A 57,671-nucleotide genomic window follows, 5' to 3' on the forward strand; every position below is an offset into this window, starting at 1 on the left:
AATGTAGTTTTCAAACCGGGAACAAACGAAGTTGATTATGATGATGTTTCAATCACGCAAAATACTCGTGTAAGTTACCCAATAACACATATTGATAATATTCAGCCGGGATCTATTGGACATAATCCTAAAAATATATTTTTCTTAACGGCAGATTCTTTCGGAATTTTGCCTCCAATCTCAAAATTAACTCCTGGACAAGCAGCTTATTATTTTATCTCTGGATATACAGCAAAAGTTGCAGGAACAGAAGCTGGAGTAACAGAACCACAACCTAACTTTTCGGCTTGTTTTGGAGCGCCATTTATGCCGTTGCATCCAACTCGTTACGCAGAAATGCTGACTAAGAAAATGGAAGATGCTGGTGTAAAAGTTTGGTTGATCAACACAGGTTGGACAGGCGGACCTTATGGAACAGGAAGTCGTATGAAGTTGAAATATACTCGTGCAATGATTACTGCAGCATTAAAAGGAGAATTGGATACGGTATCATTTAAAAATCATAAAGTATTTGGAATTGCACAACCAGAAAGTTGTCCAAACGTTCCAAATGAAATTCTAGATCCAAGAAATACTTGGGCAGATCCAGAATTGTACGATAAAAAAGCAATAGAATTGGCTCAAAAATTCAAAGCTAATTTTGCCAAATTTGAAGAATTTGCAAATGCCGAAATCTTGGCAGGCGCACCGATTACAGAATAAGGAAAGTTACTAATTCAAATTAAAAAAAGCTGTTCAGTGATGAACAGCTTTTTTGTTTTTTTTGTTGTCACACTGAGCGAAGTCGAAGTGCTTTTCTTTGCGGGACTTCGACTTCGCTCAGCCTGACAATATTGTGAGGATCAATTTCAGAATTCAAACTTGAAACTTGAAACAACTATTTTTTAGCGTCGATACGAGCTTGAATCAAATCCCAAGCATAATAATGAAAAGTCATTCCGTTGCTCATGGCTACAAGAAGACCATTTTTAAAATTTCCACCTAAGTTTATGCTGGTTGCATCAGCACCGTCACATTCAATAGTCGATGTTGGAATTTCTGCCAATAAAGGATAATTGTTTGGATTGCCTTTTGAACCTTCTCTTGGATAAACCATAAAAGTATTGGCTTGTTGATTTGAAACTAAAATATATCCGGTAGAATCTGTTTTTTTGTAAATCGCGATTCCTTCATTATCAGCTTTGAAACCTGTTTTTCCAAAAAGAGCGATTTCTTTATTATCATTTAAAGCAGGATCAGCTTTATATTTTCTAATCCCGAATTGTTCGTCGCAATATAAAACAGTTCCTAATTCATTATCAACTGCAATGGCTTCGATTTCTTTTTTTCCGCTATAAGCGCCAAATTTACGAACCACTTTTGCAGCAGCAAATTTACCATTTCCAGAAAGTTCATATTGCCATAAATAACTTCCAGATGGTCCGGATTTTCTGCCTACAATTGCAAATATTTTATTATCGCTTTTTCTGGTATACAAAGCAATTCCCATTGGGTCGCGTAATTCTTCGCCTTCAAAAACAGGAATCCCGCCATTATCAATTGCTTTTAAATCAGGTAAACTAAAGATTCTTATTTTATTCGATTCACGTTCTGTAGTTACGGCAATGTCAATTTTTTTTCCGTCGATTACTAAACCATAAGCGATATCGACATTGTTTGGGCGTTTTAAAACTTCTGATTTTGCAACGATTTTTCCCTTTAAATCAAAAGCATACAAACCACCATCTGTATCTTTATCGGTTCCCACAATAATACTTTTTGACGCATCTGTTGGGTGAATCCAAATCGAAGGATCGTCTGTATCGTGAGGTAAAGCTTCGGTTACAACGGTTGGTTTTACAGCATTTGCAACAATTGGTGCTAATTTATCATCTTTACAAGCGATGAATAAAACGCTCGAAAGTAAAAAAGTAAGTATAAATTTATTTTTCATTATGATTTCATTTGAATAAAATTAGACAGAACCGCAAAGTCCTGTCTAATGTAAGAATTTTATAAATTGGTTATTACAAGTCAAGTTTCAAACCAAAATTATATCTGGCTTGGTAGTATTCTGCTTGTTTGGTATGCGCCTCAACTCCTTGATAGTAACGTAAAGGCTGGTTTGTTAAGTTGTTAGCTTCGGCAAAAAGACGAAGTTTTGGAGTAATTTTGAAAGAAGCATTTGCATCTAAGAAAAACTGCTTGTCATAATAACTGTCTTTGTAAGATTCAGAACCCAATTCATCTAAATAATCTGAAGTGAAGTTTGTCGAAACTCTCGCCGAAAAACGTTTGTTTTCCCAAGACAATGAACCATTAAACATATGCGGCGTTGTTCCCGGAAGACTGATGTTATTTCTTTCGTTTCCGTCTTCGTCAGCAATTCCTTTTGCTTTAGATTTAGTGTAGGTGTAGTTCAAATAGATACCAAATCCTTTTAGGAATTTCCCAGGAAGGAAATCTAACTGACGTTGAAATGCAACTTCAAATCCGTAAACATCAACTTTATCTCCATTTCTTGATTGTAAAAATGACCATTTTTCGCCAACCGGAATTGGGTTAGTTTGGTTAGGGAAATCAGCAGCAAATTTTACTGAATCATATTGATTATCACTATAATTGTAAATGAAATCATTTAATCTTTTGTAGAAAACACCTCCTGAAATTAAACCGACAGATTTGAAATAATTCTCGGCCATGAAATCATAGTTGTAAGAGTAAGTTGCATCAAGGTCCGGATTTCCGGCGCTGATTTCTTTGTCAGCAGCAATATTATTTACGTAAGGAGCCAATGCATAATAGTTTGGTCTTGCCAATGCAGTTGTTGCTGCAGCTCTTAAAACTAAATCTTTTGTAGCATTATATTGAAACGAAATACTTGGCAATACATTCGTGTATGCATTTGTAGTATTGATTTTGCTTTCTAATTCTTCTTCATCCAAAACTCTGTTTCCGGTATAATCTATGTGAGTATTCTCTACACGAAAACCTAAAACCATAGATAGTTTGTCGTTAAAATCCTGATCCCATCTTACATAAGCAGCATAAATGCTTTCTTTGGCATTATAATTTACTGCTAAAAATTCTGCAGGATCTGCTGTTTTATCAAATAATGCAGCATTATTCAAATCTAAACTTCCTAAGAAATTTGCAGAAGCAAAAGTTCCCGGAACATATTTACTTCCCGGATTAAAGTTTTTTCCATCATAATAACTTGTCGGAACTCCGGATAACAAAGCGATATCGTCATTGATTGGTTCGTAAGAATAGAAACTGTTATTTCTTTCTTTTTCTTTCAAACGAAGTCTAAGACCTGTTCTTAATCTTCCTTTTTCAGAAGGAATGATTGTAAAAGGAAAACGGATATTAACTTTTGCTCCAAATTCACTTTCGCTTGTTTCATCTGTGTTTTCTGTAACCGAATCAAATTTGAATTTATCTACAGATTCTCCGGTTGTTGTAATCAAAGGAAATCTAAGATCAGACAAATCTTCGGTCATTTCAAGCCCTTTTTGACGGTATTCGATATAACGTTCTTCAGGACGATATTCTCTTGCTTTGGCATAATTTGCAGACCAGTCTAAATCTAATTTAGAGTTGATTAAATGCTCTCCACGAATCGAATAATTCTGAACACGCTGATCTTCTAATCTTCTGTTTTTATTACGATTATTGTCAACTCCACCTTTTGTCTGACGTTTTACACGACCTTCAAAACCAGTGATTTCTTCACCATTATAAATAGGTTCAATATCATCATAAGTTGTTCTGAAACGGTTTTCACGATCATCTCTCCAGTTGTAAATTGCGTTGGCAAAAATGGTATTGTTTTCGTCAAATTTATAATCTAAAGCTACAGATCCGCTACGACGAATACGCTGTACATCGTATTTTCTAATTTCTGAAGCTTGCAGATATTCGTTCCCGAATTCATCTTTTACCCATTCGTTTTCGATGTTATCAGATCCGTAATCTACATTATTATAAGATCCGCTGAAAACCGCACCAAGCTTATTGTCAAGAAAGCGATTTCCGTAAACTAAACCAGCTGTGTAAGTTGCGTGCTCACGAATTGGCATATAACCTCCGGCAAGAGTTGCAGAGATTCTTTCACCATTTGGAGTCGCTCTGGTAACTAAATTTACAGAACCTCCAATCGCATCAGCATCCATATCAGGAGTTAAAGTTTTGTTGACTTCGATTGTAGAAATCATATCAGACGGAATCAAATCCATTTGTACGTTTCTATTATCTCCTTCAGCAGATGGAATTCGGTCGCCATTTAAAGTTACCGAGTTCAATGACGGAGCAAGACCTCTAATAATAATATTACGAGCTTCACCCTGATCGTTTTGCATCGTGATCCCCGGAACACGTTTTAGAGCGTCTCCAACATTAGCATCCGGAAAACGTCCCATTTGATCAGATGAGATTACGTTTCCAATATTTTTACTGTTTTTTTGTTGATTCAACGCTTTTGCCTGACCTTTTAATATGTCTCCAACAACAACCTCATTCAACTCTGTTCCTGAAGTTTTAAGAGCAAAATCAATTACGTTATTTTTTCCTTGTTCTACAGTGATTTCTTGAGTTACTGCAGTATATCCTATATATTTTACTTGTACTTGATAAGTTCCGGCATTGATGTTAAGTAACTCAAAACGACCATTATAATCTGAGATTGTGTATTTGTTCTCACCTACAATTTGAATCATCGCTCCCGGTAAAGGAAGTTTGTCATCAATGTCTAATACTTTTCCTGAGATTATCGCTTTTTGAGCATAACCTGAAAAGGCCAAAAGCATGAATGTTACTACTAAATAAATTTTTTTCATTGTGTTTTAGTTTGATTTCTTGCGAAACTAGAACCTTAATGTTATTAAAGACGTTAAAAAAAATTAACATAGTGTTATGATTCCCTCTCAACATTAGAGATAGATTAATGTTAAAATAACATTTATTAAAACTTAAATTTTATAGGCACAACTAAAAACAAATCAACTATTTACCTCAGAATTAAATTTTTGGCGCTAAATTTGCCGTATCAATCACAATCAAAAATCATCAATCATGTTAAAACAATTTTTTATCCTATGTTCCGGGGCAGATCGAGACTTACTCGAAGGTTGCTCAGAAGGCGAACAAACCAAATATGTTGGTATTGGCGCCACCGTTTTCTTTACCGCAGTTATGGCTTTCCTTGCCAGTGCTTATGCGCTTTTTACTGTTTTTGATTCGATTTATCCAGCTTTAATTTTTGGATTTGTGTGGAGTTTACTTATTTTTAATCTGGATCGATTTATCGTTTCTACGATTAAAAAAAGAGATCGTTTTATGGATGAATTTCTACAAGCGACACCTCGAATTATGTTGGCGATTATTATTGCAATCGTAATTTCGAAGCCATTAGAAATTAAAATTTTCGAAAAAGAAATTAATACCGTTTTGTTGAAAGAGAAAAACGAAATGGAACTGGCAAACAAGAAACAAGTTGGTAATTATTTCAAATCAGATTTAGATAAAAACAAAGCCGAAATTGCAGGTTTAAAAGCTGATATTCTGAAAAAAGAAAAAGAAGTAAACGCACTTTATTCTACTTATATTACAGAAGCCGAAGGAACGACAGGAACTAAAAAACTAGGAAAAGGCCCAGTTTATAAAGAGAAACGCGAAAAGCACGATGCAACTTTAAAAGAATTTGAAACTTTAAAAGCGACCAACGAAGCTAAAATTGCTGAGAAAGAAAAAATCGGAAAACAATTGCAAGCCGATTTAGACAAAAAAGTAACGCAAACGCAACCAATTATAGAAGGTTTTGACGGATTAATGGCGCGTATAAATGCATTGGATAAATTGCCGTGGTTACCTTCGTTTTTTATAATGTTATTGTTTCTTGCGATTGAAACTTCTCCAATTATAGCAAAATTATTATCGCCAAAAGGAGAATTCGATTTTAAACAAGAAGAAGCCGAAACAGCGATGAAAGCTACTTTGGCACAAAATAAATACCAACGTGATTTGTTAATCAAAACCAGTGCTGAAATGCATGATAAAGTTTATGCAGATATTGCCGAAGATAAAAGTCTATACGATCTGCAACGTAAAAATGCAAAAGAGTTATTGGAATTACAATCCAATAGTTTTGTAGAAAAGCAAAAAGCGACTCTTTAAGTCTAAAGTCTTAAAGTCATTTACTTTATATAAAAAGAAAGCCAGAAATAGAAAATTCTATTCTGGCTTTTTTATTTTATTTCAACGTAAACTTTAAGACTTTAGACTTTCAGACTAAATTACATGTAGCTTAATATTTCTTTTTTGAAAACATCATATTCACCTTGCATGATTAATCCGTTGTCCAGTAATTTTTTGTAATTCTGTAACTTATCAAAAAGTTCTTCTTTAGATAATTCACTCAATTTACGATCTCCTGTTGGAGCCGCCGGAGCTGCTTGTGGTTGAATTGGTTCGTAAGTTTCGTAAGGAGTTGTAGCAGGTAAAATTTCTGCGTAATTCGTTACTTCTTCAGTTTCAACTTCTTCGATTTCATCTTCAATCTCAGCTATCTCGTCAATTGGTTGAGCAGCCTCAATAGTTGGAGCTGATATTGTAACTGGATTTTTAAGTAAATCTAATTGCTCTTTAGCGTAAGTATAAATTTTTCTGGCTTGAATTTTCGGAATATAATCAATCGAAATTGATAAATCAGTATTGGTATTAAATGAGAATTCAGAACCCAGAATATTTTCTTTTACAAATGCACCTGCAATATCATCCCATGTGTAATCTGTAAAATTCATTGATAATCCTAAGTTTTTAGGAACGCAAATAATGATTCTTTTATTGGTCAATACAATGCTATCCGGAAAAACAGTAATTGCAGGTTTTTTTTGCACTGCTATATATCCAACTTCTTCACCTTTCATTAATAAATCGTTGAGTTTCGAAGTGATTTTTTCAATCGCTTTTGGATCTTGTTCTTCGTTCAGAAATTTTTTAAATTGTTCTTTCATGTTCTATAAGTTGCTAAGTTGCAAATTAATTGAGTGGTTAAGTTTATATCTTACGCTACAAATGTAATGCCTAATTTTCTAATTCGATAATTTCATTCTGAATTTTCTTTGTCAAACTTTTGAAAACCAATTCATACGAGTGATCAATCAATTCTTTGATAAAAGCAGTCGGTAAATTTCCGTTCAAAGCAATCGTATTCCAATGTACTTTGCTCATATGGAATCCTGGTTTTATTTCATCATATTCTGCCCTTAGTTCCTGAGCGCGTTCCGGATCACATTTTAAATTCACCGAAGGTTCATTTTTTTCCCACTGCGCTAAAGAAGATAAAGCAAACATTTTTCCACCAACTTTAAAAACTAAAGTATCTTCATCAAAAGGGAAATGCTCGCTAACGCCTTTTTTCGAAAGACAATATTCATAATACGTTTCTAGATTCATATCAATTTTTATTTACCAATTTCACCTAAATGTGTGTATTTAAAACCCTTTTCATATTTCAGACCATAACCAAAAATGCGATCCATTGCCGAATGCGAAAATAATATAATACCAATAAGTTGAACCATTTCAAGTTTTAAGAAACAACCAATTATATATAAAGAAACTGCAATTCCTTTATGATGAAATAAGTTGTACAAAATGGCGCCAGTTTTATTGCCAAAAACAAAACCAATCATGGAAAAATCCGGTGCTAAAATCAAAACCAAAAAACACCACCATTGATAATTCAAAAGGCTAAATAGATAAATCCCGAGTATAAATAACCCTAATTCTTCAAGTTTAACGATTGTTTTCATAACTTCTTTTCCATCATTTTCTCCGGATGTTCCAAAGGTTTAAAACCAAATTTCTCATATAAAAAATGCGCATCAGTTGTTGCTAATCGCCAAATTTTAATGTCTTTAAGAATTGGTTCATTCATCATCGTTTCAATTAAAATAGAGGAATAACCTTTTCCGCGATGTTCTTCAGTAATAAAAACATCCATTACATATCCAAAAACCACATAATCTGTAATTACGCGCGCAAAACCAATTTGTTTGTCATTCAAGTAAATTCCAAAACAAACAGAAGCATCAATTGTAGTCTGTACTTCATCAATAGTTCTTCCCGCAGCCCAATAAATGTCTTTTAGGAAATTTTGAATAAAAGGAACATCAAGTTTAGTTTTATCAGTCGAAACATTAATCATAGTATTCAGTCTCAGTTTTAAGTATTCAGTAAATCTACAATCTAAAATCTGCAATTTTATATAAAATGGGTTTGCTCGGACTTGCGTCATTTTCAAACGAAGCGATTTGTAAATTTAGTATATAATCGCCATCTTGAATTTCCTCAGAAACAAAAATCATTTCGGTAATTGTAGCATTCAATCTTGCATCAGAGTTTAGATTAATCGTGTCTTTTACATTCCAAAATGCTTTATGAGCCAATAATTTTCCTTCGTCGTGTTCTTTGTCAACACTTGGTAAATCGATTAATAAATGCTGAATTTCGCTTTCGCGGATGAAAATCGCAGCTTCTTCAGATAAATATGGCGGATTTGTATTCGAATATTTTCTTGACTTTTTATCTTTTTGATTCGGAAGTGTTCGAATGATAATTGCTTCAGGTTTTGTACCATTAAGCGATCCCGAAGCATTTGTCATATTGAGCGAAGTCGAAATATGTTCTTTCGTAATCACTAAATCATCACCAATCTTTTCAGGTTCAACCGTAATTAGTTTTGCAAAAAAGAAAAACTGCTTCAACGTTTGATTAATACTATAAAAATCATTGGTAATATGCCCTAAACATTCTGTATGCGTTCCGTGTCCATGCGGATTAAAGAAGATATTATTGAAATTAGTCGAAGATTTTCCTTCAGAAACTTTCCCAATCCAATCTCCAAAAACAACAGGTTCAATAACTGGTTTTTCAATATACCAAGCAATCGGATTTTCGTCTGTATTCGTTAATGGAATTGAGATATCAATGGGTTTTGATAAGTCTATTTGATATTTTTCGTTAATAAGTGCTAGCATAATATTTAACCGCAAGGTTCGCTAAGGTTTACGCAAAGTGCGCTATTTTTTTCTGTATTATAGATTATTTACAATTCTTCTAATACCGTTTTTTATTAAAACGACATTAAAGTTTATTAATAAACCTAATTTGCAATTTGTTAATTTTAAGTAAGTCAATAGTTGAGCAAAATGAACCTCATTTAAAGTATCAACAGATTTTATTTCCAAAATTAATTTATTTTCAATGATTATATCCAGTCGATAACCAATATCTAGTTTTACTGTTTCGTAAATTAAAGGTAAAGATTTTTGTTTTTCAATTTCTAAACCAGCATTTTTTAATTCATAAAATAGACACTCTTCATAAGCACTTTCCAAAAGTCCAGGACCTAAAGTTTGATGAACTTTTAAAGCACAATTAAATACAATTCTTGATAATTCATTTTCTGACATGAGTTTTAATTATAAATATTAAAACTCAAATGTAATATTTAAAAACACATAAAGTAATTTTATTCTTACATAAAAATAGAGTTGCGACCTTTGCGTAAACCGTAGCGAACATTGCGGTTAAACTTTTTACTCCACATTTAAGTAAAAGAGATCACTTGCAATTCCATCCGTTAGAAATTTTCCTTTTGCGGTTGGTTTTAGAATGTTATTTTCAATTGAAAGTAAATCATCATTCAAGAATTTCTGACTTTGTTTTTTGAGATAAGTCAGATATTCCAAACCAAATTCAGTTTCAATTCGTTCTAATGAAACGCCCCAAATTGTTCTTAATCCTGTCATAATATATTCGTTATAACGATCAGAAATTGTTAGGATTTCAGTTTCAATTGGAAGTTCATCATTTTGAAGTGATTTTATATAAAGTGAATTATTCGCCACATTCCAGCCTCTTTTTTCGCCATCATAACTATGTGCCGAAGGACCAATTCCGATATATTTTTTACCCAACCAATACGCCGAATTATTTTTAGAGAAATAACCTTCTTTCCCGAAATTGGATAATTCGTAATGAATAAAACCATTTTTCTGAAGTGTTTCTACTAAAATCATAAAATGATTTGAAGCTACTTCGTCTTGTGGCTCGGCAATTTTTCCGGTATCAATTAGTTTTCTTAAAGCCGTTTTTGGTTCAACTGTCAAAGCATAGCTAGAAATATGCGGAATCCCAAATGACAACGCCGTTTCAATATTTTGTTTCCACATTTCGTCAGTCAATCCTGGAATTCCGTAAATTAAATCAAGCGAAATATTATCAAAGTATTTAGTCGCTTCTTGTAAACATTTTATGGCTTCCGCCGAATTATGAGCACGATTCATCATCTTCAAATCTTCTTCATAAAAAGACTGAATCCCGATACTTAAACGGTTTATTGGACTTTTTGATAATTTTAAAATTCGTTCTGGCGATAAATCATCCGGATTTGCTTCGAGCGTTATTTCCGGATTTTCAACAACGTTATAGTTGCTGTAAACGGTATCAATTAAAAAGTTTATTTCGTTAATCGTCAAAACTGAAGGTGTTCCTCCTCCAAAATATATAGTCTCAATTTGATTGTCACTTTGAGCGGAGTCGAAAAGCTTAAACTCATTTTTACGCATGACAATTTCTTTGGCTAAAGCCAAAACCATATCATCTTTCTTTTTCATCGAAGTCGAAAAATGAAAGTCACAATAGTTGCAAGCTTGTTTGCAAAAAGGAATATGAATGTAGATACCTGACATTTTTAATTAGATAATTAGTCAATTTGATAATGAGAAAATGCAATATTGGAATGTTGAAAATTATATAATTAGTTATTCTCGATTCAAGAATTATCTAATTTTCTAATTGACACATTTTCTCATTTACGGATTTTGTCTTCATTTTGTTTTACAAAAGCATCCCAACCGGTATAACTTTTTCCGGCAACGATTTTTCCAGAGTTAAAGAAATGGCAAACTGCGGCTGCTAAACCATCAGTTGAATCGAGGTTTTTAGGTAATTCTTTTAAGCCTAAAAGTTGTTGAAGCATTTTGGCAACTTGTTCTTTACTGGCGTTTCCGTTTCCGGTAATTGCCATTTTTATCTTTTTAGGTTCGTATTCTGTAATCGGAATATCTCTCGAAAGTCCCGCCGCCATTGCAACGCCTTGTGCGCGTCCCAATTTTAGCATTGACTGAACGTTTTTGCCAAAGAAAGGAGCTTCAATCGCGATTTCGTCAGGATTGTGTGTTTCGATTAATTCGATGGTACGTTCAAAAATGATTTTTAGTTTTTGGTAATGATTGTCATACTTGGAAAGTTGCAATTCGTTAAGCTGCAAAAACTCCATTTTTTTATTGATGACTTTAATCAATCCAAAACCCATAATTGTCGTTCCGGGGTCGATACCTAATATGATGCGTTCTTTTGTCAAGGGTTTTTTGTTTCAAGTTTAAGGTTTAGAAAATTGAATTATTTTCTAATTTTCAAATTGGCACATTTTCATTGCCACACTTTCAAATTGATTACTTTTGCGGCATGATTTCAATTCCTCACAAAGCTAAACAATTCCTAGTTCTTCTGATCAAACTTTTGATTGTAGGTGGCGCATTTTATTTTATTTATGATCAATTGGCGCACAATGATAAACTTGATTGGCAAAAGTTTATTACGCTTTTCAAAAAAAATCAATCCGTTTTGGGAATTGGGTTTATATTGCTTTTGAGTGTTTTAAATCGCTATTTCGAGATTTTAAAATGGCAGAATTTGGCGAAAGTAATTCATGAAATTTCATTAGGCGAAGCAACAAAACAAGTTCTGGCAGCGCTTACAGCTGGAATCTTCACGCCAAATGGAGTAGGAGAATACGCTGGAAAAGCATTGTATTATGCAAAATCAGAAGCTAAAAAAGTTGTTTTCCTGAACCTGATTTGCAATGGAATCCAGATGATTTTAACGGTTATTTTTGGAATTTTTGGTTTGTTGTATTTCAATGCCAAATATGAAGTTATCACAACTCAAACGGTTGCTATTCTATTTGGAATTTTTGTTTTATTATTTGTTGTTTTGTTTTCGTTGAAGAAAATAAAAATCAAAGGATATTCGATTGAAAAATTGGTACATAAAATCAATGAAATTCCAAAACCAATTCATCGTAAAAATATACTTTTAGGAACTTTACGTTACTTGGTTTTCTCGCATCAATATTACTTTTTATTTCTGGCTTTTGATGTTGATTTGCCTTATTTTACTTTGATTGCAACAATTGCTGTAGTTTACTTTTTGGCGTCATCATTGCCAACTTTTCAGTTTTTAGATTTTGCGGTAAAAGGAAGTGTTGCCATTTATTTCTTCGGAATTTTGGGGGTAAACGAATGGATTGTAGTTTTTATAAGTACTTTGATGTGGTTTCTAAATGTAGTTTTACCCGTGATTATTGGAGCTTATTATGTGCTTAATTTTAAAACGAAAACGGTAAAATGATTTTGGTTCTGTTTCTCATATTGACAATTTATACAATTAGTATTGGATTGCTTATTTATGGCTTTACCAAAGTAAAAAGATATCAGAAAACAGATTTAAAACCTCAAACAAGTTTCACCATTATAGTTCCGTTTAGGAATGAAGCCGAGAATTTACCGAACCTTTTACAGCGTTTTTCAAAACTCAATTATCCAAATGATCTATTCGAAGTAATTTTGGTTGATGACAGTTCTAAAGAGAAATTTCAAGTTTCAAGTTTCAGGTTTCAGGTTTCAATAATAGACAATATTCGTATTTCGAATTCTCCTAAAAAAGATGCTATTTCAACAGCAATGCAACATGTAAATACTAATTGGGTAATTACAACCGATGCTGATTGTTTGGTGCCTGAAAATTGGCTTTTAGCATTTGATAATTATATTCAGAAAAATGATGTTTCAATGCTTGCGGGAGCGGTTTCTTATGAATGTCAGAATTCTTTTTTAGATCATTTTCAGCAATTAGATTTAACGAGTTTGCAGGGAGCAACAATCGGAAGTTTTGGACTTGGGAAAGCTTTTATGTGCAACGGAGCGAATTTTGCCTACACGAAATCTTTATTCGAAAAACTTAACGGATTTGATGGAAACAATAAAATTGCCAGTGGCGATGATGTTTTTCTTTTGCAAAAGGCAGCGAATTTATTCCCTGATAAAGTTCATTATTTAAAAGCAGAAGAAGCTATTATTATCACAAAACCAACTGAAAACTGGAAAGCTTTATTTTATCAAAGAGTGCGTTGGGCTTCAAAAACATCTTCGTATCAGAGTAATTTCGGGAAGATTTTGGGACTGATTGTTTTCTTTGGAAATCTTAGTTTCGTGATTGCGTTTTTCTTTTCTGTTTTGGGTATTTTGCCTTATCCGTTTTTTGTTTTGTTTGCTTTTTCGAAATTCATAATTGACTTTGTATTGCTTTATATAACAAATCAATTTTTGACGAAAACCAGAATAAAAAGTTTGCTTTTAAGTAGTTTGCTTTATCCCTTTTTTAGTTCGGCTGTAGCTTTGTACAGTTTGTTTGGTTCTTATGAATGGAAGGGAAGAAAGTTTAAAAGCTAAATTTCAATAATCATTTGATTTTAGGAACGGTAAAATGGCACGCGGATGACGCAGATTCGCTTTGCGAAAACACGGATTTATGCGGATTTTTTATTCTTAAGTATGACATAAAATGAGAAAAGGAAATCTGTGCAAATCTGTTTAAATCCGTAAAATCTGTGTGCTATAATTTTTTTCTTCTAATGAAACCTAAAGCCCTAGCCCTGATGGGAGGGAAAATCCTTTTGTGCCGGTCCCGAGGCTTCGGGAGGCAAAAAAGATTGGAAGGAACAGAAGGAAATAGCTCCAGATTCTTCGACTTCGCTCAGAATGACAATAATAGAGATAAATAAACGGTTTAAATTAAATGAACTTACATCACTTATATGGTGAAGAAAAAACTATTCTTTGCCTTTTGCTTTAAGAATAACAGGTAAAATAAATTGAGTTTTCACCGGAAGTCCACGTTTTAGAGCTGGATTTATTTTTGGAAAATCGATTAAACGGGCACGTAAAACACTGTCGATTTTTATGGTATCATAAGCGACAGAATCTTTACGAAATTGCGGTTCGAATTTCATTGTTGCATTAGGAAAAACAGTCACTTTTACCTCGATTGTATCAAGTTCAGGATACATTATTGAGAGTGTATCTATGTCTAATTTCTCTTGAATAAGCTGTGCCATAAACTGAAAAAAACATTGCTGACGTTCTTTTTTATCAGCTATTTTTTCGCAATTGGCTACAGATGGAAATTCATCAACTTCTTTCCAGTTGATTGTTTTTAATTCTTTTTGAAGTAAATCTTTTTCAGACGGAACCTGCTTATCAATATATTGACAAGAATGGAGGGCTAAAAAAACTAAAAAAAGGAAAAACTGCTTCAAGATTATGAATTTGATTTGGATAAAATAATTACTGGTATAAAAATACGATTATTTTTTTTGAGAAGCTTTGAATTGTAAATAATCTTCATAGCTTTCTGAGAGCCATTGTTCTTTGTTTTTTGCTGCAACTTCCTTTTGTTCAGGATATAATTTTGCAAGTCTGTCAGAAAAAGTGGCTATTTGAACAGTGTATTTATAAAACTCAGTCTTTGTTAAAACAATATTTGCATCATTTTTGGTAGTAAAATATTCAAAGAAAAGAGCATCAAATTCTTTCATCGAAAAGTTTAGTACTTTTTTCTTATTACTTTTATAAATACTGTCTTGCAATAGTTGATCGTCAATCGAGAGTTTTTTAGATTGTGCGTACATTGCATTACTGATTGGAAATATCAGGAATAAAAACAATACAAGTTTTAAAAAACGACGCATTTACTAGTTTTACTTAATGATTTGTAAGTGCAAAATTACAAAATAAATATGGATTCACTCTTGCTCTTGCTCGGTTTTATATGTATGATTGTGGGGATTTTTGGTAGTTTTCTTCCGGTTTTACCTGGTTTATCCAGTTGTTGGGTAGGTTTGTTATTGTTGTATTTAACAAAAGCGGTAGAGAATAATTATTGGATTCTGGGGATCACACTTTTGATCACCATAATAATAACCATTCTCGATTATGTAATTCCGGCGAAAGGAACCAAAAAGTTTGGCGGAAGTTCTTACGGAATTTGGGGAACTAATATTGGCTTAATAGTTGGTATTCTGGCTCCTATACCTTTTGGAGTTATTATTGGTCCTTTTGTTGGAGCATTTGTAGGAGAGTTAATTTACGATTCAAAAAATCATCGTCGCGCATTAAAAGCTGCAACGGGATCATTGCTTGGTTTTTTGGCTTCGAGTTTTATTAATTTTCTTTTCTGCATCATTTTTCTGGGTATTTTTCTGAGTATAACATGGAAATATCGAACATTATTATTTTAATTGTGTAACATACATTTAAGCTTTTTCTTATCTTTTTTAATTTTTATTAAAACAATTAAAAATTTCGAAAAAAACTTTTTTGTTTGTTTTGATAACTAAGGGGTTATGTTTACTGGCGATTCAGGATTTTCACGTTTAACAATTGTTAAAATCGCATTTATTATTTTAACTTCTTTTTTGGAAATGTTAAAATATTTTATATTTTTATCCTGATAAACGATAAAAAGCCTCACTTTATCGATTATTTTGAACTAATTTAAATAGTAAAATTTATGACTCCAAACCTACAAATTGAACTTAGACGTTTTATTTCTTCTAATGTTGTCTCAAAATTGAACAAATTTTATTTTGAAAACGATGCACTTTTAATCAAGGGAATTGATGTTTCAATAGGAACAATTTTAATGGGTTTGTATAATAGGGCGGAGGAGTCGGGCTTTTACAAAGAAATTATCTCACTAATAAAAGACGATTCCACATTTTATCAGGAAGTCGATTTTACCTCCGGAAGAATTTTATCAGTCGACGACTGTTACAGATTAGAAGGAAATGCAATACTAAAAGAAATCTTCACCAATAAAAAAGGCAGAATTTCTGAAATGATTTCTAACGAAGTCGGAATCAAAAGCGAAACGGCAAGAGAAATCCTTAACTTCTCAGCATTATTAGTCGTTTCTTACTTAAAGAACAATATCCAATTACTAGACAGTTTAAAATTATTGCTTGAAGAGCAAAAAAGAGACATTTTAAACAGCATCCACCCCGGAATCAAAATTATCTTAGGTTTCTCTTGTTTTGAAACAGTCGAAGATAAAAACCAATCAATCGGAAGATCAATCTTTACTTTATTCGGACATAACTTTTTCAGTTTCTAAATAAAAAAATCCCATCTTACAAAAGTAAAACAGGATTTATATTTAAGTCTAATTTGAAGCGTTTATTAAACGTTTTTCAAATTGATAATTTCTTGGTCGGTCAAAAAGCGCCAGTTACCTCTAGGTAAATTCTTTTTGGTTAAACCAGCAAATGATACACGGTCAATACGTAAAACATCGTAGTCAAAGTTTTCGAAAATTGCACGAACAACTTTTACATTCGATGAACGTAGTTTAAGACCTACCTCGCTTTTTGCTTCTTTTTCAATATAGCTAATTTCTTCAACAAACACGCGGTGTCCGTCAAGAACCAAACCTTTACTGATTTTCTCTAAATCCTCAAATTTCAAGTTTTTATCTAGAGAAACCTGATAGATTTTAGACGATTTCTGACTTGGTAAAGTAAATTTACGAATCATATCAGTATCGTTAGTAAACAACAATAAACCAGTTGTGTTTTTGTCCATTCTACCAATCGGAGCAATTTTTGCCGTTGTAGAACCACGAACCAATTCCAGAACATTACGATATTCCTGACCTTCGTCAAGAGCGGTCGTAAAGTTTTTTGGTTTGTTCAACAAGATGTATTCTTTCTTTTCAGGAGTCAAAACAACACCATCAAAGTTTACAACATCGTTTAATTTTACTAAATAACCCATTTCAGTTACCGGAACGCCATTTACTTTTACGTTTCCAGACTGAATGTATATATCGGCATCACGACGTGAACAAACACCAGAGTTAGAGATATATTTGTTCAAACGAATTTCGTCTGCAGCTTTTTGTCTTTTTGGAGCCTGATTCTGTTTTTTGATTTTTTCTGCCTTTTCTTCTTCAGCAGCCTTAACAGCAGGTTTCACTTTTTTCGGCCCTTGAGCGCGCTTCGCCATAGGAGGTTTTGGCTTGTTAGAGTTTGGTCTAGAGCTATTTGGCCTAGAACCACCTCTTTTATTATTGCCTTCCTTATTGTTCATAAATTCTGTAATTTGTGCAAAGATAGTTTATTCTTGCTAAATAATCCTAAGTTCATTGTTCTTAGATTGATAGCTATTATTTTTTGAAGTTATAGAAGCATCATAATTGGCTTTTTTTCAGGCATAAATTCCCGCTTTTCGCTTCAATCTTTTATTTTTTAAAGAAAAAAATAAAAGGATTTCCACTTCAATCAGGGCTATTTTCAAGCAATTGGCTTCTTTTAAACATTTTGACAGGAAATTATACCAAAGAGAAAGCGCAAAGATTTTACACAGAGAAAACACAAGTTAGAAATAAAAATCTGTACAAATCTGCCTAAATCCGCGTCATCTGCGTGCCATCTTTTAGCATAAGCCATTATATAATCTAGGTTTGTAAAAGCAAATTCTTTCCGTGCCATAAAACACTCGGATTAATCAGAACGATGCAAAAAACTCCCGAAACAATCAGAAATTTAAGCACATTATGAAGCATTAAAAATTGTTCTTTAGAATTTGATTTCCATAAATAAAGCAAGAAAAACAAAAGAACAATAAAACAAACATAAAAGTAAATATCCATATATCCCACATCATAAATATCAATCAGGACATAAACCGGAATCACCGTTAAAAATGTTAGAACCGTAATAATTTGTTTAGAAACCGTTTCGTTATAAAGTATCGGAATTGTTCTGTAATCATTTGCCAAATCTCCTTTCAGGTTTTCTAAATCCTTAATCATTTCCCGAATTAGTAATAACAAGAATAAGAAAACTGCATGCGCCGAAATCACGGCAAAATGACTCATATGATCTTCAATTTCTTCAAACGAAATCTTATTGTAGAAATATAACAGAATAGCAAAAAAAGGCAAAACTGCCATAAAAGCTGCGGTTAGATTACCAACAATTGGATACTTTTTTATTTTATGAGAGTAAAACCAAATCAGAAAAATATATCCTGAGAAGAACAAAAAAGCACGCCACGAAACGATCAAAGCCATTAATGCAGCAATAAAATTAAGCGTAAAATAAACGGATAATTTCGTTTTCTGACTTACCAATCTGTCCAGCATTGATTTGTTTGGACGATTAATTAAATCCTTCTGACTGTCGTAAAAATTATTAATAATATATCCGGAAGCAATCGTAATTGCCGAAGCAAAAACAATCAAAAACAAGTTGAAATCAAGTAGAATATCCAACGCTCTTTTTTCGGGAGCCAATATAAAAATTGCCGATAAATATTGTGCTAAGACAATAATCGGAATGTTATAGCCTCTTACCACAGAGAACAAACTGACAATTTTCATCATTAAAAGTTTGTGCTGTCTGCTTAACATTTTTTAATTTCAGTTTTTGAGATTGAGGTGTAATTTAAGGTTTTTTGTTGAAGGAACCTTAAGATCAAAGTTTATTTTTTAATAGCTCTTTAGCGCCAAAGCCTAATTTTCGGATACAGGCCAAAGCTTGTTTTTGAGTCATATCGACTTCTTTAATGTCTTTTTTCTCTACAAAAACAACAGAACCGCTCCACGGATTTGGAGCATCGGGAACAAAAACCGAAAAGTTATTTTCGTTTATTTGCTCTATAAGAAATGCAAATTGCCAACCTGCATCTGTTGGAACCAAAATTACTTTTAAATCCTGATTGGATTCAAATCCCATTATGCTTTCATTCATGCTTTTCATAAAAGAATAACCAGGAACAAAGCTCAAAATTCCATCTTCCAGCTTTTGTATTAACTTTTGAGCATATGCAGTTCTGGCAATTAAGCCAGCCGTAAAGCAAATGAAAAGTATAATAACTATGGCAACAACTTCTTCAATTGCTAATCCTAAAATCTTCACTTTCGGAAAGTGATTAATAATAGGATTGGTGATTTTTTGAATAATGCCAAAGCCTTTTTCTAAAAGAACCAAAAGCAGAATTAACGGTGCTAAAAATAAAATTCCTCCTAAAAAAGTTGCCTTAATAATCTGTAAAATACTCTTCATATTCAATAGGTTTTTAGGGTTAATATTTTTAGGAAAGTCTATTCAAATAAGGATCTTTTTAAGAAGATTGATATTTAAAATTGATAAACTACTTCTAATTTGTAGTCTTTCAAAGATGCTTTTGCACGTTCTAAATCTTCGGTAAAACCTAAGATATATCCACCACCGCCAGAACCACAAAGTTTTAGGTAGTAATCGTTTGTGTCAATTCCGTTTTGCCAGATTCCGTGAAATTGTTCCGGGATCATTGGTTTGAAATTATTTAAAACGACTTTTGAAAGCTTTTTAGTATTTGTAAACAAAGATTTCATGTCGCCATGTAAGAAGTTCTCAACACAAGCGTCAGTATATTTTACAAATTGATTTTTAAGCATCGTACGGAAACCTTTGTCTTTTAGGTTTTCCATAAAAATGTTTACCATTGGAGCCGTTTCTCCAACAATTCCAGAATCTAATAAAAAGACAGCGCCTTTTCCGTCAAAACTTTGAGTTGGAATTCCTGTTGCTTCAATATTATCTTTAGAATTAATAAGAATCGGAATACTCAAATAACTGTTTAAAGGATCTAAACCAGAACTTTTTCCGTGGAAAAAACTCTCCATTTGAGCAAATATATTTTTAAGTTGTAACAGTTTTTCACGAGTTAAATTCTCTAAAACGGTTATTTTGTGTGTAGCATATTTGTCGTAAATAGCAGCAACAAGAGCGCCACTACTACCAACTCCGTATCCTTGCGGAATACTTGAGTCAAAATACATTCCGGTTTCAACATCATTTTTTAAAGTTGCCAAATCAAAAGCAACCAATTCAGGTTGTTCTGTTTGTAGCGTTTCAAGGTAAGATGCAAAACGTTTTAAACTTGCATTTGATGCTATTGCTTCTGCCGAAGGATCTTCGATTTTCTTCAATGCGCCATTGTAAAAATTATAAGGAATAGAAAGTCCTTTAGAGTCACGAATAATTCCGTATTCTCCAAAGAGTAATATTTTTGAGTAAAATAATGGTCCTTTCATGTTTATTTTATGTCTTTCTTTATTTTATGTAGAAGATTATTTATTTAATCCCTTTTCCAGAATCTCTCGAACTTTTCTTAAAATTACGGGGTTATTACATTCCATAATCAATTTTGCTACTTCGATTTTTTCTAATTCAATGTCCATAATCAAAATTTTAATTAAAGATACGGAAAATTATAATGCAATTGAACCGCTCCCAATTTCGTCGCAAATGTACTGACCATTCTGGCAAAATACAACTAATTCGTCCTGAATAAATTGAAGTACTTTTTCGCTAACGTTTTCGGGATATAAAACATGAACATTTGCTCCGGCATCAAGCGTAAAACAAACCGGAATTTGTGTTTCATTTCTGAATTTCCAAATGGCATTTATGATCTGCAACGTGTTTGGTTTCATCAAAATAAAATACGGCATCGATGTCATCATCATAGCGTGCAAAGTCAAGGCTTCGCTTTCTACAACTTTAATGAATTCTTCTAAATTTCCACTTTCGAAAATGGCAATTAATTGATCCAGATTTTCATGTGCCTGAGCAAAACGTCTTTCGGCATAAGGATGATTGTGCATTAAATCATGTCCAACAGTACTTGAGACTTGTTTTTCGCCTTTATCAACTAATAAAATAGTATCTTGATAGTTCTTGAAATTTTCATGGATTTGGTATGGAAATTCAACTCCAAATAAATCAGAGCTTCCTTCAATATTTGCTTGATTTCCCCAAACAACAACATTTCCTTTTACACTTCTGCAAGCACTTCCAGAACCTAAACGTGCTAAAAATGATGCTTTTTGATAAAAGTATTCTTCTGTCATTTCTGGATTTAATACTTTTTCTAAACTCATAAAATTCATTGCCAAAGCTGCCATTCCTGAAGCCGAAGAAGCAATTCCGGAACTGTGCGGAAACGTATTTTTAGTATCAATTGTAAAATGATATTCTTTCAAAAAAGGCAAATAAACTTCAATTCGTTCTAAAAACTTCTGAATTTTTGGTTTGAAATCTTCTTTTGGTTTTCCTTCAAATAACAAATCGAACGAAAAACCATTATTGATTGGATTATCTCTTTTTTCAAAACCTAATTTTGTAATCGTTTTGCAATTATTTAGCGTAAAACTCACCGAAGGATTTGCCGGAATTTGATTGTCTTTTTTTCCCCAATATTTCACTAATGCAATATTGCTGGGAGCGCTCCATTCAAAATTTCCATTTTCGATGGTCGAAGTATATTTTTTAGGAATAAAATCAGTTGCTGTAAACATGAATTATAAAATTTTGGCAAAGATAGTTTTTAAAATATTTCACCATATAAGTAATAGCAGAAATTATAAGTTTGGCTTAGACTAAAATGAACTTACATTACTTATATGGTTTAACCTTTCTTTTTAACTATTTTTGGAAAAAAAATCAGTAGGAAGATGAACAAGACAGTAAAAATCGCAATCGCTCTAGTAATTTGTTTAATGGTAGGATATTCAGCAAGTGTTGTAACAAGACCAAGTGTTGAAACGTGGTATCCAACAATTATAAAACCAAGTTTTAATCCGCCAAATTGGATTTTTATGCCGGTTTGGACATTGCTTTATATTTTTATGGCAGTTGCAGCAGGATTAGTTTGGGATAAAATAAAAGAACAAAACGAAGAGGTAAAAAAAGCGTTAGGTTTCTTCCTGATTCAGCTGACTTTGAATGCGATTTGGTCATATATTTTCTTCGGATTAAAAAACCCGATGTTGGCTTTCATAGAAATTGCACTTTTATGGCTGTTCATTTATGAAACGTATTTTAAATTCGTCAAAATCAATAAAATTGCCGGAAATTTATTGATTCCATATATGGCTTGGGTTGCTTTTGCAGGAATTTTGAACGCCAGTATTTGGTGGTTGAATAGATAAAATTTTTGTTTTAGGTTTCAAGTTTTTTAGTTTCAGGTTTAATCAATACATTTTACTTTATGAATACATTCAAGGCTTTTGTTATTGTGTTGGTTTTAATTTCGTTTAAGGGATTTGCTTGCTTAAATGGAGATACTAAGGTTTTGAAAAATGGAGTTGAAATTTATTATGACGAACATGAATTAATTCCTGTTGGACATACGTTTAATGTAGAGAATTTTTCAAAATTGATTCAGGATCTTGAAGATGAATACAAAAAAACAAATGACATTGATTATTTGTCTGACAAAGGATATGTATTAATTATTAGTGGAAAATATCAAGAAGCTTTAAAATTATATTTAGAGATTGAAAAAATAAAACCTAACCGATATTCTACGGCTTCAAATCTTGGAACTCTTTATGAGTTAATGGGAGAAAATCAGAAAGCTTATGAATGGATAAAAAAATCAATTCAAATTAATCCAGAATCTCATAAAGGTTCAGAATGGCTGCATTTAAGGATATTGGAGACAAAAGTTACAAAGATTGAAAATATTACGGGACAGTTTTTTATAAATGAGAGTTTTGGTGAAGATGCAATTCCAAAAACAAAACTATCTAAGAAAGAGTTAGAAGATTTAGAGAAAGCGTTGTATTATCAATTAAACGAGCGTATCACTTTTATAAAACCTAAAGATAAAGTTATTTCAATATTGCTTTTTGAGTTAGGAAATATTGCAATAATAAATAAAGATTATTTGTCTGCTTCTCAAATCTATGAACTTTCAAAGAAATATGGATTTCAAGAGGAATTGATAAACAAGAGAACAATACTTTGTTATGAGAAATGGGTGAATTATTATTCGAGTAAAGCTGAAGAACTTGAAATGCAAAAAGGTGGTTCATTTCGATTAGAAGGATATCAAATCGATGCTGTTGTAATTAGTTTGATTGTTGTCTCTCTTCTTTTCCTGAGTTTATTAATCTATTGTATTATTCTTTTTCGAAAATTGAAAAAGGCTAATATCTCAACTTAAATTATTCGTTTTTTAAATCATTTCGGCTGTTTTAGTTTTCGAAATTCTAAAGGATTAACACCTTCATGACGGCTGAAATATCTCGAAAGATTTTTAATATCGGTATATCCGCAAACATCTGAAATTTCGGTAATTGATAATTCTGTTTCGATTAAAAGCTGTTTTACTTGTTTGATTCGAAGTGTGTTTATTTCGTCAAGAATACTTCGTTTTAAAACCAATTGAAATCTTTTTTCCAGAACTCTTCGCGATAATGCCGTTGCATTTACAACATCGTCTACAGATATTCTTTCTTTATAATTGTAATAGATAAAATGAAGCGCTTTGCTTATTTCTTTGTCATTTACAGCCAGAAAATCAGTTGATCTTCGGGTGATTATTTGCAAATGTTCGACCTGAATATCGTTATAAATACCATCTTTATTCGCCATCATTTTGCTAAGAAGTTGTGCAGTTTCGAAACCTGCTTTTTCAGTATTTAAGGAAATACTCGATAAAGGCGGATCGGAGAGATTGCAAATACTCAAATCATTGTCGACGCCAAGTACAGAAACTTGTTCAGGAACATTTATTCCAACCGCTTTGCAAGCTTCTGTAACATGTTGTCCCTGATTATCATCGCAAGTCATAATGGCGATAGGTTTTGGTAATGCCTTTAGCCAATCTGCCAATTGCGATTCTTTGTAACTCCACAATGGCGGAGTTTCTTCTTTTTGATGTTGGTAGATATGAACATTAAAATTAAATTCTTCTACTTTTTCGCAAAAACCTTCACATCTTTCGCGAGACCAAACGATATTATCGAAACCATAAAATCCAAAGTTTTTAAACCCTTTTTCGATAAAATAAGAAGCCGCCATTTGCCCCGTTTCTTTATAAAGTCCGGTAATATTCGGAATCCCAATAAAACGCTCATTTGTGTCTTGTGCAATAATTGGAATGTCTAACGAAAGTAGTTTTTCGAATACTTGTTCATTTTCAATTTGAGCGATTATTCCATTTGCGCCCCAGGTTTTTGCCCATGAAATCGCATTTTTTAATTCCTTTTTATTTCCGCTTACAATTGGAATTCGGCAAAAGTTAAACGGACCAAATAGTCGGGAATACTTCGCAATTCCGTTTAAAAGTCCGCGTCCATATTCTTCAGAAAAGTTAACTAACAGTAATACTTTCGGTGTCATTTTATTAGATATTAATTGGAATTGAACGCTTTACATTAAAATAAAATCTGGAAACAACTTATAATACACTTTGAATTCTGGAATTGTAAATATTCGCAAAATGAAGATTAATTATCGCAAATATACCATTATCAATTAAAATACAAGTCTATTTTTGTTTCGTGGTTTTTAATAAAAAACATAAAAACGTTTTAAATATTAGTTTTTTTAACTCTTTTTTAAAGCATTTAATTTTTTTTACTGCTTTTGGTAAAATATACCATTTGGAGTTTTGTAGTAAAAAAATGATGAATTTTATTAGGTAACCAGAAGATTTAAAACGTTTTAAACCTTAAATTTTGTTAACCAATACATTAATCTTTCGATTAGATTAAAAGAAAAATTATGAAGAATATAAATTATCCTAATGGTAAAATGATTTCATTCCTTTTATGGGCTATTTGCAGTTTAATTACTGTAAGTGCTCAAAATGTAAAATTTGAACAACAACTAAAAGAAGGATGGAATATAGAATCATCAGCAAAAATAAATACTACGGGAGATAAAATTTCTCAGGCAAATTTTGATATTTCAAAATGGTACAAAACTTCCGTTCCGGCGACTGTAATGGCGTCTTTAATTGCCAATAATGAGTATTCGGATATTTTTATGGGAGAGAATATCAGTAAAGTTGATACGACAAGATTTAGAGTTCCGTGGTGGTATAGAAACGAATTTGTTATTGAAGATGCTTCAAAAAACACAGAATTAATATTTGAAGGAATTAATTATCGTGCAAATGTTTGGTTAAATGGTAAACAAATAGCTTCTGCCGATAGTTTATTTGGAGGTTTTAGAATATTTGATTTGAATATTTCAAAACATGTAAAAAAGGGAAAGAATGTTTTGGCTGTGGAAGTTTTTAATCAAAAAACACATGAACCTTCTATTGGTTTTGTGGATTGGGCGCCAATGGCTCCGGATCGTGAATTGGGACTTTGGAGACCTGTCAAACTTAAAATTTCGGATAAAACGAGTTTGAATAACATCTTTGTGACTTCAAAAATTGATAAAAAAGGTTTTAAAAGTGCTGATTTAGAAATTTCTGCGGAAGCGGTAAACAATACAAATGAAGTTGTAGAAACGGTTGTAAAAGGGAAAAACGAAAATATCAATTTCGAAAAGAAAATTAAACTTCAGCCTTTAGAAAAAAGAGTAATTGTTTTTAAATCTTCGGAATTCAAACAGTTAAAAATCAAGAATCCTCGTTTATGGTGGACGTATGAATTGGGAAAACCAAATTTGTATAATCTAACAATGTCTATTGAAACCAATAATAAAGTTTCGTTTTCAAAATCTACAAATTTCGGAATACGTGAAGTCGAGGATTATTTGACTGCAAAAGGATATAGAGGTTATAAATTAAATGGTGTTGAAGTTCTAATTAAAGGCGGCGGTTGGGTCGACGGAATGTTCCTGAATGATACCGAAGAAAAAGTAAAAGCACAATTAGAATATGTAAAACAAACTAACATGAATACGATTAGGATGGAAGGCTTTTGGGGAAATAGTGAGAGAATCTATGAGATGGCGGATGAAATGGGACTTTTGATGATGGTAGGATGGAGCTGTCAATGGGAATGGAAAGGTTATCTTGACAAACCTGAAGATGATTTCATGTCGATTAAAACTCCTGAAGACATGGATCTTATAATTAATTATACGCGCGATCACGTGAATTGGTTAAGAAATCACCCAAGTATTTTTGTTTGGGTTATGGGAAGTGACAAATTACCGCGTCCGGAATTGGAAGCAAAATATAATGTTCTTTTTGAAGAAGTTGATCCTTCAAGACCGCTTTTAATGTCTTGTAAAGGAATGGATAGTTCGATTTCCGGAAAAACGGGCGTAAAAATGAATGGTCCTTATGAATATGTTTCGCCAAATTATTGGTTTTTGGATACAGAAAATGGCGGAGCTTTTGGATTTAATACAGAAACAGGTCCGGGGCCGCAAGTTCCTTCGCTTGAAGTTGTAAAAAGTATGATTCCTGAAGATAAATTATGGCCAATCAATTCGACTTGGGATTTTCATTGTGGGCGAAATGAATTTCAAACGCTTGATCGTTACACAAGTGCATTCAATAATAGATACGGAATTCAGAATAATGTAGAAGATTTTACTTTTAAAAGTCAGGCGTCAAATTTAGAATCGATGCGTTCCATGTATGAAGCTTTTGCCATAAACAGAAGCAACACGACAGGAATTGTTCAATGGATGTTTAACTCGCCTTGGCCAAAATTAATCTGGCAATTCTGGGATTATAATTTATTGCCAAATGCTGCTTTTTATGGTGCAAGATTAGGCGCACGTCCGGTAAACATTGCCTACAATTATGGAGATAATGCCGTTTATGTAAGCAATCTAAATCCTGAGAAAACTAAAAATTTAAAAGCTCAATTAAAAATATATGATTTCAATGGAAAAGTAATTTTCGAAAAAGAAGAAACAGTTTCTGCTGAAGGAAATGCTTCGGTTAAAGCTTTTGATTTACCAGATGATAAAGGATATTCTAAGATTTATTTTTTGAAAATGAACTTATTAGACGAAAAAGGAAAAACGATCGCAGACAATTTTTATTGGTTATCGACTAAAAAAGATGTGTTTGATTTTAAAAAATCAGATTGGATACATACGCCATTAATGGAACACGCTGATTTTAAAGATTTGGATAAATTACCAAAAGTAAAAATTGAAGCGCAACACACGATTAAAAAGGAAAACGATAAATATGAGGTTACCATAAAACTCAAAAATCCATCAGATGCTATCGCGTTTTTAATTGAGTTGAATATTGCCGGAGATGTTTCAGGAAAATCAATAGTTCCGGTTTTATGGGACGACAATTATATCTCATTAGTGCCAAAAGAAAGCAGAACAATCAAGGTTACTTTTCCGATTTCTGCTCTAAAAGGCGAAAAACCTGTTTTTAAATACAAAGGCTGGAATGTAGATTAAAAACATCAGGATCATTTATATAAATAGCCGAATTAGAGCTATTAGAAATTACACGAATTAGAGATCTCAAAAAAAATATTTCTTCTTCAAGAGGAAAACTCATGTCCAAATCTAAATTTTTAATAAATAAACAAACAAATGAAAACGAGTAAATTAACAGTGGGATTGGTGTTTTTGACCTTTTTTGTTATTTCTTTTTTGACTAACATAATGGGACCTTTAATTCCGGATATTATCAATAGTTACCATTTGTCGCTTGGTATGGTTGGTTTTCTTCCGTTCTCGTTTTTTGCGGCTTATGGCGTAATGTCAACCTCAGCGGGAGTTTTGCTCGAAAAATACAGAGAGAAAAAAGTAATGGCATTTTCATTTCTGATAGCCGCATTAGGTTCGCTATTATTTGGGTTGTTTCCATATTATTCTATGGCGCTGGTTTCTTTGTTTTTAATCGGGATTGGAATGGCAGCTTTGCAAGTTGCGATTAATCCGTTGTTGAGAGTTTCGGGCGGAGAAGAACATTTTGCGTTCAATTCTGTAATGGCACAATTATTCTTTGGATTAGCTTCTTTTTTAAGTCCGCTTGTTTATAGTTATTTGGTTACCAACATCAAACATGACGAAACAAATTCAAATGAGTTTCTGGAAATCTTGTCAAAACTGGTTCCTGCAAATCTGAATTGGGTTTCCTTATATTGGATTTTTGCCATAACAGCACTTGCAATGGTGCTAATTATTTTACTTTTTAAGTTTCCAAAATTTGAATTAGAAGAAACCGAAAAAGCCGGAACCTGGAGCGTTTACAAAGATTTACTTCGAAATAAAACCGTGCTTTTATTCTTCTTTGGAACTTTTGCATATGTAGGAACAGAACAAGGAATTGCCAATTGGATGTCAAAATTTCTAAGCGATTATCATGGTTATTCGCCTCAAACGGTTGGTGCGGAAGCTGTCGCTTATTTCTGGGGACTTTTGACTGCAGGATGTCTTTTAGGTTTGGTTTTATTGAAATTTCTGGACAGTCGTAAAGTGCTTATTTTATTTGCAGCCGGAGCAATTATATGTCTTACGCTAGCATTATTTGGCTCAGCCAAAATTTCTCTTTATGCATTTCCAATCTCCGGTTTTGCACTTTCGGTAATGTGGTCTGTCGTTTTTTCATTGGCTTTAAATTCTCTTAAAAACAATCATGGCGCTTTCTCAGGAATTTTATGTACGGGAATTGTTGGTGGAGCAGTAATGTCATTAATCATTGGGAAACTGGGCGATATAATTGGACTTAAATACGCAATGACGACTTTGTATATCACACTTGGATACATCTTAAGCATTGGTTTTTGGGCTAAACCATTGGTAAATAATGCCACAATAAATTTAAAGAAAACAAAAGAAAATCAATAATTATATAAAGTAGTAAAGATGTCGGAAAGAAAGATCATAGGCGTTGACATGGGAGGGACAAAAATCCACACTAGCCTAATTTTAGGAAAAGAAATAATTTCCGAATGCATATTAGATACACCCGCCAAAGAATCTGAAAAAGTAGTTTTGGACAGATTAATAAAAGCCATAGAACAAGTTTATCAACCTGGTTGCGAAGGTATTGGTATTGGAGTGCCAAGCGTCGTAGATTGGAAAGAAGGAATTGTATATGATGTTGTTGCAATACCGTCGTGGAAAGAAGTTCATGTAAAAAAAATACTCGAAGATCATTTTAAAATCCCTGTATATGTCAATAATGATTCGAATTGTTTTGCGCTTGGGGAAAATTTCTTCGGAAAAGGAGTTGACACTGCAAATTTTGTTGGAGTAACAATAGGAACAGGTCTTGGCAGCGGAATCATTATCGAAAACAAATTATATCAAGGCGTAAATACAGGAGCCGGAGAAATAGGAAGCATCTCGTATAAAGATGGAATTATAGAACAATATTGTGCGAGTGAATTTTTTATTTCCCGCGGATTAGATGGAGAAGAACTCTATTTGAAAGCCAAAAAAGGAGATCCGGAAGCTTTACAAATTTTTAAAGATTACGGTAAAAATCTCTCTGAGGTTGTAAAAATAGTTTTATACGCTTACGATCCTGAAACCATAATTCTGGGAGGATCTATTAGTAACGCTTACGAGTTTTTTATTGACGCCGTTTGGCAGGGACTTCAGGATTTTATGTTTCCTGTTGAGCTCAAAAAACTCAAAATCGAAAAATCAGAACTTAAAAATAGTGCTGTATTAGGTGCCGCAGCATTAGTTTACAATTTTAACCTAGAAACAGCTTAGTTTCAATCAAAAATTATAATGCGAATCAAGAGTTTAGATGTGCCTTTAGGCACTAAATATTGGTAGAAAATAGGAACAGGAATAAATTTAGCGTGCCGTAGGTACGCAACAAAACGATAACTATTGCGTACCTACGGCACGCCAACACATTACGAACTTAATTTCTACCAATATTTAGTGCCTAACAGCACAAATTGCAGACTTTCAACTCTTGATTGGCATATTTAATAAACATTTTAAAAATTAAATCTATTAAAAAAATAACTAAACAAAAACCAAAATTATTAACCAAAAAGATATTACGATGAAAAATAGTCTACAAAAAGGCTTAATGGTTATTATAACCATGCTATGTACCAGTTTGATGTATTCGCAAGATGTGTCAGGGCTGGTTTCAGATTCTAACGGCCCGCTTCCCGGCGTTTCGATTATAGTAAAAGGAAGCAAAAATGAGGCTCAAACTGATTTTGACGGAAGATTTACAATTAAAAATGTTGGCAAAGGAGCTGTTTTAGTTTTTAGCTACATTGGTCTTAAAAATCAAGAAGTAAATGTTGACGGAAAAACCAAGATAAATGTAGTAATGGCGCAAGATCGAAGCGAACTAAACGAAGTTGTAGTCGTGGGTTACGGAACTTCAAAAAAGAAAGATTTGACGGGAGCAGTAGATGTACTTTCGTCTAAAGATTTTGACGGAGTTTCGAATACTTCGCCAGCTTTATTGTTAAGAGGAAAAGTAGCCGGAGTACAAATAACACAAAGCAGCGGAGAACCAGGTTCGGCAGTTACGATTCGTGTTCGTGGATCTTCTTCCGTTCGTTCTGGAAACGGACCTTTAATTGTGGTAGATGGCGTTCCGTTAAGCGGAGGCGATGTTTCTGCAGAAGGAGCTGATTTATTGGGAACGTCTTCGGCAAAAAATCCTTTGAACTTTATAAATGAAGCCGATATCGAATCTATTTCTGTTCTTAAAGATGCTTCTTCAACAGCAATTTATGGTGCGCGTGGAGCAAATGGTGTAATCGTTATTACGACTAAAAAAGGAAAATCAAATGTTCCGGAATTCAACTTTAGTACCTCAACACAATTTAGCAGAAAAGCAGGAAATTTTAATGTAATGAATGCTGATCAGTTTGTTGCGGCAAGCAAAGCTGCGGGCGTACCATCAATACCTGCAGATCCTGTTGCAGGAACTCCGGCAATTAATAATCAGGATTATGGAGGAAGAAATTACAATTGGGAAGATGCTGTTTTGCAAAATGGATTAGCAGTAAACAATAGTTTATCTTTTAATTCGTCAAGCGAAAATTCGAGCACCAGAGTATCTTTTTCTACGAGTAACAACAAAGGAATTGTAAAAAATACAGGATTAGACAAGTACACAATTTCGTTTTTTAACTCCAATAATTTCTTTGATAAAGTATTAAAGGTAGATACAAAATTGCTTTACGCAGGTATAAATGATGAAACTACTTTGATAACAAATAATGCCAGTTATATTGGTAACGTTATTGGATCTGCTTTATACTGGAATCCAACGCGATCAATTTATAATGCCGACGGACATTATAATGTAGTAAGCGAAACGTATCTAAATCCGGTACAATTGCTGGATTCTTATAAAGATTATACCAATACAAGTAAATTATTAGGAAGCATAAATGCCGTACTTAATTTGGGAAGTCATTTTAAATACAATTTCTTATTTGGAATAGAAACTTCAGCATCTACAAGAAAAAGCCAGATTTTACCAACGATGCAAATTCAAGGTGAAGCATTTTTTGGAACAGTTCCGGGATCAGATCCTGCAGTTACAAAATACGGAACAGCGTCTATTCAAGGACTTAATAACTTCAATAAAACATTCGAGAACAATATAAACTATACCAATAAATTCAGCGATAATTTTAACCTGAATGCTTTAGTTGGATATTCTTATTACTATTATCTGGCAAGTGGTTTTGTAACTTCGGGCAAAGGATATGACTTGGCACAAACCAATTTGATAGATAATATCGAAGGCGGACTTCAAAATGAATTTAGAAGCAGTTCTTTTAAAAATGCTTCAGAATTGCAATCTTTTTACGCCAGAGCTGATGCTACTTTTTTCAAACAATATGTAATTACAGCAACTGTTCGTACAGATGGATCTACAAAATTGGGAGCGAATAATAAATACGGAACATTTCCGTCTATAGGTTTTGCCGATAACTTGTTTCAGGATAAAGATGGAACTCTTAATAATTTAAAAATCAGAGCAAACTGGGGAATTACAGGAAATCAGGAATTTGCTCCAAACTCCGCAATCGGAAGGGCGAGTTATGGTAATAACGGAAACTTGAATATCGATACAAATGCCAATGATAATCTGAAATGGGAAACTACAGAATCATGGGGAATTGGAACTGATTTTACTTTGCTTAAATACAGATTAACAGGAACAATAGATTATTTCTACAGAGATACAAAAGATTTAATTTTTCCGGTTCCACAAGCATCAACGCAACCGGGACCAAATACGCCGCGTAACAAAAACTTACCAGGAAACTTAATCAATCAGGGACTTGAAGTTAGTTTGGATTATAAAATTATTGAAACCGAAAATATGTCTTGGGAAATTGGCGCAAACGCTTCATTCCTTAAAAACGAAATGAAAAACTTTAGCGGAACTGTTGGAACAGGAGGTTTAAACGGACAAGGATTAGATGGCGCTTATACACAAGTAATCACGAATAATAAACCGCTTTATTCTTATTATTTATATGATTTCAAGGGATATGACGCCAGCGGAAATTCTATTTATACGAATGCTGCAGGACAGCCAGCAGGGCTTGGAGATGCGTCTAAACAATTATTGAACAAACAGCCGTTGCCAAAAATAAATTATGGATTTTCATCAACATTTAAATACAAAGGATTTGATGCAGTAGTTTCATTCTACGGAGTTGCAGGAAATTATATTTATGATAATACTCAAAATGCGTATTTCTTTAAAGGAGCCTTTTTAGGAGGTCGAAATGTTACTGAAAAAGCAGCATATTCGGAACAAGCGCAAGGAGATCCAAACTCGCCTTCGACTAAATTTTTGCAAAAAGGAGATTTCTTAAGAATGGGAGAATTAACGTTTGGATACACTTTTACAGGACCTTTAGTTGAAAGAATAAAATGCAAAAATGTACGTGTTTATGCAAACGGTTCAAACTTGTTATTGTTTACAAATTACACCGGATTTGATCCCGAAGTAGATATTAATAAACAAGTTAACGGGGTTCCTTCTGCAGGTATGGATTATCTGGCTTACCCAAGATCAAAAGGTATTGCTTTTGGACTTAACGTAACATTCTAATTTTAAAAACTATGAAAACTATCAATATTATAAAAAGTATTTTTTTCGTAAGTACACTGGTTTTAAGTGTTAGCTGTACGAATTTGAATGAAGAAATTTTAGACGGAATTCCAACCGGAGGAGAAAATGAGCCTGTAAACACAGCAGCTTTATTACGAACCGCTTATCAGGGTTTAAGAAATTTTCAGGTTCAGGAGCAAATGCATACGTTAAACGAAATGTCTACAGATGCATTAGTTGGGCCAACGCGAGGAGGAGACTGGGATGATAATGGTACGTGGAGACAATTTCATACACTAACCTGGACGCCGGATAATGTCGAGATCAGAAATGCATGGAATAGTTTATTGGCAAGTGTGTACGATTGTAATACAATTATCCAAAATTCTAAAGATCCATCAGAGATTGTTCAGGCGCGTTTTTTAAGAGCATTCTATTATTATAATGTTTTGGATTTATACGGACAAACTCCACATAGAGATGCAGGAACTCCATTAACAAGTGATCCTAAAGTTTGGACAAGAGCTGAAGCTACAGATTTTGTACGTACTGAATTAGAAGCTATTTTACCAAATTTACCCGCACGTGTTGCAGGAGATGCAAGTATTGTAAATGAAGATGCAGGACATTTTTTATTGGCTAAAATTTACTTAAATCTTGCTGTTTTCAAAGCCGCAAATCCTGCCGGACCGTATACTTTTGAAGCTGCAAATATGAATAAAGTTATTGCGCATGTTGAAGCCATAAAAAGTAGTTTAGCCGATTCGTATTGGGATAATTTTGTGCCGGAGAATAACAATTCGCCAGAAATTTTATTCTCTTCAAAAAACGTTTTGGGAGATGGTGGAGCTCTTGGAGATTACTGGAGATACGGAATGCATTACAACCAAACACCAGATGGTTACAACGGTTTTTGTACTGTTGGCGAATATTATGACCGTTTTAATGCTGCGGATGACCGTCGTCAACATTCAACACCTGAAATTATTGCACATTTTGGAAACCCAATCGGATTTCAATACGGGCAAATGTATGCCCCTGAAACTACAGATGAGGTTACTGGTGAAGTTACGCCAGGAGGAACAATTCCTTTGAAGGATAGAAACGGGAATCCTTTATTCTTTACCAAAGAAGTAACGCTAATTCTTTCAGGACCAACGATTGAAACAGCGGGAATTAGAACTCAAAAATACCAACCGGATGTTAATAATTTAGACAATCCTGAAAACGACTTTATCTTAATGCGTTATGCAGATGCATTATTAATGGAAGCCGAAGCAATTCTTAGAGGAGGTACTGCGTCAGGAAACGGTTCAGCTCAGGATATTATGGACAAAATTGCTGTTCGAACAGGAGTTCCTGCGCCAACGGCAACTTTAGAAAACTTGTTAGCCGAAAGAGGTAGAGAATTATGGTGGGAAGGCTGGAGACGAAATGATATGATTCGTTTTGGAACTTTTCTTGGACCAAGAGAATTGAAAAAGAATACTTCTCCGGAGAAATATTTATTGTATTGTCTTCCTTCAGATGCTTTATTTAATTTGAATTTAAAACAGAATCCGGGATATTAAACGTAAATTTTCATGTTTAGCAAATTCGGTATGCAAAATCCTATTGGCAAAGGTTTTGTATATCGAATTTGTATTTTATCAATTTTGAATTTCAGTTTTCAACTTTTGGAATTCTTCGTTTTTCAGCGTCAGAAATTCCATTGTAGAGAGAATATTACTATGATTTAAAAGATTTAATGATTTTGGATCAGCATCACAGAAATCAAGAAACAATTCTTTTTCCTCAGGTTTTAATTTTAAATCTCTTTTAAAAAAAACATTAGGAATTGATTTTGCTACAAGTTTTTTGAAGTCATTAGTAGGTGTTAATGTTTTAGATTCGTCTTTATCTTTTTTAAACAAATTTTTAATTCCGGTTGCCATTCTGCCAAAGTCCAGACCACCTGCAATACTTCCGTCATTCACGCCTGTATATTTTTGTAAAGAGGCAGCATCTTTTTCAAGTTTTACCGCATCTAAATCTTTTTGAGAAATTTTAAAAGAATTCTTTTTTAGGTCAGTAATTATTACTTCGTCAAGTTCTTCTGGTTTTATACTCATGTTTACTTCAAGATTGTCAGCGGCAATATATTCTTTAGTAACTCTTAATCTCTTAAAGAAGTAATCTTTCGAAAAGAAAATCAAACTATCTTTTACATGTACTAAAATCGAAAATTCTCCGAGTGAATTTGTAGTTGTACTTGTTTTAGCTGTTTTATTAATAACCTCAACATTCTTTAAAGGATTATTTTGAAAAATAACCTTTCCGTGAAGTAATTTTTCAGTTTGAGAAATCGAAAGCTGGTACGTTAAAAAAGAAATTGTAGTGAGTAATTTTACTTTCATTTTGAGAAATTGGTTAGGTTTTATTTAGTTTTTAGGCTCACTTTTTAGTTTCTGAAATTCTGTGTTTTTAGCGTATAGAAAATCCATTGTATAAAGTAAATTTTTCTGTTGTACCAGAATTTTTGCATGTGGATCAGCATCGCAAAATTGTAAAAACAAATCTTTTTCGTCTGGATTAAGTTTTAAACTGTTTGTAAAAAAATCTAAGGGAACAGTTGCTTCAGCTAATTTTTTGAAGTCTAATTCTTTGAATTTAAATTGATCTTTCTTGTCTCTTTTGCTTTTTTTTCTAAACAAATTGAAGATAGCTATAAAATCCATTCCGTTTGCGATACTTCCATTATAAACACCAGTAGATACTGGTCCCATTGGTACTATTGTAGAGTTTTCATTAGCAACTCCAACATGAGGAAACTTTATATTTGTAATTATAACTTCATCCAGTTCTTCCGGTTTGACAATCATATTAACAGTAATATTATTTTGATCTATACTTTCTGATGAAACTTTTAATCTTTTGAAAAAATAATCTTTCGAGAAGAAAATTAAACTGTCTTTTACATTTACTAGAATCGAAAATTCTCCTAACTCATTTGTTCGTGTACTTGTTTTAGCCGTCTTATTAATAACCTCAACATTCTTTAAAGGATTATTTTGCGAAACGACTTTTCCGTGAAGTAATTTTTCAGTTTGAGAAATCGAAAGTTGATACGTTAAAAAAGAAATTGTAGTGAGTAATTTTACTTTCATTTGGAGCAATTGGTTAGATTTTATTTAGTTTTTAGGCTCACTTTTCAGTTTCTGAAATTCGACGTTTTTAGCGTATAGAAAATCCATTGTAGACAATACATTTGAATTCTCTAAAAGCTTTTTAGATCTCGGATCAGCATCACAGAAATCAAGAAACAACTCTTTTTCTTCGGGTTTTATTTTTAAATCGTTGATAAAAAAGGCACGAGAACAAGAAGCCATAACCAGTTTTTTAAAGCGTTGGTCAACTTCGATTGTTTTCTTCTGCTTACCTTTTAAAGGAAATGAAATTCGAAGCGCTTCTCTAATTGAATTATCACTAACTCCTGTATTCCAGGATAAATCTTTGGCTTTTTTACTGATTAATAGATCTGCAAGATCATCAGCGCTAATCTTAACTTTATCAAATTCGACCTGATTTATCACAACTTCATTCAATTCTTCAGGTTTCAGAATCATGTTAACGAGGAGATTGCTGTTCTCAATATCTTTGGTGGTGATTTTTAATCTAGTAAAGAAATAATCTTTCGAATAGAAAATTAAACTGTCTTGTGCTTTTACTGAAATCGAAAACTCTCCCAAATTATTTGTTCTTGTACTTGTTTGAGCAGTTTTATTAATTACTTCCACATCTTTGAGTAAGATTGTTTCAGAACGAACTTTTCCTTTTAGGAGTTTTTCAGTTTGAGAAATTGAAAGCTGATAGGTTAAAAAAGAAATTGTGGTAAGTAATTTTACTTTCATAGAGGATTAATTAGTTGAAAGTAAAATTATTAGAATTGTCTTAACTAAAACTTAGCAAATATGTAAATTCTTGTTAATAGATTTTTTCGAAGATGAGGTTTTAGATTAAGTTTTCAGTTAATCAGATTACGACTGAAAACTCTCTATAATATCTCAAGTAAATCTGAAGGATTGTTTAATACCAGTTTTGCGCCAGTTGCGATTAGTTCGTCTTTTGTTCTATATCCCCAGGAAACCCCAACCGGAAACATTTTAGCATTTGTTGCAGTTTGTATGTCGATATCAGAATCGCCTACAAAAAGAATTTCATCTGTTTTTAAGTTCCAGCTTTTACTTATTTCGATTGCCTCAAACGGATTTGGTTTTTTAAGTGATTCAGTACTTAAACCAACCGCAGCATGAAAGTAATCAGGGAATATTTCGGCTACGATTTTTTTGGTGAGTTCATCGGCTTTGTTCGAAAAAACAGCTAATTTGAAATCTTGTGACGCCAAATGATCTAATAATTCAATAATTCCGTTGTAAGGTTTTGTTTTTAGCGTGCAAATCTCGCGATATTCCGTAATCATGTTTTGAAAACTGATTTCGATCTCACGTTCTGTATTATTTGATGCCGGCAAAGCTTTACTTACCAAATTCCGTAAACCGCTTCCAATAAAATATTGATAATCATCATACGAATGTGTTGGATAATTTAGTCTTTGTAGTATTGTATTCATCGCATCAGAAATGTCTTCCAATGAATTTACCAACGTTCCGTCCAGATCAAAAATAACACCTTTAAATTTCATGAGATTATATATTATTTGCCAAAATAAAACCGCTTGTCCATGCATTCTGAAAGTTAAAACCTCCCGTAATAGCATCTATATTTACAATTTCTCCAGCAAAATAAAGATTTTGATGCAGTTTGCTTTCCATGGTTTTAAAGTTGATTTCTTTTAAATCGATTCCGCCTGCGGTTACAAATTCTTCTTTGAAAGTGCTTTTTCCGTTTACTTGAAATTTTGCTTTTGTCAATTGAGAAGCTAGATTCTGTAATTGGTTTTTAGATAAATCTGCCCATTTCGTTTCTGCTTCAATTTCTGAAGCTAAAACCAAGCTTTCCCATAAACGATTAGGAAAATCAAAAGGAGACTTTTTCGAAACCGCTTTTTTAGCATGTTCTTGTTTTAAGTCTTTCAGGATTTTCTCGGCATCTTCTGTATCAACATCATTTAACCAATTTACGAAAATCGTAAACTGATAATTTTTATCGAATAAAATACGAGCGCCCCAAGCCGAAAGTTTTAGAATTGCAGGACCGCTCATTCCCCAATGTGTGATTAATAAAGGTCCGGTCGATTCCAGTTTTGTATCTTTTACGTTTACGGTAACTTGTGCCGCAACGCCGGGCAATTCTTTTATTCTGGGATCTTTTATGTTGAAAGTAAATAGGGAAGGAACCGGACTCACGATTGCGTGTCCTTGCGTTTGCAGCATTTCCCAGATTTTAGGATTACTTCCTGTTGCCAAAACTAATTTTTCGGTAGCATAGTTTTCATCCTGCGTATCGATTTTCCAATGATTTTCGGCTTTAAAAATCGATTGAACGCTTTGTCCGGTCAAAACTTTAATGCCTAATTTTCCAGTTGCTTCCAGGAAACAATCTATAATAGTTTGAGAGGAATTCGAAACGGGAAACATTCTTCCGTCGTCTTCGATTTTTAATTCGACACCATGTTTTTCGAACCATTCGATAGTATCGCCGGAACAAAACTGATGAAAAGGACCGCGAAGTTCTTTTTCGCCACGCGGATAAAATTTAACCAATTCATTAGGTTCAAAACAAGCGTGTGTTACATTACATCTTCCGCCACCGGAAACACGGACTTTAGAAAGCACTTCTTTTCCTCTTTCTAAAATTGCAATTTTCAGTTTCGGATTTTTCTCTGCAATATTAATCGCTGTAAAAAAACCTGCAGCGCCTCCGCCAACAATAATTATATCGAAATTTTTAATCATATTTTTATTTACGACGTCTAAATATCTTTGTCAAAGTTTCAAACTTTGACAAAGATTCGGACAGTCAGTTTTATAGTTTATCCGGAAAATCAGAGATAATTCCGTCTACGTTATAGCTTTTTATTTTTTGAATGTCTTCTGTTGTGTTTACTGTCCACGGTAAAACCTGAAATCCTTGTTCTTGTATTTTTTTGGTGTTTTCCAAAGTCAACAATTGATAATCCGGATTGATGGCGTGTGCTTTTATTGTTTCGGCAAAAGCCAAAGCTTTATCCAGATCTTCTTCTGTCAAAACTCCAATTGCTATTTTTGGATTTAGCTTGTGAACTTCCTCTAAATAATTCCATTCAAAACTTGAAATAATGAAATTTTCATAATTCCAGTTTTTATCCAAAATATATTCTTCAATCAAAGCCACAACTTTACTTGCTGTTCCGACACCTTTTAACTCGACATTGATCAGACATTTTTTGTCTATCAAATCAAAAACTTCAATTAAAGTTGGAATTTCAAGTTTACCGTCAATCAAAACCGATTTCAATTCGGACAAAGATAATGTATTTACAAAGCCTTTCCCGTTCGTTGTTCTGTCGATGGTTTCGTCGTGAATAACCACGATATGTCCGTCAGCGCTTAAGTGAACATCGAGTTCGATTCCGTCAGCATTTAAGTCTAATGCTTTTTGGAAAGATTTTAAAGTATTCTCGGGTTCGTATCCGGCTGCACCGCGATGTCCTATTTTTAGCATGTTTTGAAGGATTTAACCGCAAAGGTCGCAAAAAATAGATTTGCTATGTGTAGTTTTACCGCAAAGTGCGCAAAGTTTTTTGTGTAAGTGATTTTATAAAACACAAAGTTCGCAAAGCTTTGTGTTGATTTAGCTTTGCGAACTTTGCGTTTATTAAGATATTACCAGATAAAATCCTTGCGTCCTTTGCGGTTAAATTTTTTCCAATAAAACAACATCAAAATCACTATCAATAGTAACTTTTCCATCTATAACTTCAGCTTCCTGATTAGAATAAGCGTCTCTTAATTTTGTTCCGTTTTGGAAAATAGAATTAACAGGAAGCTCTTTTTTGCCTTTCAGTAAATCTAAACCAATAATGACTTTATCTTCGAAAGTTTCTTTGGTAAATGTTCTCGAAAAAACATAAGGTTCACTACTAATCTGAGTATGAATTCCGGCACCAATAGCAGGATGATTTCGTCTAAATTGCCCTAATTTCTGCCAATGTAAAAGTGTTTTTTGTACTTCAGAATTGTTTTGAATATCATCCCAATTCATGTTTGAACGTAATGTAGCATCGCCTTGTGTGCCTTCAATAACCAAAGATCTGTTAGATTCATCGCCATAATAAACCTGAGACATTCCAGGCGAAAGCAATAATTTAGTTCCGGCTTCGATACCTTTTACTCTGTTGGCATCAAAAGGCTGTCCATCATCGTGTGATGACATATAATTTAAAACCGAATATCCTTTTAAGTCATTGTTTAAAGCATTCGAATATTTAGAAAATAAACCTTCATAATTATTCTGAGCAGCATTCCATTTAAATTCAAAATTGATCATGCTGTTAAAACCATTCTGAAAGTAGTTTACTTTTCGATCTCCAAAATCATAATCTTGTCCGCCGCTGATTCCGTAACCGTAAACTTCGGCAATGGTATAAAACGGGTTTTGATCTAAAACTTCTTTTGGGTGATTTTTTTTCCAGGTTTCAAACGCATAATCACATTCTTTTTTAAAGTCAGACCAAACGTTTTCATCTGTGTGTTTTACAGTATCTCCACGATAACCATCAACGCCAAATTCGGTAATATAATCGGTTAGCCATTTTATGATATAATATTTAGGCGTTCTTGGATAATTTGTTCTTTTGAAAAATTCATCCAATGAAGCAATTTCTTTTTCATATCGACCTTCTTTTTTCCATTTTTCGATTAAAAAAGGAGGTAATTCTACTTCTTGCGTACTCTCAGTTCTCACATCCGGAAGATTCTCTACTAAAGTACACATTGTTGTATTTTCGAATGATTTATAGTCGCAAACAACACCAGTTCGAACCCAGTCTGAAGGCCAAACAGGATCTTCTGGAGTTACAGGTCCAGTATGATTTATTACGCCGTCGAGAACAATTCGGATACCTTTTTCGTGTGCTTTTTTTACCAGATTTGCAAGATCTTCTTTAGTTCCAAAATTTGGATCTAAAGCCGTCCAATCTCTTGCCCAATAACCATGAAAACCATAACTAAGACCAGTTCCTTCGTCAACTCCATCATGAATTTGCTCTACAATTGGCGTAAGCCAAATAGCATTGATTCCTAATTTTTCAAAATAACCGGATTCGATTTTTTTGGTAATTCCAATGATGTCTCCGCCTTCAAAACCACGTAATTTTCCCGGAGTTTTGGTTCGGTTGAAGTTTAAATCGTTAGAAGGATTTCCGTTATAAAATCGATCGGTAAGTAAAAAGTAAACATTTGCTCCTTCCCAGACGAAAGGTGTTTTCGAAGTATTTTCGTGATTCATTGTAACTGATTTAGAGCCAGAACAACTCGTGATTAAGAATACTAAAGATAAAAAAAGGAAAGTGTATTTTTTCATTTATTCTAAATTTAACAAGCATTTATAATTTTGATTAATAAAAAAATTCCGCCACGAATTCACGAATTATTTTTTGACAATCTTTGATGGTAAAAATTCGTGAATTCGTGGCGGAAAAACTTTGCGTAGACGCACTGCTGTGCGCCTCTACGATACATACTGTCGCAAACAATATTGCGAACTTTGCAGTTAAGCTTTATTCCAATTCTAAAACCACTGCTGATTTAGGTTCCAAAGTAATTTCAGAAGTTAAATCGAATGTTTTTCCGGTTAGAACATCTTTTCCGGATTTAAAGTTTTTGATGTTTTCTTTAAAACGATTGGTTTTAATAGTCTGCTCTTTTGCATTGTTATTAAAAACTACCATTACGGTTTTTGTATCTGTATATCTGAAATAAACATAGGTGTTATTTTCCGGAATATAATGTGTCATTTTCCCGAAGTGAACGGCTTCATTTGATTTTCTCCAAGTGAATAATTTAGAAGTAAAATCAAAGAATTTGGCTTGTTCAGCGTTTCTTCCTGCTGCGGTAAATGCGTTGTTTTTGTCGCCATTCCATCCGCCTGGAAAATCCTGACGAATATCTGCATCGCCTTTGCCTTTATCGCCGCCCATTCCAATTTCTGAACCATAATACAATTGCGGAATTCCGCGAACCGTTGCTAATAATGTCATTGCCAGTTTGTATTTTGGAAAATCATATTTAAACTTATCATTCATACGATCTGTATCGTGATTTTCGGCAAAAACCAAAATGTTATTCGTATTTGGATATAAATAATCCATTGCAAAATTGTTATAGAATTTGATCAAACCGCTGTCCCAGTTTGGTTCGTCTTCGCTGAAAGCAGAAGTAACCTGACTTTGCAAAGTAAAATCCATTACGCTAGGCAAATTCGAATTGTAATTTTCGATCGCGCCAATTTTACTGTCTTTTTGCCAAAAGGCTAAGTTCGCCTGATTGTGCATCCAGATTTCTCCAACAATATTAAAATTAGGATATTCATTTGTAATTGATTTAGCCCAATTTGACATTGTCGTTGGATCAGAATAATTATAAGTATCAACTCTAAATCCATCCAAATTGGCAAATTCAATCCACCAAATGGCGTTTTGAGTTAAATATTTTGAAACAAGAGGATTTTTTAAATTCAAATCTGGCATTGAAGGTACGAACCAACCATCGATACAAATTTCCTGATCTAATTTTGACGCGTGAATGTCTGTAATAACTTCACGACGGTGATGTGTTTGTGTAAAGTTTTCGAATTGATTGAACCATGTTTTAGTCGGAATATCACTCATCATCCAGTGTGTGATTCCCCAGTGATTTGTAACATAATCCATCACCAATTTCATGTCTTTTTTATGCATTTCTGCCGAAAGACGTGCATAATCATCATTGGTTCCGTAACGCGGATCTATTTTGTAAACATCAGATTGTCCGTAAGTATGATATGAATGTTGTTTGTCGTTGTCTTCACATAAAGGCGTGCTCCAAATTGTAGTTGCGCCAAGAGACGAAATATAATCCAGGTTTTTAATAATTCCTTCGATATCGCCGCCATGACGTCCGCTTGGATCCTGACGATTTCCTTTTTCTGTTAAAGAAGCATTACTGTCGTTCTTAGGATTTCCGTTAGCAAAACGATCCGGCATGATTAAGTAAATCATATCCGATGCATCGTAACTTTTTCTATCTGCCGAATTTGCTCTTCTTTCTTTAAGGGAATATTTTTGTGTAAAGGCAACTTTGTTTTTGGTTTTGAAAGAGAAAACCAATTCAGAAGCTTTTAGGTTTTGTGTATCAATTGTAACGAAAAGGTAGTTTGGATTTTCTGTTTTTTCTACATTTTTAATCACAACATTATTAGAAACCGAAGCTTCGTATTGTGCAATATTTTTTCCGTAGAACATAATTTGTAACTCCGGATTTTTCATTCCGGCGTACCAAAATGGCGGTTCTGTTTTCTGGATTTGCGCATTCGCGGAAGCAGAAAAAATTAGAACAAATAATAGTATTTTATAAAGTATTTGGTTGGTTTGGAATGAAGTTTTTTGTTTGTTCATAGTAAAGATGAATTTAAACCATATAAGAAATGTAAGAACATTTAAGACAAAAACTGGGGAGATTTCTATTTAAATGGACTTACATTTCTTATATGGTTAATTAAATTATTTAGTTTCGATAATGCTTATTGCATAACCTCCGCCAGGAGCAGATAACTGCGATAATTTTGATTTATTTGTTACTGCAATTTTCTTGATAGTATAAGCTTGCGGATTTGTTTTGTAATGCGCATCTTTTGCATCAGCATAAATTGTAGCGGTATATTTTTTACCTTTTTCAAGGAAACAGAAATCGATGTTTGATGTACGTGGAGTTTCTCCGTTTACGTTTCCTACGAACCAATTGTTTGTACCTTTTGCTTTACGGGCAACAGTGATATAATCTCCTGGTTCAGCTTCAATATATTTGCTTTCTGACCAATCTACAGCCACATCTTTAATGAATTGGAATGCATCTGGAAAACGGTTGTAGTTATCCGGAGTATCAGCTGCCATTTGCAACGGGCTGTACATTGTAACGTATAATGCTAATTGGTTTGCAATTGTACTGTTTACATGAGATTTGTTGTCTGGATTCATTTTGCTGATATCCATTTCGAAGATTCCAGGCGTGTAATCCATTGGACCACCAATTAAACGTGTAAATGGTAAAACTGTTACGTGATTTGGTTTAGAACCTCCAAAAGCTTGGTATTCTGTTCCTCTTGCAGCTTCGTTTCCAATTAAGTTAGGATAAGTTCTGCAAATTCCTGTTGGACGAACTGCTTCGTGAGCATTCACCATAATTTTATAATCAGCTGCTTTTTCAATTGCATATTGATAGTGATTTACAATCCATTGATCGTAATGGTTTTCACCACGAGGTAAAATATCTCCAACATATCCACTTTTTACAGCATCATATCCGTTGTCTTTCATAAATTGGTACGCTTTGTCCATGTGACGCTCGTAGTTACGAACTGAACCTGAAGTTTCATGGTGCATGATGATTTTAATTCCTTTAGATTTTGCGTATTCGTGCAAACCTTTTACATCAAAATCAGGATAAGGCGTTACGAAATCAAAAACATAATCTTTTGAATGTCCAAACCAGTCTTCCCAACCTTCGTTCCAACCTTCAACTAAAACGGCGTCGAAACCATTTGCAGCAGCAAAATCAATGTATTTTTTTACGTTTGCATTGTTTGCTCCGTGAGTTCCGCTTGGCTTTGCTTTAGAGAAATCAGAAACTCCCAATTGTACTGTAGGGAAATCGTTTGTGTATGACCAAGAGCTTTTTCCTGTAATCATTTCCCACCAAACACCAACGTATTTTACTGGTTTAATCCAAGAAGTATCATCAATTTTTGATGGATCATTTAAGTTCAAAGTCATTTTTGAAGCTAAGATTTCTGTAGCATTATCGCTTACCATAATCGTTCTCCAAGGCGAGTGACTTGGCGCTTGCATATATCCTTTGTCTCCTTTTGCATCTGGCGTTAACCAAGATTCGAAAATCATGTTTTTGTCATCAAGATTCAAGTGCATACAAGAATAGTTGATCAAAGCTGCTTCGTGTAAGTTGATGTAGATTCCGTCAGCAGTTTTTAACATCAAAGAAGTCTGAACTCCTGTTGGTGAAAAGTTCTTTTGAGAAACATTTGCCGTATATGCTTTTTGAGATAAACCTCTAATTTCAGATAATTTAGATTTTGTATAATCGTATTCCTGAGTGTCATAATCTCCCGGAATCCAGAAAGCTGTGTGATCTCCAGCCATTGCAAACTGAGTTCTTTCTTCTTTGATTACGAAATAAGTAAGATTCTTTTGAGCAGGAAATTCATATCTAAATCCAAGTCCGTCATCAAATAAACGGAAACGAATTATGATTTGTCGGTCAGTTCCTTTTTGATTTAAAGTAACAGCCAATTCATTATAGTGATTTCTAATATTGTCTACTTCACCCCAAACCGGTTTCCAGTTTTCGTCAAAAGTGGATGTTTTTGTGTCTACAACTGTAAAATCATTCAATAAAGATTTTTTGTCATCTTTAAGTTCAAGACCTAATTTACTGGTTTTTACAACTTCTTTATTTTTGTATTTTAAATTGTAAGTTGGAGTTCCGTCATTTTGAAGCGAAAATTCCATTACGAACTTGCCTTCGGGTGATTTTAATTGTTGCGCTTTTGCAATCGAGCTAAAAGCAAACAAGATTAAACTTGCGAAAAATAAGTTTTTCATGTTTTTTAGTTTTAAGGGTATTGTAATTTAATTTATTTGTACAAATTTACTTGCAATTACAGGGTTTCCGTTCACGACAATTGTTAAATCTTGGTCGCCATCTACTGTAAAAGTGGTTTCGTTATGATTTACAGCAACTTTCAGAATTTGATTTCTAAAGTTGATTTTAAACGAATAACCTTTCCATTCTTTTGGAATTTTTGGAGCAAAATGAAGCTGATCATTTTTAACACGCATTCCGCCAAAACCTTCTACAATACTCATCCATGTTCCCGCCATTGAAGTAATGTGACAACCTTCTTCGACTTCTTTATTATAATCATCAAGATCAAGACGAGAAGTTCTTAAATAGAAAGTATATGCCATATCCATTTTGTCCAGATGTGCAGCCTGAATTGAGTGTACGCAAGGCGAAAGTGAACTTTCATGAACCGTAAATGACTCATAAAATTCAAAATTTCGTTTTAATTCTTCTTTAGAAAAATGATCTTCAAAGAAATAAAAACATTGCAAAACATCGGCTTGTTTAATATAAGGTGAACGTAAAACACGATCCCAAGACCATTTTTGATTGATTGGTCTTTGCGAACGATCTAAGTCTTTTACCGGAACTAAATCTTTGTCTAAGAAACCATCTTGTTGCAAATAAATACCCAATTCTTTAGAAATAGGGAAGTACATATCATCAGCCACTTTTTTCCATTCCTGAATTTCATTAGCCGAAAGTTTTACTTTTTCTAATACACGTTTGTGATCTGCAGGATATTCTGTTGCAACTTTATTAATTTGTTCTGTTGCATAATCAATACACCATTTTGCAATATAATTGGTGTAGAAATTATTATTGATATTGTTTTCGTATTCGTTTGGACCTGTAACTCCAAGAATTACATATTGATTTTTTTCTTTAGAAAAAGAAGCTCTTTGGTGCCAGAAACGTGCAATTCCAATTAAAACTTCCAGACCTTTTTCAGGAATATAAGAGTAATCTCCCGTGAAACGGTAATAGTTATAAATCGCAAATGCAATCGCTCCGTTTCTGTGGATTTCTTCGTGTGTGATTTCCCATTCGTTATGGCATTCTTCTCCATTCATGGTAACCATTGGATACAAAGCAGCGCCATTTTTGAATCCTAAATTGTCTTTGGCATTCTCGATTGCTTTATCCAATTGATTGAAACGATACGTCAATAAGTTTCTCGCAACTTGCTGATCTTTAGTTGCCATATAAAACGGAATACAATACGCCTCAGTATCCCAATAAGTTGATCCTCCGTATTTTTCTCCTGTAAAACCTTTTGGACCAATATTCAAACGAGAATCTTTTCCTAAATAAGTTTGGTTCAATTGAAAGATGTTGAAACGAATTCCTTGTTGTGCTTTTACATCGCCATCAATTGTAATATCTGACATTTCCCAGATTTTACTCCAAGCCTCAATTTGATTTTGAAGTAAAGTATCGTATCCTAAATTAACGGCAGCTTTTATTGTTTTTTCGGCTGCAGCCAAAGTGTTTTCGTGGTTTAAAGAAACAGTATATCCACCAATTTTCTGAATTGATGAGGTTTGTCCTTTTGCGATAATAGTTCCGTAAGTAAACTGAACTTTATCTGTTGTTGAATCGATTGTTGAAGGTGAAATATTTACGTTTTCTCCATTTGCAAAAATCGTATTGTGCATGAAAGTCGTAACTTTAAAATGCGTTTTAAAAGTTTGCGCGGTTACAAAAGCGTCACTATTTGATTTTTTTACTTCTAATGGTTCCCAGAATTTTTCTTCCCAGTTTGCATCTTCATTAGTTACACCAGCGTCAATATAAGGTTTGTAAACGATCTTTGCATCTTTGTTTAAAGGCGTAATTTCGTATTTGATAATTCCGGCTTCATCCAGATCCAAAGAAAGAAAACGGCGAACGTTTACCGCAATTTCGGTTCCGTTTTTCAACGTAGCTTCAAAAGAACGATTGTACCAGCCTTCTTTCATATTCAATTCTCTACGGAAGTTTTTAACTTCAGTACAAGTATTTAAATCTAGGTTTTCTTCGTTGATTTCTACGTCAATTCCAATCCAGTTTGGAGCGTTTAATACTTTCGCAAAATACTTTGGATATCCGTTTTTCCACCAACCAACTTTGGTTTTATCCGGATAATAAATTCCTGCGATGTAACTTCCCTGAAAAGTTTCACCAGAATAAGTTTCTTCAAAATTGGCGCGTTGTCCCATCGCACCGTTTCCGATACTAAAAAGACTTTCGGACGATTTTACTCGTTCGGCATCAAATCCTTCTTCAATGATGGACCAGTTATCTGGTTTTATATAATCTTGATTCATTTTTTTTAATTAGATAATTGGGCAATTAGAAAATGTGTCAATTAGAAAATGTGCCAATTACTTGTCTTTGGCTGCTTCTAATTTTATTCTATCCTTAAATTGCTCGTTGTTGTACTATTTTACTTTTTAATTGATGATTTTATTTTTAAAAATTGGGTTCTTTAATTAGATAATTCGAGATTGCCTGAATTGTCTAATTATCGAATTGCCACATTTTAAATTAGCCAATCAGATAATTCAAGTTTGGAGAATTATCTCATTTTCTAATTGGCGCATTTTCTAATTGATTAGTTTCTCAATAAACGCTGTGTTTATTTCGGTAAAATCTTTAAAAATATAATCAGCTTCATGTAAAATTGTTTCCTCACCAATTCCTACACTTACCATTTCTCCTATGTTTGCCGCTTGGATTCCGGCAACTGAATCTTCAAATACGATTGAGTTTTTTTGGTCAATATGTAGTAATTGAGCCGCTTTTAAGAAAACTTCTGGATCTGGTTTTGCATTGGTAACGTCGTTTCCGTCAACAATAACATCGAAATACGAAAGGATTCCTGTTTTTTCAAGGATTGGTCGGGCATTTTTACTCGCTGAACCTAACGCAATTCCTTGGTTTTTTTCTTTCAATAGTTGTAGAATTTTAAGTACTCCTGGAAGAATCTCGCTTTCGTCCATGTCAACTAAATAAGATAAGTAATCTTCATTTTTTTGAATTAACCATTTGTCTTTGTCTTCTTGTGAAGCCTGAACATTTCCTAATTCAAGAATTATATCTAACGAACGCACGCGGCTTACTCCTTTTAGTAATTCGTTGTTTTCGAGTGTAAAATTTATATTTAATGCTTTTGCAATTTTCTGCCAAGCTAAAAAGTGGTATTTAGCGGTATCAACGATCACTCCATCAAGATCGAAGATGAATGCTTTTTTATTATTCATGAATTTCAATTTTAGTTCTGCTATTTACTCTAAGGGTAAGTAATCCGGCAAATATCATAGATACTCCTCCGATAATTAAGGCGTATATAGGTTCGTTATGAAAGAATTGTTTGATTACAAAACCTAATATTGTGGCGGCAACAATTTGCGGTATTACGACAAAAAAGTTAAAAACGCCCATATAATAACCCATTTTTGCTGCCGGTAAAGCACCGGATAACATGGCATAAGGCATTGATAAAATACTTGCCCAGGCAATACCAACTCCCAACATTGGAAGTATTAGCATTTGTTTATCACCAATAAAATAAATCGAAATTAAACCAACACCTCCAGCGCATAATGCGATTAAATGTGTTGCTCTAACGCCTACTTTTTTTGCAATAATTGGTAGTAAAAAGGCAACTGCAGCGGCGATTCCGTTATAAACTGTGAACAATACAGAAACCCAGTCTGCTGCATCATTATATACTTTTGAAGTAGTATCTGTTGTGCCAAAAATGTGTTGTGTAACGGCTTGCGTTGTATAAATCCACATAGAAAATAAGGCAAACCAAGAGAAAAACTGAACCCAAGCCAGTTTTTTCATTGTAGTTGGCATATTCAATAAATCAGTCATAATGATTGTAAAACCATTATTGACTTGAGAATTTCTTAATTGTGAAGCGATCATGAATAAAACTCCCATGAAAATTAAACCTACAAACAAAATATAAAGTTCTTTGGCAAGACTATTTTCGAAAATCAAAAAGGAAACTAATGCTCCAATAACGGTCAATAATATCCCAATAGACAATTGTCTTTTGATGTTGCTTTTAGATTCTGTTTCCGGATTTAGGATAAGATCTTCTTTGTCTTTTTTGCTTTGTGCTTCAAAAGCATGAAGTTCTTCGGGTGTATATTCTGTGGTTTTAAAAACGGTCCATAATACGGAAAGTAAAAAAACGATTCCGCCAATATAGAAAGACCATTTTACGGAATCTGGAATAATTCCTTCCGGAGCTGTATTGCTTACGCCAAAAACATTTGTAAATAAATAAGGCAAAACAGAACCTACAACGGCGCCGGTTCCAATAAAGAAACTTTGCATCGCGAAGCCTAAAGTGCGTTGTTTTTCGGGTAAATTATCGCCAACAAAGGCACGAAAAGGTTCCATTGAAACGTTTATCGATGCATCCATTATCCATAAAGTTCCTGCTGCAATCCATAAAGTTGGAGAGTTGGGCATAATGAATAATGCGATTGAAGATAAAATGGCTCCAATTAAAAAATAGGGGCGACGTCTGCCTAAACGAGTCCAGGTTCTATCGCTAAAGTAGCCAATTACGGGTTGGATTATTAATCCTGAAACGGGAGCTGCAATCCATAAAATCGGGATTTCGTCAATTTTAGCGCCCAGGGTTTCAAAAATTCTTGAAGTATTTGCGTTTTGCAGTGCAAAACCAAACTGTATTCCTAAGAAACCGAAACTCATGTTCCAAATTTCCCAGAAACTTAATTTACGCTTTTCCATTATCGTAATTAAATAATTAATTAGACGATAAGCGCTTTGCTTATCAAAACTTACTTATGGTTTCGAAGTAAAAGTAAAAGCTTTGAGCAGGCGTAAAAGTATTAATTATTTTTTTATTTATGCTAACAAAAAAGTCATAAATGTTATTTATGACTTTAGAATATGTTGATTTTAAGAATTTTAGTCAGTAGATTCTCGTTGTATTAGATGTGTTTCGATAACTTCGGTGGTATAATTTTCGTTTTCTTCATCGTCATCGTCATGTTCGGCTTCGAGTCTTTCGATCAGCATTTTAGCCGCTTTATTTCCCATTTTTTCACCACTTTGGCTTACGGTTGTAATACTTGGCGTTGAATATTTTGAGATAATTCCGTCCGTAAAAGCAATTACTGCTAAATCTTCGGGAACTTTAAGTCCCATTTTTGATGCAGTTTTGATAATTGTTACAGCAAAAAGCTCGTTTACAGCAAAAACCGCATCAAAAGCTCTGTCGTGCAAAAGCTGACTAATTGTGATTTCGCAAGTATCGACATCTTCAATTTTTATAATTAAATCTTCATTGAATGGTAATCCGTTGTCCAGAAGCGCTTTTTCGTAACCATCGGTTCTCAATTTTCCAACGCTTACATAATCAACAGTGGTAACCAAAGCAATTTTTTTTCGGCCATTATCAATCAGACTTTGAACGGCTTCGTAAGCAGCTGCTTTATCATCAATAATTACTTTATCACATAAAATATCATTGGTAACGCGGTCGAACATTACAACGGGCATTCCCTGATTAATAACTTCGGTAATGTGATGAAAATCGCCTTTGTATTGGGTTTCTTTAGAGAGTGACATGATAAAACCATCGATACTTCCGTTGGCCAACATTTCCATATTCAGGACTTCTTTATCGAATGAATCATCAGATAAACAAATTACAACGCTATACCCATTTTCGTTAGCAACTTGCTCGATTCCGTTGATTACAGTAGAGAAAAAATAATGTACAATTTCCGGAATAATAATACCGATACTTTTGGTTTTCCGATTTTTTAAACTAAGGGCAATATTGTTGGGTTTATAGTTGTAAAACTTTGCAAAAGCTTGCACTTTCAGACGCGTTTCTTCTCCTATTTCCAGACTGTTTCGTAGTGATTTTGAGACAGTTGAAATAGATACATCAAGTTCTTTTGCAATCTGTTTCAGGGTTATTTTGCGTTTCATAATGGTTATTTGAAAAAAATCTAATTGTTAATAAAGGTATCTTATATTTTTATAATTGACAATTTTTGACTTAAAAGATTACAAAAAATAGAAAGTTTTCAACACTACCACGTTTTCGTAACTCAATATAAATTGTCACTGGTTGGTCGTGTTAATAAATTCCTAATTTTGAAATTCGAAGTAAAATTAAAAACTTAACTAACAATCAAAAACTCAAACTAATTTAAACAAAAAGTATGAAAACAATTTACAAAAAGTTGTTATTTTTATTCCTACTGTTGCCGTTTACTGTGTTAGCTCAAAACACTTTAAAAGGGACTGTTGTCGATAAAGCAACAGGTCAGCCAATACCAGGAGTAAACGTAAATGTACAGGGTTCTCCAAGTGGAGCATCAACCGGATTTGATGGTAATTACCAACTATCAAATGTTAAAAATGGTAACAAAATTACGGTATCTTTTATTGGATACAAAACAGAAACCATTGAGTATACCGGACAAAAAACACTCAACGTTTCTTTAGAGGAAGATAACAATCAACTTAAAGAAGTTGTGGTACAGGTAGGTTACGGTACTGTTAAGAAAAAAGACGCAACAGGATCTGTTTCTCAAATCTCTTCAAAAGAATTTAATAAAGGAATTAACGTAACTCCGGAAAGTTTAATCAGCGGACGTATTGCTGGTGTAAATGTTGTTGGAGGTGGTGCTCCGGGAGCTAAAGCAGATATTAGAATTCGTGGAGGATCTTCGTTAAGTGCTTCAAATGAGCCATTAATTGTAATTGATGGACTTCCTATGAGTAATGCTGTTCCTAATGGATCTACAAGTATTTTGTCTACAATTGATCCAAATGATATCGAATCTTTTACCGTTTTGAAAGATGCTTCTGCAGCTGCAATTTATGGTTCAAGAGCGGCAAATGGTGTAATTGTTATTACGACTAAAAAAGGAACTAAAGGTGGCGTGAAAGTTAACTTTAACTCTCAGGTTGGTATAAATACTGTGGCTAATACAGTAGATGTTTTAAGTGCTGATCAATTTCGTGCTGTTGTGAACGAAAAAGGTTCTGCTGCTCAAAAAGCTTTATTGGGTACAGCAAATACAAATTGGCAGGATGAAATTTTTCATACCGCTTTGACTACTAACAATAATATCTCTGTAAGTGGTGCTTTGTTTAACAAATTACCGGTGCGTTTATCTGTTGGAAATGTTGATAATCCAGGTATCTTAAGAAACACTTCTTTTGAAAGAACTACGACATCGATATCGTTAAACCCTGTATTGTTTGACAATCACTTGAAAATTGATATTAGTGGAAATTTAGCTTTTGGAAAAAATCAATTTCAAGACGAAGGTGCTGTAATTGGTAGTGCTATCGGATTTGATCCAACACAATCTGTTTATCAATCAGGTTCTCGTTATGGAGGATATTTTGAGTGGTTGGAACCAAGCGGAAATTTACCATTATTACCAGCAAGAAACCCAGTTGCGAGATTAAATCAAGACGATCGTAGAGCTACATCTACCAGAAAATGGGGTAACATTAGATTAGATTATAAATTTCATTTCTTCGAAGATTTAAGAATCGTTGTTGAAGGTGGTATTGATAAATTTAATAGTAATGGTTATACAAGAGTAAGTAATGAAAGTGCTTTAGGATATCAGCCAAACGTATTTACTTCAGGTAATTGGGTAAATTTAGGAGGAGATATACATTATACAGACAGTCGTCAGAATAAAAACTTAAATACTTATTTTAACTATACTAAAGATTTAGGAAAGTTTAAAATTGATGCTACAGCAGGATATAACTATCAGTTGTTTCAAAGAGTTGGATATGATTCAGGACAAACCAGAGAACCAAATCCTAAAGAAGATGTTACTACTGATCCGGATGTTAATTTACAATCTTATTTTGGTCGTTTGAATTTAGGGTATGACAGTAGATATTTATTGACTTTAAACTATAGAAGAGACGGAACTTCACGTTTTTCTGAAGATAACAGATGGGGTAATTTTGGAGGAGCTGCTTTTGCATGGAATGTTGCTCAGGAAGATTTCTTAAAAGGTAATTCGACTTTATCTAGTTTGAAATTAAGAGTTGGTTACGGAACAACAGGACAACAGGATATTCCGCCTCAGTACGATTATTTACGAAGAGTAACTTTAGGAACAATCAATACGCAATATCTTTTTAACGGAGTTGTTTACAAAGCGGCAAGACCTGAAGGATATAACCCAAATATTAAATGGGAAGATTTGGCTGAGTCAAACGTAGGAGTTGATTTTGGTTTCCTTAATGATAGAATTACAGGTACTGTTAACTATTTTGATAAAAAATCAAGTGACCTTTTGGCTGATATTCCTGTTCCTGACGGAGCTAATATTAGAAATAAAGGATATAACAATATTGGTAGTGTAAGAACAAAAGGTGTGGAGTTTAATCTTCAATCTGATATTATTAAAACAGATCAATTAACTTGGAATGTAGCTGTTAATGCAACTTATATAGATCAGAAAATTTCTGATTTAGGAGTTACTGTTCCTGGGTTTCAAGGATATATTACAGGAGATGTTATTGCCGGAGGTTCTGGAAACCAAGTGTTGATTCATTCTGAAGGATTTGCTCCAAATTCATTTTTCGTATTTGAGCAATTATATGATGCAAACAAAAGACCAATTCAGGGTGCATACGCAGACAGAAATGGAGATGGTGCTATTACAGATGCCGATCGTTACAAATTTCATAAACCAACAGCAGATTATACTTTTGGATTATATACTACTTTGAATTATAAAAAATTCGATTTTACAATGAACTGGAGAGGAAGTTTAGGAAACTATATTTATGATAACATAAGCTCTGACAAAGGGTATTTAGAAGCAGGTCTAAGAAGACAATCTGATTTATCTAACATCAGTTCAGATTATTATAATACAGGATTTTCAACTGAAAATAACTCGAACGGAACACAACGTAACTACTCTGATTATTTTGTAAAAGATGCTTCTTTTATCAAATTAGATAATTTGGTAGTAGGATATACTTTTGATAAAACATTACTAAAAGCTGCTTCATTGAGATTTACAGCAGGAGTTCAAAATGTTTTTGTTATTACAAAATATAAAGGTTTAGATCCTGAGAAATTCAACGGAATCGACAACAATGTTTATCCACGTGCGAGAACATTCTTGTTTGGAGTAAATGCGAATTTCTAATAGTACATTGAAAATTAAATTTTAAAAATAAACAAAATGAAAATATCATTTAAATATATATCTTATTTTCTCCTATTCATTTTAGGATTAAGTATGACGCTTACTTCGTGTACGAGCGACTTAGATGTGACGCCAAAGGATGATGATGAGTTTCTTTCTGATACCTTTTTTCAGGATCCGGCTTCATACAAACAAGTATTGGCAAAGTTATACGCAGGTTTGTATGTAGGAGGTAATGATGGAGATGGTACTCCTGATATTGCTGGTTTGGGAGGTGATTTTAGTAGTTATTTACGTTTAATGTTTGTAACGCAGGAATTTACTACAGATGAAGCAATTGTAGCTTGGAGTGATGATGGTTTGCCAGCATTAAATGGACAAACATGGAGCCCTAGTAACCAGTTTTTATACGGAATTTTCTCTAGAGCATTTTATGAAATTAGTGTGTCTAATGAGTTTTTAAGACAAACTACAGATGAAAAATTAGCGGAAAGAAATGTTGATGCAAACTTAAAAGCTGAGATTGCTACATTTAGAGCTGAAGTACGTTTTTTAAGAGCTTATTCATACTATAATTTAATGGATTTGTTTGGAAATGTGCCAATTACTACAGAAAATGATCCTGTTGGATACTATTTCCCGGAACAAAAAACAAGAGCTCAGGTTTTTGCTTTTATTGAATCAGAATTGAAAGATATTGATGCTGGTTTAAAAGCTTCAAAAGCTAATGAATATGGTAGAATTGATAAAACTGCTGCGAAATTTTTACTAGCACAGATTTATTTAAATTCTAAAGTATATACAGGAGTAGATAAAAATAATGAAGCTGCAGTTTTATGTAATGACATCATTACAGGTTCAGCTTATAAATTTGCTGATGTTCCTTACCGTTATTTATTTTCTGCTAATAATGACAGAAATGGTGCTCAGGATGAAGTTATTTTCCCTGTTATAGGAGATGGTAATGCTATTAGAGCTACTGGTGGAGGTATGAGTTTTATCCTTCATGCTTCTATTGGAGGTAGTATGAATGCTGCTGATCAAGGAATGAATGGTGGTTGGGCTGGTATTAGAACTAGACAAGAATTTGTTAAATTATTTCCAGATGTAACTGCGACTAGTGATAAAAGAGGAACTTTTTATACTAATGGACAATCTTTAGACATTGCTGATTTTGGAGTGTTTACAAATGGATATGCTGTTACGAAGTTTACTAATGTAAACTCAGATGGTACTGCAGCACAAAGAAATGATATTCCTGATACTGATTTTCCATTGTTTAGATTATCAGATGTATATTTAATGTATGCAGAAGCAACGTTAAGAGGTGCAGCAACAGGAAATATTGCTACATCAGTTGAATTAGTAAATAAAATTAGAGCAAGAGCTGGTGCAGGTGTTATCACAGCTACTGATTTAACTCTTGATTTTATTTTAGATGAAAGAGCAAGAGAATTGTTCTGGGAATGTCATAGAAGAACAGATTTGATTCGTTTTGGAAAATTCACAGGAGGATCTAAAATCTGGCAATGGAAAGGTGGCGTTAAAAACGGTAGTGGTACAGAGTCTTACAGAGACTTAATGCCAATTCCTTCGACAGCAATTCAGGCAAATCCAACTTTAAAACAAAATCCAGGATACTAACTAACCTTATAAAATAATAATAAAATGAAAAATATATATAAAATTTTAATCGCATTCATTGGTGTTTTAGCAGTATCATGTAATGCAGATGACGTAGAAAACAGACCAGTAATACAGCCGGTTACAGCACCAGTTTTGCTTACACCTGAAAATAGCTTTAACATTGTTCTTTCAAAAGAAAATGAAAAAGAAATTGCTACAACAGTAATTTGGGATGATGCTAAATATGATGGTACTCAAACAGTTGTAAACTACACAATTGAAATCGCTAAAGCAGGAACTAAATTTGCATCTCCTACTGCAGTAACTACAACTACTGCGCGCTTCAGAGCATTGACAGTAGCAGAGCTAAATTCAGCTTTGGTTAATGGTGGATTTATTGAAAAAGAAGAAAATAGTGTTGATATTCGTATTAAAGCTACTGTTGGTATTGGTGCAGAAGCGCAATATTCTAATTCTCATACTTTCAAAGCTACTCCTTATCACACGCCATTAGCAAGTTCTCACTGGTTAGTTGGTGCAGCTACGCCAGGTGGATGGACTTGGGATGGAGATGCTGAAACAGAATTCCCTCTAGTAGTTGGTAAAACTGATGTTTACCAAGTAACTGTTGTTCTTAAAAGTGGAGAAGCATTTAGAGAATTCTTAGGAAATAATTTCACAAGTAACGGTAACTGGGATGCAAGTCGTAACTATACTTACTATTCAGGTTTAGGATACACAATCGATTCAGAATTGGTAAATGCCGGTGATGGTGATAGTAACTTTAAATATACTGGACCAACAGGACCAAGAGTTTTAAAAATTGATAACGGAGCAAAAACTATAACTTTAGACTAACTCTAATATACAATAAATTGAAAAGGCTATCTTAGGATAGCCTTTTTTATTTGCAGAAAAACAGCAAAGTTTTTTATGAAATGATTGTTGTTTCAGATTGCTAAAATATGGTATAAATCTGTCGAAAGGGCTGTCTATAAAGACAGCCCTTTTTTGTACGCTGAACTTTTTAATTCCATAAAATTATATGCAAAACCATATAGTATTGGTAACAAATTAGA

The 57,671-nt window shown here is 33.4% G+C and carries 47 protein-coding genes (1 of these 47 cut by a window edge); 16 read left to right on the top strand and 31 right to left on the bottom strand.

Going from position 1 to position 57,671, the window contains the following annotated elements; all coding sequences use genetic code 11:
• Positions 1 to 702, top strand: partial view of a phosphoenolpyruvate carboxykinase (ATP) gene (gene pckA, locus CLU81_RS14525; protein ID WP_099710459.1) — the 3' end only. It extends 903 nt beyond the left edge of the window; the window shows 702 of its 1,605 coding nt (coding positions 904–1,605); the start codon falls outside the window, past its left edge; the stop codon is at positions 700 to 702.
• A gap of 175 nt (positions 703 to 877) precedes the next feature.
• Here the strand turns inward: pckA and CLU81_RS14530 are convergent, their stop codons facing one another.
• Positions 878 to 1,933, bottom strand: a complete 1,056-nt coding sequence (locus tag CLU81_RS14530; protein ID WP_099710460.1) for a phytase — start codon at positions 1,931 to 1,933, stop codon at positions 878 to 880.
• 73 nt (positions 1,934 to 2,006) lie between these two features.
• Positions 2,007 to 4,817: a TonB-dependent receptor gene (locus tag CLU81_RS14535; protein ID WP_099710461.1), complete on the bottom strand. Its 2,811-nt coding sequence runs from the start codon at positions 4,815 to 4,817 to the stop codon at positions 2,007 to 2,009.
• Between the two features lie 235 nt (positions 4,818 to 5,052).
• On the opposite strand from CLU81_RS14535, the gene CLU81_RS14540 reads away from it, so the two are divergent.
• Complete coding sequence (locus tag CLU81_RS14540) at positions 5,053 to 6,153, top strand: DUF4407 domain-containing protein (protein WP_099710462.1); 1,101 nt, start codon at positions 5,053 to 5,055, stop codon at positions 6,151 to 6,153.
• 119 nt (positions 6,154 to 6,272) lie between these two features.
• Here CLU81_RS14540 and CLU81_RS14545 read toward each other — a convergent pair whose 3' ends face one another.
• The 8 genes from CLU81_RS14545 to ruvC all read right to left on the bottom strand — a co-directional run bounded on the left by CLU81_RS14545 (position 6,273) and on the right by ruvC (position 11,410).
• The gene (locus tag CLU81_RS14545) at positions 6,273 to 6,992 is read right to left on the bottom strand and encodes a PH domain-containing protein (RefSeq protein ID WP_099710463.1); all 720 of its coding nucleotides are present in this window, start codon (positions 6,990 to 6,992) and stop codon (positions 6,273 to 6,275) included.
• 70 nt (positions 6,993 to 7,062) lie between these two features.
• Positions 7,063 to 7,434, bottom strand: a complete 372-nt coding sequence (locus CLU81_RS14550; protein WP_099710464.1) for an MmcQ/YjbR family DNA-binding protein — start codon at positions 7,432 to 7,434, stop codon at positions 7,063 to 7,065.
• An 8-nt stretch (positions 7,435 to 7,442) separates the two neighbouring features.
• Entirely contained in the window at positions 7,443 to 7,793 is a 351-nt protein-coding gene (locus CLU81_RS14555; RefSeq protein WP_099710465.1) for a DUF4260 domain-containing protein, read from the bottom strand.
• Positions 7,790 to 8,188: a GNAT family N-acetyltransferase gene (locus tag CLU81_RS14560; RefSeq protein ID WP_099710466.1), complete on the bottom strand. Its 399-nt coding sequence runs from the start codon at positions 8,186 to 8,188 to the stop codon at positions 7,790 to 7,792. The genes CLU81_RS14555 and CLU81_RS14560 overlap by 4 nt, the downstream gene beginning before the upstream one ends.
• A 34-nt stretch (positions 8,189 to 8,222) precedes the next feature.
• Positions 8,223 to 9,020: a cyclase family protein gene (locus tag CLU81_RS14565; protein WP_099710467.1), complete on the bottom strand. Its 798-nt coding sequence runs from the start codon at positions 9,018 to 9,020 to the stop codon at positions 8,223 to 8,225.
• Positions 9,021 to 9,077: 57 nt separating this feature from the next.
• The gene (locus CLU81_RS14570) at positions 9,078 to 9,455 is read right to left on the bottom strand and encodes a GxxExxY protein (protein ID WP_099710468.1); all 378 of its coding nucleotides are present in this window, start codon (positions 9,453 to 9,455) and stop codon (positions 9,078 to 9,080) included.
• 126 nt (positions 9,456 to 9,581) lie between these two features.
• On the bottom strand, positions 9,582 to 10,736 hold the full coding sequence (hemW, locus tag CLU81_RS14575) for a radical SAM family heme chaperone HemW (protein ID WP_099710469.1): 1,155 nt from the start codon (positions 10,734 to 10,736) through the stop codon (positions 9,582 to 9,584).
• A gap of 119 nt (positions 10,737 to 10,855) precedes the next feature.
• Positions 10,856 to 11,410: a crossover junction endodeoxyribonuclease RuvC gene (ruvC, locus tag CLU81_RS14580; RefSeq protein WP_099710470.1), complete on the bottom strand. Its 555-nt coding sequence runs from the start codon at positions 11,408 to 11,410 to the stop codon at positions 10,856 to 10,858.
• A gap of 104 nt (positions 11,411 to 11,514) precedes the next feature.
• Between ruvC and CLU81_RS14585 the strand changes: the two genes are divergently transcribed.
• Positions 11,515 to 12,459, top strand: coding sequence for a lysylphosphatidylglycerol synthase domain-containing protein (locus CLU81_RS14585; RefSeq protein WP_099710471.1), 945 nt, complete (start codon positions 11,515 to 11,517; stop codon positions 12,457 to 12,459).
• The gene (locus CLU81_RS14590) at positions 12,456 to 13,559 is read left to right on the top strand and encodes a glycosyltransferase (protein ID WP_099710472.1); all 1,104 of its coding nucleotides are present in this window, start codon (positions 12,456 to 12,458) and stop codon (positions 13,557 to 13,559) included. The genes CLU81_RS14585 and CLU81_RS14590 overlap by 4 nt, the downstream gene beginning before the upstream one ends.
• 380 nt (positions 13,560 to 13,939) lie before the next feature.
• On the opposite strand, the gene CLU81_RS14595 is transcribed toward CLU81_RS14590, so the two are convergent.
• Together CLU81_RS14595 and CLU81_RS14600 are read right to left on the bottom strand one after the other, a co-directional pair.
• Positions 13,940 to 14,425 (bottom strand): hypothetical protein, encoded by a 486-nt coding sequence (locus CLU81_RS14595; RefSeq protein ID WP_099710473.1) that lies wholly within the window; start codon positions 14,423 to 14,425, stop codon positions 13,940 to 13,942.
• Between the two features lie 48 nt (positions 14,426 to 14,473).
• A complete protein-coding gene (locus CLU81_RS14600; RefSeq protein WP_099710474.1) occupies positions 14,474 to 14,857 on the bottom strand; it encodes a hypothetical protein in 384 nt (127 codons plus the stop codon).
• Between the two features lie 84 nt (positions 14,858 to 14,941).
• Here CLU81_RS14600 and CLU81_RS14605 point away from each other — a divergent pair, with 84 nt between their 5' ends.
• On the top strand, positions 14,942 to 15,406 hold the full coding sequence (locus CLU81_RS14605) for a DUF456 domain-containing protein (RefSeq protein WP_233209713.1): 465 nt from the start codon (positions 14,942 to 14,944) through the stop codon (positions 15,404 to 15,406).
• Positions 15,407 to 15,678: 272 nt separating this feature from the next.
• Positions 15,679 to 16,281, top strand: coding sequence for a DUF937 domain-containing protein (locus CLU81_RS14610; protein WP_099710476.1), 603 nt, complete (start codon positions 15,679 to 15,681; stop codon positions 16,279 to 16,281).
• Between the two features lie 65 nt (positions 16,282 to 16,346).
• Here CLU81_RS14610 and CLU81_RS14615 read toward each other — a convergent pair whose 3' ends face one another.
• The 5 genes from CLU81_RS14615 to CLU81_RS14635 form a co-directional block, all read right to left on the bottom strand.
• Positions 16,347 to 17,255 (bottom strand): pseudouridine synthase, encoded by a 909-nt coding sequence (locus CLU81_RS14615; protein ID WP_099710477.1) that lies wholly within the window; start codon positions 17,253 to 17,255, stop codon positions 16,347 to 16,349.
• Positions 17,256 to 17,622: 367 nt separating this feature from the next.
• A complete protein-coding gene (locus CLU81_RS14620) occupies positions 17,623 to 18,579 on the bottom strand; it encodes a geranylgeranylglycerol-phosphate geranylgeranyltransferase (protein WP_099710478.1) in 957 nt (318 codons plus the stop codon).
• Between the two features lie 64 nt (positions 18,580 to 18,643).
• On the bottom strand, positions 18,644 to 19,234 hold the full coding sequence (locus CLU81_RS14625; RefSeq protein WP_099710479.1) for a DUF502 domain-containing protein: 591 nt from the start codon (positions 19,232 to 19,234) through the stop codon (positions 18,644 to 18,646).
• Positions 19,235 to 19,308: 74 nt separating this feature from the next.
• A complete protein-coding gene (locus CLU81_RS14630; RefSeq protein ID WP_099710480.1) occupies positions 19,309 to 20,247 on the bottom strand; it encodes a mevalonate kinase in 939 nt (312 codons plus the stop codon).
• A 177-nt stretch (positions 20,248 to 20,424) separates the two neighbouring features.
• Positions 20,425 to 21,513, bottom strand: coding sequence for a diphosphomevalonate/mevalonate 3,5-bisphosphate decarboxylase family protein (locus tag CLU81_RS14635; RefSeq protein WP_099710481.1), 1,089 nt, complete (start codon positions 21,511 to 21,513; stop codon positions 20,425 to 20,427).
• A 156-nt stretch (positions 21,514 to 21,669) separates the two neighbouring features.
• Between CLU81_RS14635 and CLU81_RS14640 the strand changes: the two genes are divergently transcribed.
• The gene (locus CLU81_RS14640; protein ID WP_099710482.1) at positions 21,670 to 22,146 is read left to right on the top strand and encodes a TspO/MBR family protein; all 477 of its coding nucleotides are present in this window, start codon (positions 21,670 to 21,672) and stop codon (positions 22,144 to 22,146) included.
• 59 nt (positions 22,147 to 22,205) lie between these two features.
• Positions 22,206 to 23,165: a tetratricopeptide repeat protein gene (locus CLU81_RS14645; RefSeq protein ID WP_099710483.1), complete on the top strand. Its 960-nt coding sequence runs from the start codon at positions 22,206 to 22,208 to the stop codon at positions 23,163 to 23,165.
• A 17-nt stretch (positions 23,166 to 23,182) separates the two neighbouring features.
• On the opposite strand, the gene CLU81_RS14650 is transcribed toward CLU81_RS14645, so the two are convergent.
• On the bottom strand, positions 23,183 to 24,346 hold the full coding sequence (locus tag CLU81_RS14650; protein WP_099710484.1) for a XylR family transcriptional regulator: 1,164 nt from the start codon (positions 24,344 to 24,346) through the stop codon (positions 23,183 to 23,185).
• A 384-nt stretch (positions 24,347 to 24,730) separates the two neighbouring features.
• Here CLU81_RS14650 and CLU81_RS14655 point away from each other — a divergent pair, with 384 nt between their 5' ends.
• The 5 genes from CLU81_RS14655 to CLU81_RS14675 all read left to right on the top strand — a co-directional run bounded on the left by CLU81_RS14655 (position 24,731) and on the right by CLU81_RS14675 (position 34,534).
• On the top strand, positions 24,731 to 27,343 hold the full coding sequence (locus CLU81_RS14655; RefSeq protein WP_099710485.1) for a sugar-binding domain-containing protein: 2,613 nt from the start codon (positions 24,731 to 24,733) through the stop codon (positions 27,341 to 27,343).
• Between the two features lie 138 nt (positions 27,344 to 27,481).
• Entirely contained in the window at positions 27,482 to 28,741 is a 1,260-nt protein-coding gene (locus tag CLU81_RS14660; protein ID WP_099710486.1) for an MFS transporter, read from the top strand.
• A gap of 18 nt (positions 28,742 to 28,759) precedes the next feature.
• A complete protein-coding gene (locus CLU81_RS14665) occupies positions 28,760 to 29,617 on the top strand; it encodes an ROK family protein (RefSeq protein ID WP_099710487.1) in 858 nt (285 codons plus the stop codon).
• 304 nt (positions 29,618 to 29,921) lie between these two features.
• Positions 29,922 to 32,963: a SusC/RagA family TonB-linked outer membrane protein gene (locus tag CLU81_RS14670; protein WP_233209714.1), complete on the top strand. Its 3,042-nt coding sequence runs from the start codon at positions 29,922 to 29,924 to the stop codon at positions 32,961 to 32,963.
• A gap of 11 nt (positions 32,964 to 32,974) precedes the next feature.
• Positions 32,975 to 34,534: a RagB/SusD family nutrient uptake outer membrane protein gene (locus CLU81_RS14675; protein ID WP_099710488.1), complete on the top strand. Its 1,560-nt coding sequence runs from the start codon at positions 32,975 to 32,977 to the stop codon at positions 34,532 to 34,534.
• A 78-nt stretch (positions 34,535 to 34,612) separates the two neighbouring features.
• Here CLU81_RS14675 and CLU81_RS14680 read toward each other — a convergent pair whose 3' ends face one another.
• From CLU81_RS14680 to CLU81_RS14740, 13 genes are all read right to left on the bottom strand, one after another.
• Positions 34,613 to 35,359 carry a hypothetical protein gene (locus tag CLU81_RS14680; protein ID WP_099710489.1) on the bottom strand — a complete coding sequence of 249 codons (747 nt, stop codon included), beginning with the start codon at positions 35,357 to 35,359 and terminating at the stop codon, positions 34,613 to 34,615.
• A 24-nt stretch (positions 35,360 to 35,383) separates the two neighbouring features.
• Positions 35,384 to 36,109: a hypothetical protein gene (locus CLU81_RS14685; protein WP_099710490.1), complete on the bottom strand. Its 726-nt coding sequence runs from the start codon at positions 36,107 to 36,109 to the stop codon at positions 35,384 to 35,386.
• A gap of 24 nt (positions 36,110 to 36,133) precedes the next feature.
• Complete coding sequence (locus tag CLU81_RS14690; protein WP_099710491.1) at positions 36,134 to 36,853, bottom strand: hypothetical protein; 720 nt, start codon at positions 36,851 to 36,853, stop codon at positions 36,134 to 36,136.
• A 143-nt stretch (positions 36,854 to 36,996) separates the two neighbouring features.
• Complete coding sequence (locus tag CLU81_RS14695; RefSeq protein WP_099710492.1) at positions 36,997 to 37,644, bottom strand: HAD family hydrolase; 648 nt, start codon at positions 37,642 to 37,644, stop codon at positions 36,997 to 36,999.
• A 4-nt stretch (positions 37,645 to 37,648) separates the two neighbouring features.
• Positions 37,649 to 38,857: an NAD(P)/FAD-dependent oxidoreductase gene (locus tag CLU81_RS14700; RefSeq protein ID WP_099710493.1), complete on the bottom strand. Its 1,209-nt coding sequence runs from the start codon at positions 38,855 to 38,857 to the stop codon at positions 37,649 to 37,651.
• Positions 38,858 to 38,927: 70 nt separating this feature from the next.
• The gene (locus CLU81_RS14705) at positions 38,928 to 39,605 is read right to left on the bottom strand and encodes a glycerophosphodiester phosphodiesterase family protein (RefSeq protein WP_099710494.1); all 678 of its coding nucleotides are present in this window, start codon (positions 39,603 to 39,605) and stop codon (positions 38,928 to 38,930) included.
• Between the two features lie 192 nt (positions 39,606 to 39,797).
• Positions 39,798 to 41,465, bottom strand: a complete 1,668-nt coding sequence (locus tag CLU81_RS14710) for an alpha-amylase family glycosyl hydrolase (protein WP_099710495.1) — start codon at positions 41,463 to 41,465, stop codon at positions 39,798 to 39,800.
• 196 nt (positions 41,466 to 41,661) lie between these two features.
• Complete coding sequence (locus tag CLU81_RS14715) at positions 41,662 to 43,536, bottom strand: glycoside hydrolase family 13 protein (protein ID WP_099710496.1); 1,875 nt, start codon at positions 43,534 to 43,536, stop codon at positions 41,662 to 41,664.
• A gap of 105 nt (positions 43,537 to 43,641) precedes the next feature.
• A complete protein-coding gene (locus CLU81_RS14720; protein WP_099710497.1) occupies positions 43,642 to 45,756 on the bottom strand; it encodes a glycoside hydrolase family 97 protein in 2,115 nt (704 codons plus the stop codon).
• Positions 45,757 to 45,783: 27 nt separating this feature from the next.
• A complete protein-coding gene (locus tag CLU81_RS14725; protein ID WP_099710498.1) occupies positions 45,784 to 48,087 on the bottom strand; it encodes a glycoside hydrolase family 65 protein in 2,304 nt (767 codons plus the stop codon).
• Positions 48,088 to 48,366: 279 nt separating this feature from the next.
• Complete coding sequence (gene pgmB / locus CLU81_RS14730; protein WP_099710499.1) at positions 48,367 to 49,023, bottom strand: beta-phosphoglucomutase; 657 nt, start codon at positions 49,021 to 49,023, stop codon at positions 48,367 to 48,369.
• Positions 49,016 to 50,536, bottom strand: coding sequence for an MFS transporter (locus CLU81_RS14735; RefSeq protein WP_099710500.1), 1,521 nt, complete (start codon positions 50,534 to 50,536; stop codon positions 49,016 to 49,018). The genes pgmB and CLU81_RS14735 overlap by 8 nt, the downstream gene beginning before the upstream one ends.
• A 180-nt stretch (positions 50,537 to 50,716) precedes the next feature.
• On the bottom strand, positions 50,717 to 51,748 hold the full coding sequence (locus tag CLU81_RS14740) for a LacI family DNA-binding transcriptional regulator (RefSeq protein ID WP_099710501.1): 1,032 nt from the start codon (positions 51,746 to 51,748) through the stop codon (positions 50,717 to 50,719).
• 236 nt (positions 51,749 to 51,984) lie between these two features.
• Here CLU81_RS14740 and CLU81_RS14745 point away from each other — a divergent pair, with 236 nt between their 5' ends.
• The 3 genes from CLU81_RS14745 to CLU81_RS14755 are packed head-to-tail and all read left to right on the top strand — an operon-like array spanning position 51,985 to position 57,450.
• Positions 51,985 to 54,966: a TonB-dependent receptor gene (locus CLU81_RS14745; RefSeq protein ID WP_099710502.1), complete on the top strand. Its 2,982-nt coding sequence runs from the start codon at positions 51,985 to 51,987 to the stop codon at positions 54,964 to 54,966.
• A 36-nt stretch (positions 54,967 to 55,002) separates the two neighbouring features.
• Positions 55,003 to 56,610, top strand: coding sequence for a RagB/SusD family nutrient uptake outer membrane protein (locus tag CLU81_RS14750; RefSeq protein ID WP_099710503.1), 1,608 nt, complete (start codon positions 55,003 to 55,005; stop codon positions 56,608 to 56,610).
• 24 nt (positions 56,611 to 56,634) lie between these two features.
• Positions 56,635 to 57,450: a SusE domain-containing protein gene (locus CLU81_RS14755; RefSeq protein ID WP_099710504.1), complete on the top strand. Its 816-nt coding sequence runs from the start codon at positions 56,635 to 56,637 to the stop codon at positions 57,448 to 57,450.
• Positions 57,451 to 57,671: the final 221 nt, after the last annotated feature.

It is taken from the genome of Flavobacterium sp. 9 (genome assembly GCF_002754195.1).
Classification (GTDB): Bacteria; Bacteroidota; Bacteroidia; order Flavobacteriales; family Flavobacteriaceae; genus Flavobacterium.

Coding starts and splice junctions, on each gene's coding strand:
- CLU81_RS14695 (WP_099710492.1), bottom strand. CDS start 37,644: ATGAAATTTAAAGGTGTTATTTTTGATCTGGACGGAACGTTGGTAAAT.
- CLU81_RS14650 (WP_099710484.1), bottom strand. CDS start 24,346: ATGACACCGAAAGTATTACTGTTAGTTAACTTTTCTGAAGAATATGGA.
- CLU81_RS14570 (WP_099710468.1), bottom strand. CDS start 9,455: ATGTCAGAAAATGAATTATCAAGAATTGTATTTAATTGTGCTTTAAAA.
- CLU81_RS14555 (WP_099710465.1), bottom strand. CDS start 7,793: ATGAAAACAATCGTTAAACTTGAAGAATTAGGGTTATTTATACTCGGG.
- CLU81_RS14735 (WP_099710500.1), bottom strand. CDS start 50,536: ATGGAAAAGCGTAAATTAAGTTTCTGGGAAATTTGGAACATGAGTTTC.
- CLU81_RS14640 (WP_099710482.1), top strand. CDS start 21,670: ATGAACAAGACAGTAAAAATCGCAATCGCTCTAGTAATTTGTTTAATG.
- CLU81_RS14740 (WP_099710501.1), bottom strand. CDS start 51,748: ATGAAACGCAAAATAACCCTGAAACAGATTGCAAAAGAACTTGATGTA.
- CLU81_RS14620 (WP_099710478.1), bottom strand. CDS start 18,579: ATGTTAAGCAGACAGCACAAACTTTTAATGATGAAAATTGTCAGTTTG.
- CLU81_RS14720 (WP_099710497.1), bottom strand. CDS start 45,756: ATGAAAAACTTATTTTTCGCAAGTTTAATCTTGTTTGCTTTTAGCTCG.
- CLU81_RS14680 (WP_099710489.1), bottom strand. CDS start 35,359: ATGAAAGTAAAATTACTCACTACAATTTCTTTTTTAACGTACCAGCTT.
- CLU81_RS14725 (WP_099710498.1), bottom strand. CDS start 48,087: ATGAATCAAGATTATATAAAACCAGATAACTGGTCCATCATTGAAGAA.
- CLU81_RS14565 (WP_099710467.1), bottom strand. CDS start 9,020: ATGCTAGCACTTATTAACGAAAAATATCAAATAGACTTATCAAAACCC.
- CLU81_RS14610 (WP_099710476.1), top strand. CDS start 15,679: ATGACTCCAAACCTACAAATTGAACTTAGACGTTTTATTTCTTCTAAT.
- CLU81_RS14755 (WP_099710504.1), top strand. CDS start 56,635: ATGAAAAATATATATAAAATTTTAATCGCATTCATTGGTGTTTTAGCA.
- CLU81_RS14645 (WP_099710483.1), top strand. CDS start 22,206: ATGAATACATTCAAGGCTTTTGTTATTGTGTTGGTTTTAATTTCGTTT.
- CLU81_RS14630 (WP_099710480.1), bottom strand. CDS start 20,247: ATGAAAGGACCATTATTTTACTCAAAAATATTACTCTTTGGAGAATAC.
- pgmB (WP_099710499.1), bottom strand. CDS start 49,023: ATGAATAATAAAAAAGCATTCATCTTCGATCTTGATGGAGTGATCGTT.
- CLU81_RS14745 (WP_099710502.1), top strand. CDS start 51,985: ATGAAAACAATTTACAAAAAGTTGTTATTTTTATTCCTACTGTTGCCG.
- CLU81_RS14750 (WP_099710503.1), top strand. CDS start 55,003: ATGAAAATATCATTTAAATATATATCTTATTTTCTCCTATTCATTTTA.
- CLU81_RS14660 (WP_099710486.1), top strand. CDS start 27,482: ATGAAAACGAGTAAATTAACAGTGGGATTGGTGTTTTTGACCTTTTTT.
- CLU81_RS14550 (WP_099710464.1), bottom strand. CDS start 7,434: ATGAATCTAGAAACGTATTATGAATATTGTCTTTCGAAAAAAGGCGTT.
- CLU81_RS14670 (WP_233209714.1), top strand. CDS start 29,922: ATGAAAAATAGTCTACAAAAAGGCTTAATGGTTATTATAACCATGCTA.
- CLU81_RS14535 (WP_099710461.1), bottom strand. CDS start 4,817: ATGAAAAAAATTTATTTAGTAGTAACATTCATGCTTTTGGCCTTTTCA.
- CLU81_RS14615 (WP_099710477.1), bottom strand. CDS start 17,255: ATGAACAATAAGGAAGGCAATAATAAAAGAGGTGGTTCTAGGCCAAAT.
- CLU81_RS14600 (WP_099710474.1), bottom strand. CDS start 14,857: ATGCGTCGTTTTTTAAAACTTGTATTGTTTTTATTCCTGATATTTCCA.
- CLU81_RS14710 (WP_099710495.1), bottom strand. CDS start 41,465: ATGAAAAAATACACTTTCCTTTTTTTATCTTTAGTATTCTTAATCACG.
- CLU81_RS14700 (WP_099710493.1), bottom strand. CDS start 38,857: ATGATTAAAAATTTCGATATAATTATTGTTGGCGGAGGCGCTGCAGGT.
- CLU81_RS14590 (WP_099710472.1), top strand. CDS start 12,456: ATGATTTTGGTTCTGTTTCTCATATTGACAATTTATACAATTAGTATT.
- CLU81_RS14540 (WP_099710462.1), top strand. CDS start 5,053: ATGTTAAAACAATTTTTTATCCTATGTTCCGGGGCAGATCGAGACTTA.
- CLU81_RS14690 (WP_099710491.1), bottom strand. CDS start 36,853: ATGAAAGTAAAATTACTTACCACAATTTCTTTTTTAACCTATCAGCTT.
- CLU81_RS14585 (WP_099710471.1), top strand. CDS start 11,515: ATGATTTCAATTCCTCACAAAGCTAAACAATTCCTAGTTCTTCTGATC.
- CLU81_RS14530 (WP_099710460.1), bottom strand. CDS start 1,933: ATGAAAAATAAATTTATACTTACTTTTTTACTTTCGAGCGTTTTATTC.
- CLU81_RS14560 (WP_099710466.1), bottom strand. CDS start 8,188: ATGATTAATGTTTCGACTGATAAAACTAAACTTGATGTTCCTTTTATT.
- CLU81_RS14705 (WP_099710494.1), bottom strand. CDS start 39,605: ATGCTAAAAATAGGACATCGCGGTGCAGCCGGATACGAACCCGAGAAT.
- CLU81_RS14635 (WP_099710481.1), bottom strand. CDS start 21,513: ATGTTTACAGCAACTGATTTTATTCCTAAAAAATATACTTCGACCATC.
- CLU81_RS14545 (WP_099710463.1), bottom strand. CDS start 6,992: ATGAAAGAACAATTTAAAAAATTTCTGAACGAAGAACAAGATCCAAAA.
- CLU81_RS14655 (WP_099710485.1), top strand. CDS start 24,731: ATGAAGAATATAAATTATCCTAATGGTAAAATGATTTCATTCCTTTTA.
- CLU81_RS14715 (WP_099710496.1), bottom strand. CDS start 43,536: ATGAACAAACAAAAAACTTCATTCCAAACCAACCAAATACTTTATAAA.
- CLU81_RS14665 (WP_099710487.1), top strand. CDS start 28,760: ATGTCGGAAAGAAAGATCATAGGCGTTGACATGGGAGGGACAAAAATC.
- CLU81_RS14685 (WP_099710490.1), bottom strand. CDS start 36,109: ATGAAAGTAAAATTACTCACTACAATTTCTTTTTTAACGTATCAACTT.
- CLU81_RS14675 (WP_099710488.1), top strand. CDS start 32,975: ATGAAAACTATCAATATTATAAAAAGTATTTTTTTCGTAAGTACACTG.
- CLU81_RS14605 (WP_233209713.1), top strand. CDS start 14,942: ATGATTGTGGGGATTTTTGGTAGTTTTCTTCCGGTTTTACCTGGTTTA.
- CLU81_RS14625 (WP_099710479.1), bottom strand. CDS start 19,234: ATGAAGAGTATTTTACAGATTATTAAGGCAACTTTTTTAGGAGGAATT.
- hemW (WP_099710469.1), bottom strand. CDS start 10,736: ATGTCAGGTATCTACATTCATATTCCTTTTTGCAAACAAGCTTGCAAC.